At 52.5% G+C, this 57071-nt stretch carries 54 protein-coding genes and 1 pseudogene (2 of these 55 cut by a window edge); 31 read left to right on the top strand and 24 right to left on the bottom strand.

Annotated features, from left to right (window positions below; translation table 11 throughout):
* On the bottom strand, positions 1–99 hold the start of the coding sequence (locus tag AC3CB2_RS13475; RefSeq protein ID WP_352933262.1) for a hypothetical protein. 1296 nt of this gene lie to the left of the window's left edge; only the first 99 of its 1395 coding nucleotides appear in the window; the start codon lies at positions 97–99; its stop codon lies off the left edge, out of view.
* A 445-nt stretch (positions 100–544) separates the two neighbouring features.
* Here AC3CB2_RS13475 and flgB point away from each other — a divergent pair, with 445 nt between their 5' ends.
* The 7 genes from flgB to cckA all read left to right on the top strand — a co-directional run bounded on the left by flgB (position 545) and on the right by cckA (position 6645).
* Positions 545–949 (top strand): flagellar basal body rod protein FlgB, encoded by a 405-nt coding sequence (gene flgB / locus AC3CB2_RS13470; RefSeq protein WP_075701806.1) that lies wholly within the window; start codon positions 545–547, stop codon positions 947–949.
* Positions 950–991: 42 nt separating this feature from the next.
* Positions 992–1417 carry a flagellar basal body rod protein FlgC gene (flgC, locus tag AC3CB2_RS13465; protein WP_352933259.1) on the top strand — a complete coding sequence of 142 codons (426 nt, stop codon included), beginning with the start codon at positions 992–994 and terminating at the stop codon, positions 1415–1417.
* Between the two features lie 35 nt (positions 1418–1452).
* Complete coding sequence (fliE, locus tag AC3CB2_RS13460; RefSeq protein ID WP_041769109.1) at positions 1453–1761, top strand: flagellar hook-basal body complex protein FliE; 309 nt, start codon at positions 1453–1455, stop codon at positions 1759–1761.
* 56 nt (positions 1762–1817) lie between these two features.
* Positions 1818–2084, top strand: a complete 267-nt coding sequence (gene fliQ / locus AC3CB2_RS13455; RefSeq protein ID WP_008547725.1) for a flagellar biosynthesis protein FliQ — start codon at positions 1818–1820, stop codon at positions 2082–2084.
* Positions 2085–2127: 43 nt separating this feature from the next.
* Positions 2128–2901: a flagellar biosynthetic protein FliR gene (gene fliR / locus AC3CB2_RS13450; protein WP_008547388.1), complete on the top strand. Its 774-nt coding sequence runs from the start codon at positions 2128–2130 to the stop codon at positions 2899–2901.
* Positions 2902–2911: 10 nt separating this feature from the next.
* Entirely contained in the window at positions 2912–3988 is a 1077-nt protein-coding gene (gene flhB / locus AC3CB2_RS13445) for a flagellar biosynthesis protein FlhB (protein WP_352933255.1), read from the top strand.
* A 92-nt stretch (positions 3989–4080) separates the two neighbouring features.
* A complete protein-coding gene (gene cckA / locus AC3CB2_RS13440) occupies positions 4081–6645 on the top strand; it encodes a cell cycle histidine kinase CckA (RefSeq protein ID WP_008547951.1) in 2565 nt (854 codons plus the stop codon).
* A gap of 79 nt (positions 6646–6724) precedes the next feature.
* Here the strand turns inward: cckA and AC3CB2_RS13435 are convergent, their stop codons facing one another.
* From AC3CB2_RS13435 to AC3CB2_RS13425, 3 genes are all read right to left on the bottom strand, one after another.
* On the bottom strand, positions 6725–7195 hold the full coding sequence (locus tag AC3CB2_RS13435; RefSeq protein WP_041768701.1) for a hypothetical protein: 471 nt from the start codon (positions 7193–7195) through the stop codon (positions 6725–6727).
* 489 nt (positions 7196–7684) lie between these two features.
* Positions 7685–8599 carry a pseudouridine-5'-phosphate glycosidase gene (locus AC3CB2_RS13430; RefSeq protein WP_352933252.1) on the bottom strand — a complete coding sequence of 305 codons (915 nt, stop codon included), beginning with the start codon at positions 8597–8599 and terminating at the stop codon, positions 7685–7687.
* 32 nt (positions 8600–8631) lie between these two features.
* Positions 8632–9555, bottom strand: a complete 924-nt coding sequence (locus AC3CB2_RS13425; protein WP_352933250.1) for a carbohydrate kinase family protein — start codon at positions 9553–9555, stop codon at positions 8632–8634.
* Between the two features lie 303 nt (positions 9556–9858).
* On the opposite strand from AC3CB2_RS13425, the gene recA reads away from it, so the two are divergent.
* The 4 genes and pseudogenes from recA (at position 9859) to AC3CB2_RS13405 (ending at position 15082) form a co-directional block, all read left to right on the top strand.
* Positions 9859–10923: a recombinase RecA gene (gene recA / locus AC3CB2_RS13420; protein ID WP_014286449.1), complete on the top strand. Its 1065-nt coding sequence runs from the start codon at positions 9859–9861 to the stop codon at positions 10921–10923.
* 190 nt (positions 10924–11113) lie between these two features.
* Entirely contained in the window at positions 11114–13774 is a 2661-nt protein-coding gene (alaS, locus tag AC3CB2_RS13415; protein WP_352933247.1) for an alanine--tRNA ligase, read from the top strand.
* 132 nt (positions 13775–13906) lie between these two features.
* A pseudogene (locus AC3CB2_RS13410) lies at positions 13907–14587 on the top strand (ion transporter); the annotation flags it as partial.
* 93 nt (positions 14588–14680) lie between these two features.
* Entirely contained in the window at positions 14681–15082 is a 402-nt protein-coding gene (locus AC3CB2_RS13405; protein ID WP_425328952.1) for a cyclic nucleotide-binding domain-containing protein, read from the top strand.
* Here the strand turns inward: AC3CB2_RS13405 and AC3CB2_RS13400 are convergent.
* The 3 genes from AC3CB2_RS13400 to AC3CB2_RS13390 all read right to left on the bottom strand — a co-directional run bounded on the left by AC3CB2_RS13400 (position 15072) and on the right by AC3CB2_RS13390 (position 18709).
* Positions 15072–16064, bottom strand: a complete 993-nt coding sequence (locus tag AC3CB2_RS13400) for a glycerophosphodiester phosphodiesterase family protein (protein ID WP_352933242.1) — start codon at positions 16062–16064, stop codon at positions 15072–15074. The two genes, AC3CB2_RS13405 and AC3CB2_RS13400, sit on opposite strands and share 11 nt — an antisense overlap.
* A gap of 160 nt (positions 16065–16224) precedes the next feature.
* Positions 16225–17331: a hypothetical protein gene (locus tag AC3CB2_RS13395; RefSeq protein WP_352933240.1), complete on the bottom strand. Its 1107-nt coding sequence runs from the start codon at positions 17329–17331 to the stop codon at positions 16225–16227.
* Positions 17332–17491: 160 nt separating this feature from the next.
* Positions 17492–18709 carry an NADP-dependent isocitrate dehydrogenase gene (locus AC3CB2_RS13390; protein ID WP_008547468.1) on the bottom strand — a complete coding sequence of 406 codons (1218 nt, stop codon included), beginning with the start codon at positions 18707–18709 and terminating at the stop codon, positions 17492–17494.
* 461 nt (positions 18710–19170) lie between these two features.
* On the opposite strand from AC3CB2_RS13390, the gene fabF reads away from it, so the two are divergent.
* Both fabF and AC3CB2_RS13380 read left to right on the top strand, forming a co-directional pair.
* Positions 19171–20433: a beta-ketoacyl-ACP synthase II gene (gene fabF, locus AC3CB2_RS13385; protein WP_008547908.1), complete on the top strand. Its 1263-nt coding sequence runs from the start codon at positions 19171–19173 to the stop codon at positions 20431–20433.
* 329 nt (positions 20434–20762) lie between these two features.
* Positions 20763–21353, top strand: a complete 591-nt coding sequence (locus tag AC3CB2_RS13380) for a DUF2585 domain-containing protein (RefSeq protein WP_014286444.1) — start codon at positions 20763–20765, stop codon at positions 21351–21353.
* Between the two features lie 90 nt (positions 21354–21443).
* Here AC3CB2_RS13380 and AC3CB2_RS13375 read toward each other — a convergent pair whose 3' ends face one another.
* A complete protein-coding gene (locus tag AC3CB2_RS13375; RefSeq protein ID WP_008548078.1) occupies positions 21444–22028 on the bottom strand; it encodes an HdeD family acid-resistance protein in 585 nt (194 codons plus the stop codon).
* A 293-nt stretch (positions 22029–22321) separates the two neighbouring features.
* On the opposite strand from AC3CB2_RS13375, the gene AC3CB2_RS13370 reads away from it, so the two are divergent.
* The 7 genes from AC3CB2_RS13370 to AC3CB2_RS13340 all read left to right on the top strand — a co-directional run bounded on the left by AC3CB2_RS13370 (position 22322) and on the right by AC3CB2_RS13340 (position 28747).
* On the top strand, positions 22322–23092 hold the full coding sequence (locus AC3CB2_RS13370; RefSeq protein WP_352933236.1) for an RNA methyltransferase: 771 nt from the start codon (positions 22322–22324) through the stop codon (positions 23090–23092).
* The gene (murI, locus tag AC3CB2_RS13365; protein ID WP_352933234.1) at positions 23092–23865 is read left to right on the top strand and encodes a glutamate racemase; all 774 of its coding nucleotides are present in this window, start codon (positions 23092–23094) and stop codon (positions 23863–23865) included. Before AC3CB2_RS13370 ends, murI begins: the two co-directional genes overlap by 1 nt.
* A gap of 99 nt (positions 23866–23964) precedes the next feature.
* Positions 23965–24618 carry a hypothetical protein gene (locus AC3CB2_RS13360; RefSeq protein WP_352933232.1) on the top strand — a complete coding sequence of 218 codons (654 nt, stop codon included), beginning with the start codon at positions 23965–23967 and terminating at the stop codon, positions 24616–24618.
* Positions 24619–24747: 129 nt separating this feature from the next.
* Positions 24748–26193, top strand: a complete 1446-nt coding sequence (locus tag AC3CB2_RS13355; RefSeq protein WP_352934165.1) for an alanine/glycine:cation symporter family protein — start codon at positions 24748–24750, stop codon at positions 26191–26193.
* 239 nt (positions 26194–26432) lie between these two features.
* Positions 26433–27050 carry a 30S ribosomal protein S4 gene (gene rpsD / locus AC3CB2_RS13350; protein WP_008547786.1) on the top strand — a complete coding sequence of 206 codons (618 nt, stop codon included), beginning with the start codon at positions 26433–26435 and terminating at the stop codon, positions 27048–27050.
* A gap of 132 nt (positions 27051–27182) precedes the next feature.
* A complete protein-coding gene (gene ttcA / locus AC3CB2_RS13345) occupies positions 27183–28148 on the top strand; it encodes a tRNA 2-thiocytidine(32) synthetase TtcA (RefSeq protein ID WP_352933230.1) in 966 nt (321 codons plus the stop codon).
* Between the two features lie 101 nt (positions 28149–28249).
* Entirely contained in the window at positions 28250–28747 is a 498-nt protein-coding gene (locus tag AC3CB2_RS13340; RefSeq protein ID WP_352933228.1) for a hypothetical protein, read from the top strand.
* A 551-nt stretch (positions 28748–29298) separates the two neighbouring features.
* Here the strand turns inward: AC3CB2_RS13340 and AC3CB2_RS13335 are convergent.
* The 6 genes from AC3CB2_RS13335 to AC3CB2_RS13310 all read right to left on the bottom strand — a co-directional run bounded on the left by AC3CB2_RS13335 (position 29299) and on the right by AC3CB2_RS13310 (position 34119).
* Positions 29299–29439: a hypothetical protein gene (locus AC3CB2_RS13335; protein WP_352933226.1), complete on the bottom strand. Its 141-nt coding sequence runs from the start codon at positions 29437–29439 to the stop codon at positions 29299–29301.
* Between the two features lie 144 nt (positions 29440–29583).
* Positions 29584–30246, bottom strand: a complete 663-nt coding sequence (locus tag AC3CB2_RS13330; protein WP_352933224.1) for an HAD family hydrolase — start codon at positions 30244–30246, stop codon at positions 29584–29586.
* Positions 30247–30363: 117 nt separating this feature from the next.
* The gene (grxD, locus tag AC3CB2_RS13325; RefSeq protein WP_352933222.1) at positions 30364–30699 is read right to left on the bottom strand and encodes a Grx4 family monothiol glutaredoxin; all 336 of its coding nucleotides are present in this window, start codon (positions 30697–30699) and stop codon (positions 30364–30366) included.
* A gap of 130 nt (positions 30700–30829) precedes the next feature.
* A complete protein-coding gene (locus tag AC3CB2_RS13320) occupies positions 30830–31063 on the bottom strand; it encodes a BolA family protein (protein WP_008547869.1) in 234 nt (77 codons plus the stop codon).
* Between the two features lie 114 nt (positions 31064–31177).
* Positions 31178–33382, bottom strand: coding sequence for a phosphoribosylformylglycinamidine synthase subunit PurL (purL, locus tag AC3CB2_RS13315; protein WP_352934163.1), 2205 nt, complete (start codon positions 33380–33382; stop codon positions 31178–31180).
* A gap of 224 nt (positions 33383–33606) precedes the next feature.
* Positions 33607–34119, bottom strand: a complete 513-nt coding sequence (locus AC3CB2_RS13310) for a hypothetical protein (protein WP_352933220.1) — start codon at positions 34117–34119, stop codon at positions 33607–33609.
* Positions 34120–34478: 359 nt separating this feature from the next.
* Here AC3CB2_RS13310 and AC3CB2_RS13305 point away from each other — a divergent pair, with 359 nt between their 5' ends.
* Together AC3CB2_RS13305 and AC3CB2_RS13300 are read left to right on the top strand one after the other, a co-directional pair.
* Positions 34479–35462, top strand: a complete 984-nt coding sequence (locus tag AC3CB2_RS13305) for an HlyD family secretion protein (RefSeq protein ID WP_174519169.1) — start codon at positions 34479–34481, stop codon at positions 35460–35462.
* Positions 35463–35472: 10 nt separating this feature from the next.
* Positions 35473–36525 carry an FUSC family protein gene (locus AC3CB2_RS13300; RefSeq protein ID WP_083416692.1) on the top strand — a complete coding sequence of 351 codons (1053 nt, stop codon included), beginning with the start codon at positions 35473–35475 and terminating at the stop codon, positions 36523–36525.
* A gap of 63 nt (positions 36526–36588) precedes the next feature.
* On the opposite strand, the gene AC3CB2_RS13295 is transcribed toward AC3CB2_RS13300, so the two are convergent.
* Positions 36589–37125, bottom strand: a complete 537-nt coding sequence (locus AC3CB2_RS13295) for a peroxiredoxin-like family protein (protein ID WP_352933217.1) — start codon at positions 37123–37125, stop codon at positions 36589–36591.
* A 145-nt stretch (positions 37126–37270) separates the two neighbouring features.
* Here AC3CB2_RS13295 and AC3CB2_RS13290 point away from each other — a divergent pair, with 145 nt between their 5' ends.
* Together AC3CB2_RS13290 and chrA are read left to right on the top strand one after the other, a co-directional pair.
* Positions 37271–38083 carry an AraC family transcriptional regulator gene (locus AC3CB2_RS13290; protein WP_008547858.1) on the top strand — a complete coding sequence of 271 codons (813 nt, stop codon included), beginning with the start codon at positions 37271–37273 and terminating at the stop codon, positions 38081–38083.
* Between the two features lie 89 nt (positions 38084–38172).
* Positions 38173–39399 (top strand): chromate efflux transporter, encoded by a 1227-nt coding sequence (gene chrA, locus AC3CB2_RS13285; protein WP_352933215.1) that lies wholly within the window; start codon positions 38173–38175, stop codon positions 39397–39399.
* 61 nt (positions 39400–39460) lie between these two features.
* Here chrA and purQ read toward each other — a convergent pair whose 3' ends face one another.
* From purQ to purC, 4 genes are all read right to left on the bottom strand, one after another.
* Positions 39461–40132, bottom strand: a complete 672-nt coding sequence (gene purQ / locus AC3CB2_RS13280) for a phosphoribosylformylglycinamidine synthase subunit PurQ (protein ID WP_352933213.1) — start codon at positions 40130–40132, stop codon at positions 39461–39463.
* A gap of 45 nt (positions 40133–40177) precedes the next feature.
* Entirely contained in the window at positions 40178–40285 is a 108-nt protein-coding gene (locus AC3CB2_RS13275) for a phosphoribosylformylglycinamidine synthase-associated small membrane protein (protein WP_352933212.1), read from the bottom strand.
* A gap of 36 nt (positions 40286–40321) precedes the next feature.
* Positions 40322–40561: a phosphoribosylformylglycinamidine synthase subunit PurS gene (purS, locus tag AC3CB2_RS13270; RefSeq protein WP_008548081.1), complete on the bottom strand. Its 240-nt coding sequence runs from the start codon at positions 40559–40561 to the stop codon at positions 40322–40324.
* Positions 40562–40771: 210 nt separating this feature from the next.
* The gene (gene purC / locus AC3CB2_RS13265; RefSeq protein WP_008548091.1) at positions 40772–41536 is read right to left on the bottom strand and encodes a phosphoribosylaminoimidazolesuccinocarboxamide synthase; all 765 of its coding nucleotides are present in this window, start codon (positions 41534–41536) and stop codon (positions 40772–40774) included.
* Between the two features lie 356 nt (positions 41537–41892).
* On the opposite strand from purC, the gene AC3CB2_RS13260 reads away from it, so the two are divergent.
* Both AC3CB2_RS13260 and AC3CB2_RS13255 read left to right on the top strand, forming a co-directional pair.
* The gene (locus AC3CB2_RS13260) at positions 41893–42216 is read left to right on the top strand and encodes a DUF1476 domain-containing protein (RefSeq protein WP_008548073.1); all 324 of its coding nucleotides are present in this window, start codon (positions 41893–41895) and stop codon (positions 42214–42216) included.
* 165 nt (positions 42217–42381) lie between these two features.
* On the top strand, positions 42382–43149 hold the full coding sequence (locus AC3CB2_RS13255; RefSeq protein WP_352933209.1) for an HpcH/HpaI aldolase family protein: 768 nt from the start codon (positions 42382–42384) through the stop codon (positions 43147–43149).
* 62 nt (positions 43150–43211) lie between these two features.
* On the opposite strand, the gene rpe is transcribed toward AC3CB2_RS13255, so the two are convergent.
* From rpe to AC3CB2_RS13240, 3 genes are all read right to left on the bottom strand, one after another.
* Positions 43212–43880, bottom strand: a complete 669-nt coding sequence (rpe, locus tag AC3CB2_RS13250) for a ribulose-phosphate 3-epimerase (RefSeq protein WP_352933207.1) — start codon at positions 43878–43880, stop codon at positions 43212–43214.
* A 96-nt stretch (positions 43881–43976) separates the two neighbouring features.
* Positions 43977–44966: a symporter gene (locus tag AC3CB2_RS13245; protein ID WP_352933205.1), complete on the bottom strand. Its 990-nt coding sequence runs from the start codon at positions 44964–44966 to the stop codon at positions 43977–43979.
* Positions 44967–45097: 131 nt separating this feature from the next.
* The gene (locus AC3CB2_RS13240) at positions 45098–45583 is read right to left on the bottom strand and encodes an Lrp/AsnC family transcriptional regulator (RefSeq protein WP_008547660.1); all 486 of its coding nucleotides are present in this window, start codon (positions 45581–45583) and stop codon (positions 45098–45100) included.
* A 155-nt stretch (positions 45584–45738) separates the two neighbouring features.
* Between AC3CB2_RS13240 and AC3CB2_RS13235 the strand changes: the two genes are divergently transcribed.
* From AC3CB2_RS13235 to AC3CB2_RS13220, 4 genes are all read left to right on the top strand, one after another.
* Positions 45739–49224, top strand: coding sequence for an indolepyruvate ferredoxin oxidoreductase family protein (locus AC3CB2_RS13235; RefSeq protein ID WP_352933203.1), 3486 nt, complete (start codon positions 45739–45741; stop codon positions 49222–49224).
* A 253-nt stretch (positions 49225–49477) separates the two neighbouring features.
* A complete protein-coding gene (locus AC3CB2_RS13230) occupies positions 49478–50047 on the top strand; it encodes a TetR/AcrR family transcriptional regulator (RefSeq protein WP_008547377.1) in 570 nt (189 codons plus the stop codon).
* 6 nt (positions 50048–50053) lie between these two features.
* Positions 50054–51145 (top strand): efflux RND transporter periplasmic adaptor subunit, encoded by a 1092-nt coding sequence (locus AC3CB2_RS13225; RefSeq protein ID WP_054782776.1) that lies wholly within the window; start codon positions 50054–50056, stop codon positions 51143–51145.
* A 24-nt stretch (positions 51146–51169) separates the two neighbouring features.
* Complete coding sequence (locus AC3CB2_RS13220; protein WP_352933200.1) at positions 51170–54307, top strand: efflux RND transporter permease subunit; 3138 nt, start codon at positions 51170–51172, stop codon at positions 54305–54307.
* A gap of 340 nt (positions 54308–54647) precedes the next feature.
* On the opposite strand, the gene AC3CB2_RS13215 is transcribed toward AC3CB2_RS13220, so the two are convergent.
* A complete protein-coding gene (locus tag AC3CB2_RS13215) occupies positions 54648–55670 on the bottom strand; it encodes a P1 family peptidase (RefSeq protein WP_352933198.1) in 1023 nt (340 codons plus the stop codon).
* 124 nt (positions 55671–55794) lie between these two features.
* On the bottom strand, positions 55795–56244 hold the full coding sequence (locus AC3CB2_RS13210; protein WP_148266177.1) for a flavin reductase: 450 nt from the start codon (positions 56242–56244) through the stop codon (positions 55795–55797).
* 714 nt (positions 56245–56958) lie between these two features.
* Between AC3CB2_RS13210 and AC3CB2_RS13205 the strand changes: the two genes are divergently transcribed.
* Positions 56959–57071, top strand: the beginning of a protein-coding gene (locus tag AC3CB2_RS13205) for an ABC transporter permease subunit (RefSeq protein WP_352933196.1). 823 nt of this gene lie beyond the right edge of the window; the window shows 113 of its 936 coding nt (coding positions 1–113); its start codon is at positions 56959–56961; the stop codon falls past the right edge of the window.

Genomic DNA, 57071 nt, shown 5'->3' with positions numbered 1-57071 from the left:
CGCGATGAGAACCGCGATAATCAGCATGGCCAGTACGACAGCAAGAAGCTGCGCGCTTCCCTGAGACATACCGGTGGTTTGGGCCAGCCAGTCAGGCATGAATGTTCCTCAACTCGTATTCAACATTCAGCGGACCATCTGCATGAGCAAACAGCCCGGAACTGGGGTACGAATCCCCGCATTAACTCATGCGCGCATTTGTAACCTATAGTTTATGTAGAATGAACAGTTTAGAAGGGTGAAGTTTGTGGCGTTACCCGAGTTTTTGCGAGAAAATCGCGAAATGGGCCTCTTGGCTAGGTGAATTTTGCTAGCTGGGCAAAATTTTCCACTCCTGCTGCCGCAATTCTTAATAGGTTCTGAAGGTGTTGATTCTGTCCGGTGACTCGCCGGAGCGTGATTTTGGCTATTCCCCTGCTTTTTAAGGATTCTTCGGTGTGTAATTCTTAATGGAACCTTAATATTAACCTTTTGTTAACCATTGCCTAGGCACTTTCTTCCTAGTTTAATTTAACAAATCTGTTCTCATAGGTTGTGCTGTCAGATGGCCTTAACTGATCTCCCGATGTTTCAGGCGTTGCGCCAGAAAATGCAATGGCACCAACAACGTCAGGGTGTGCTTGCGGAAAACGTCGCAAATGCGGACACGCCGGGATACCGCAGTAAAGACCTTAAGGAACTGAGCTTCTCCGACATGGTGGATGCCGAGCAGGGAACCGGGGCGTTGCGCCCTGTGGTGACCAGTGCCGGGCATATTACCAGTGGGGGCATCAGCGCGGGCGTTGGGACGAAAGTTTCCAAAGCGTCCAGCTTTGAGAGAACACCGGATGGCAACAGCGTGGTTCTTGAAGAGCAGATGATGAAGATCGCTCAGAACCAGATCGACTACCAGACTGCGACGAGCCTTTATTCGCGCAGCCTTGGGATGTTGAAGAGCGCGCTGAAGTGATGATTGAGAGCAGTTGCTGTGGTGTGAGCGGCATCAAAGCAAATGTGGGAGGAGCCCATGGATTTTATTAAGTCGATGTTTATTGCGGCGTCCGGTCTGAAAGCTCAGACGGGCCGTATGCGTGTGATCGCAGAAAACATTGCGAACGCTGATTCCACTGGTCAGACACCGGGTGAGGATCCGTATCGCCGTAAGGTTCCTACATTTTCCAGCAGCTTTGACGCCAAGGTTGAGGCCGAGCTGGTGAAGCTTGGCCGGGTTCGTGAGGACAAGAGCGAGTTCAAGCTGCGTTATGAGCCAGACCATCCGGCAGCGAATGACAAAGGCTATGTGAAGATGCCGAATGTGAACACGCTGGTTGAGATGGCGGACATGCAGGAAGCCACGCGTTCTTATGAGGCAAACCTGAACGTGGTGAAGTCTTCCCGCTCCATGATGCAGAAAACACTCGACATTCTTAGAGGTTGATGACCGGTTGGCTGACACCGGAAGGAGATACAATCATGTCTAATGCTTCTATTGCTGCAAGTGCATATGCAAACACAGCAAAGCTGAGCAATCCGCTTGAAGCTGCCAGTGAGTCTGGTGATAAGAGCGGCGCCTTTGGCAATATGGTGCAGTCTGCGATCAGCGAGATCAATGAGAGTGGCCAGATTGCTGATGTGCAGTCTCTCGATTTGCTGCAGGGCAAGGCCAATGTGGTTGATGTTGTGACCGCTGTTGCAGAGACCGAGCTGGCTCTGGAAACCGTTGTTTCTGTTCGTGACCGCGTTATTTCTGCGTATGAAGAAATTATGCGGATGCCAATCTGATTGGTTCGCTTTATGTGAGGTGTCAGTGAACTAAGGTAAATGGTGGTTAGAACACAATGACCGGAGCAGAAGTGCTGGATATTGCCAGCGAAGGCATATGGACACTTATTCTGGTGTCGGCCCCCGTTATGCTTATCGGGCTTCTGGTTGGTGTGATTGTGGCGCTGTTTCAGGCACTGACACAAATTCAGGAACAGACGCTGGTGTTTGTTCCAAAGATCCTGAGCATCTTCATTGCGTTGCTTGTGACACTTCCCTTTATGGGGGAGTTGATGAATTCTTTTACAAACCGCATTGCCGGGTTGATTATCTCCGGATATTGAGCGAGATACAGCGCAAGGCGACGCGCATTCTGGGGGCAATTCTGTGACGATCAATCTGGATTTTTTACCGGTGATCGTCGTTAGCTTTCTGCTGATGTTTGCGCGTATTGGTACGATGATCATGCTCGTGCCAGCGTTTGGTGAAACCTTCATTCCCGTCCGCGTTCGTTTGACCATAGCTCTGCTGCTGACTTATGTGTTCCTGCCGATCAACTCCAATCTCTATCCTGATGATGTGATGAGCAGCCTGCCCAAACTTCTGGCGTTGCTGGGCGGTGAGCTAATGGTCGGGTTCTTCATTGGTTTGTCCATGAAGCTGATTTCCTACGCGCTCTCAGTGGCTGGTACGATCATGGCGAACCAGTCCGGCCTTGCGTTCGCGATGGGTGGGGATGCAACGAACTCGGGCCAGCAAGGGGCGTTGATGGGCAACTTCCTCAACGTGCTGGGCATTTGCATGGTGTTCGTGACGAATCTGCACTACGTGATGATTGCGGCCATGCAGGACAGTTTTGTGCTGTTTCCTCCCGGCAATCCGCTGCCGGTTGGTGATCTTTCCACGCTGGCGGTTGAGACGGTGACGCACATGTTCTCCGTGGCTGTGCGTCTGGGCGCGCCGTTTATTGTGGTCGGGATAGTGTTTTACTTCAGTCTGGGGCTGCTGAATAAGCTGATGCCTCAGATGCAGATCTTCTTCATCGCCATGCCGGTCAACATTATGATCGGTTTTGGCATCTTCCTGCTGCTGCTTTCCACTTTGATGGGCTACTATCTGTCAGAGTTCCGTGAAGCACTTCAGCCGTTCCTTTTGAATTAGTGAGGAGCTGATGGCTGAAGATACCGACGATTCGGAGAAAACCGAGGACCCCACGCAAAAGCGGCTCGATGATGCATTCGAGAAAGGGGACATACCAAAATCGCAGGAAGTGAGCTCGTGGTTCTCGTTGGTGGGGACCGCTTTGGTGATATCTTTCCTCGCGCCGACAATGGTTTCGAGTGTTTCAACGATTTTAAAGGGATTTTTTGCCCATGCGGACACAATTGCTGTTGATCCGGGTGCGCTTGTTTTCCTTTTAGAAATAACTGGGCCCGAAATACTTGGTGTGGTGGCACTGCCGTTGCTGACGCTCATGGCGCTCGCTGTGGTTGGAAACGTGGTTCAGCATAAACCGCTCTGGACTGCGGAGCGGTTGAAGCCGAAGCTGAACAAGATCTCGCCGCTTTCGGGGATGAAGAGACTGTTCTCCAAAGACAGCCTTGCCAACTTCCTGAAGGGGCTGGTGAAGATCATTGCGGTGGCGGCGGTGGTTTTTCTGGTGTTGTGGCCAGAAAGAGACCGGTTGGACACGGTGGTGTTCAGAGAAACGGGCCTTGTGCTGGAGGAGGTTCGTGAGCTCGCCATTATGGTAATTGGGGCAATTCTTGCGCTTATGACTGTTGTTGCCGGGGCCGATCTGGTCTGGCAGCGCAAAAAATGGTTCGAAAAGCAAAAGATGACCCAGCAGGAAGTGAAAGAGGAATACAAGCAATCTGAGGGTGATCCCAAGATTAAAGCCAAAATTCGAGAGTTGCGCCTTCAGCGTTCACGCAACAGAATGATGGCAAGTGTGCCGGATGCGACGGTTGTTATTACAAACCCGACCCACTACGCGGTTGCTCTAAGCTATGAAGAGGGCATGGGAGCGCCGCAGTGTGTTGCGCTTGGGGTGGATGACCTGGCGCTCCGCATTCGAGAGGTTGCGAAAGAATCTGATGTGCCGATCGTGGAGAACCCTCCACTGGCACGTGCGTTGTACGCATCGATTGAGTTGAACGATTATGTGCCTGAGGAGCACTACGCCGCGGTTGCGAAGGTGATTGGTTATGTCATGCAGCTGCGTAAAAAGAGGAGCTGGCGGTCTTAACAGCGCGGGAGTGCTGGAGTGTCGGCTTTTGAGCGGATTATTCTCATGGCGAAAAAGTCAAGGTGTCTGCGGGTGGCCGTAGAGAGGGTAAGATGACAAAGACCGAAGCGCGGCGACCTGAGCCGGTGATTGACAGGACAGACAAAGGGGGCAGCCTTGGGGCCTTGATGCTGCTTGCACTCGGCCTTGTCGCAGCAACAGCCGCTTTCGCGTTGATGCGCAAAGAACAGGCCGAGCCCTACATTTTGGGGCTGCTGGGTGTTCTGGCTGTTGTTGGGGTGTTCTCGCTCTTTGCCATGGCCATTGGCCTGTTACGGTTCATCTCTAAATCCCACCGCAATCCGCTGGCCGAATCCTTCATGAACTCGCTGGATGACGGTGTGTTGCTGGCGGATCATAACGGCCGCATCATCTACGCCAACCAGTCCTATGCTGAGCTGACTGGTGCGCGCGGGCCAGCTGATGTGCGCACGGTGGAGCGGGTGTTCTCTTCGGATCCGGACGCCGCAGATGCCATATTCCGGCTTTCGCAAGCCGTGCGAACCGGGCGATACGCGACAGAGGAAGTGCGCCTGCCGAATGCTGTTGGCGAGGTTGCCAGTGGTGCGCGCTGGTATCGCATTACCGTTCGCCCGCTGGAGCAGGATGCAGCTGTTGGCGTCGATAGCGGCATTACCATCTGGCAGGTTTCTGACATTACCCGTGATCGCACTGAGCAGGAGAACTCCTTCCAGGAGCTGCAACGTGTGATCAACTTCCTTGATCATGCGCCGTGCGGCTTCTTCTCGTCTGACAGCACTGGCAAGCTGGTTTATCTGAATGCGACCCTTGCAGACTGGCTTGGGTATGATCTGACCCAGTTCATTTCCGGCGAACTGTCTTTGAAAGACATCGTGCGCGGGGAGGGGGCGGCTCTGGTTGAAGCTCTGCAGGGTTCTGAGGGTGAGGTTAAAACCGAAAGCTTTGATATTGATCTGGTGACGCGCAGCGGCACTGGCCTGCCAGTTCGCCTTGTGCACCGTGTTCCGTTTGGGGCTGATGGCCTTGCTGGTGACAGCCGGACGCTGGTGATCAACCGTTCTGCTGGCAATGATGATGAGGAAGCGCTGCGTGCTGCTGAAGTGCGCTTCTCCCGTTTCTTCAACAACACACCGGTCGCGATTGCCTCTATCGACAAGAATGGCCGCGTTGAGCGCACCAACGGTCCGTTCATGCGCTTGTTTGAGCAGGGCGAGGGCCTTGGCAAAGACGTGAAGCTGACCGAGTTCGTGGCTGAGAATGATCGTGCTGCCTTGCAGGGCGCGCTGGAAGAAGCTGCGCTGGGCAAGAGTGAGATTGCTCCGCTGGATGTTTCGCTTGAGGGCAATGGTGACCCACGGTCCGCGACCTTCTACGTGTCTGCTGTTCAGGATGGGCAGGCCGGTGAAGATGCAGCGGTGATTTACGTTCTTGAGACCACTCAGCAGCGCGCGTTGGAAGCTCAGTTTGCGCAGAGCCAGAAGATGCAGGCGATTGGCCAGCTGGCTGGTGGTGTTGCGCATGACTTCAACAACGTTCTGACCGCGATTATTGGCTTCTCTGACTTGCTGCTGGCAAGCCACCGCCCGACGGATCCGGCCTTCCAGGACATTATGAACATCAAGCAGAATGCGAACAGAGCGGCGGGCCTTGTGCGCCAGTTGCTTGCGTTCTCCCGCCGTCAGACACTGCGCCCGCAGGAGCTGGCACTGGCGGATGTGCTGGCAGATGTTTCCATCCTGCTGGACCGCTTGCTGGGCGAAAAGATTGAGCTGAAGCTGGTCCATGGCCGCGAGCTGTGGCCAGTGATGGCTGACGTGAACCAGCTGGAACAGGTGATCGTGAACCTTGCGGTGAACGCCCGTGATGCGATGGAAGGAGGCGGTGAAGTTTCCATCCGGACGCTGAACGTGGATGAGGACGCGTCCAAGACCTACGAGAATACACGCGGTATGCCTCCGGGCGAGTACGTGCTGATTGAAGTGGCTGATAACGGTCACGGCATGTCTCAGGATGTGATGGACAAGATCTTCGAGCCGTTCTTCTCGACAAAGGATGTCGGCAAAGGAACAGGCCTTGGGCTCTCCACTGTTTATGGCATTGTGAAGCAGACCGGCGGTTATGTGTTCTGTACCAGTGAGGTTGGTGTGGGCACCACGTTCCGCATCTTCTTCCCGCGCCATATCACCACCGAGAAGGAAGAGGTGGTTGAGGTTAAACCTGAGCAGGAAGCAACCGAAGCGGACCTGACAGGTTCTGCAACTATTCTTCTTGTTGAAGATGAAGAGGCTGTGCGGGCCTTTGCGGCACGTGCTCTGAGCGGTCGTGGCTATGAGGTGTTTGAGGCTGGTTCTGGCACTGAGGCACTGGAAGTGATGGAAGAGACCGGCGGGGCGGTTGACCTTGTGGTTTCTGATGTTGTGATGCCGGAGATGGATGGACCGAGCCTGCTGATTGAGCTGCGCAAGACACGTCCTGATCTGAAGATTATCTTTGTTTCCGGTTATGCCGAGGATGCATTTGAGAAGAACCTGCCAGCGGAGGAGAGCTTTACCTTCCTGCCGAAGCCATTCACGCTGAAACAGCTGGCGACCACGGTGAAAGAAACGCTGGAAGCCAAGACGCAAGAACGGGCGTAGTCTTTTCTGACTTTGAAACAAAAAAGCCGGAGAGCATGTTTTGCTCTCCGGCTTTTTTGATATCTAAATGCGCTGCTTATCAGACGCAGCCGGAAGAGTTTTCCGCGTTGGACTTCAAGCGTTGCAGGCTCTGCATGGAGCCTGGGTTGCCTGGCAGTTGGAAAGACTGTTCCTGCGAGGTGTAGATGTTGTTGACCAGCGCAAGATCCTGCACAACGTTGGTGCTGCACTGTGTGCCGGAGAAGCGAACGCGGATGCGGTAGGCGCGCTCACCAGAATCTGACGGGCCAAACTCATTGTCGAGTACAGCGTTGTCACCGCGCACATAGCTTTCCATCACCACCATGTTTGGCTCGTTTTGCTGAACGATGGTGCCTTTGGCGCTTGCGCTGTTGACCAGAGTGGTGCGCACAACTTCAGGCGAAGCTTTGATCTGAATGGTTTGAGAATCGGCATCCGCGCGGATGGATGGTTGCCCGCTGCGAGTGGATGGGCCGCTTTGGCAAGCTGCGAGAGCTGCCGTTAATCCGATAAAAATAAGTTTCTTCATAGCGTAAATCCTGCGGGTGACAAAAGCCGATGCAACTGCCGCCAACCGCGAAACTCTGTTGGGCGTGATTTCAATGGAACCACCCAATAAATTGGATTGGCCTCTTTCACATATGCGCGCCAGATGGCGTTTTGATGAGTACTATATGACCACAAGATGCAGATGCGCCAATAAAAACACAGCGATGTAAAGTTCTATAGCTTTAGAACACCTAAAATAATCGGGGCGGAAAAACAACGGAATCTTTCGATCAAAGAGACGTGAAAACCTCTGCATGTATTGAGTTGATTGGAAGCGTGGGGAAAGCTCTGCACAAGTGGCTAAAGCAGTTCGCTTTTTAGTTGAGGCAAATGAACTGCTTCAGCCTTTGATCTTGCGTATCTTCATCTGAAAACCGGTGCTCACTTTTCAGCGATACGCTTTAGACCACAAAAAATCCGGGCTGGAGGCTCCAACCCGGATTCTTATGAGGCAGATGCCTGCAAAAACTTAATCAGTCAGACCGCACGCGATCTTTGTTGCCAGCTTTGCGTTGTTCTTAACCAGCGCAATGTTGGTTGCCAGACTGCGGCCTGCTGTGCGCTCGAAGATATCCTGCAGAACGAATGGTGTTACGTCCTTGCCAGTAATGTTCTGTTCTTCTGCTGCGTTGATAGACGCATCGATGAACACCTGCATTTCGTCAGATGGGATTTCATCTTCAGCTGGAACAGGGTTGGTTACGAGCATGCCGCCGTGATCGCCAAACGTTTCGCGGAATTTGATCAGTTTGGAGATGTCGTTTGCATCATCCAGGCGGTAAGGCGCTTTGATCTTGGAATCGCGGGACCAGAATGCTGGTACGTTTTCACAGCCAAAGCCGATGACTGGCACACCGCGGGTTTCCAGAACTTCCAGAGTTTTTGGGATGTCGAGCAGCGCTTTTGCGCCAGCGGAGACAACACAAACAGCGGTGCGGGACAGTTCGTCCAGATCTGCGGAGATGTCGAAGGTGGTTTCAGCACCTTTGTGTACGCCGCCGATGCCGCCAGTTGCGAAAACACGGATGCCAGCAGCGTGTGCTGCCATCATGGTAGCTGCTACTGTGGTGGAGCCGTTCTTGCCCAGAGCCATTGCGAAGGACAGGTCCGCGCGGGAGCATTTCATCACGTCTTTGGCGTTAGCCAGCTCGTCCAGAGTTTCGTCTTCCAGGCCGACGTGGAGTTCACCGTTGAGCACTGCGATGGTTGCAGGAACTGCACCGCCGTCGCGGATGATCTGCTCAACTTCGCGTGCTGTTTCAACGTTTTGTGGGTACGGCATGCCATGGGTAATGATTGTGGACTCCAGCGCAACGATTGGAGCGCCGCTGCTGAGAGCTTCTGCAACTTCTTTTGAATGATGGATTTTAATTGAACTTCCCATGGTTTTCCCAGTCTTTCGTATGTTGTTGGTGCTTAGGCATGTTCTAATAAACGAGCTTTAAGCGATTGGGGTGAAAGCGTTTCCGGCGCGGCGCCGGTCGCTTCCACTGTAATGGATGCAGAAGCAAGCCCGCTCTTTACTGCTGAAAATGGGTCTTCATTGAGGCAGCTTGCATAAAGAAAGCCAGCAATGAAGGCATCACCGGCGCCGGTGACATCCACGGGAACAACAGAAAATGGAGTGTGCGAACTTGTGCCGCCTGCACAGTGAAGAGCCAGTGGCTTGTTGGCGTTGCTGACCAGAACGGTGGGAATACCTTTTTCAGCCAGCTGTTGCGCCAGCTCTTCTGCGGAAAATTCCCCCGGCTCGCAATCCAGCAGGGCCGTGGCTTCATCTGTGTTGGTGAAAAGAATGTCAATTTGGGAGAGAAGGGGACGAAGTTTAGGTGCCTTAGCTATTGAGACCGTATCAGCGGCCAGAAGGCGATCCCCTTTGGAATTGGCGAGCGTGAGAAGCGTTTCTTCTTCCAGATTGGTTTCACAGAGCCATATATCGCAGTTCAGCAGTGCTTGCGGAATTGGATTTGCTTCTGAAAAACTCACTCTGGAGGTAATCTCGCTGTCCGAAATGGCTGAGAACAGTGTGCCATCCGGGTTGTGAAGAGCCAGATATGATCCGGTTCTTCCGTCAGCTACTGTCTTGATGCTGGATGTATTAATTCCACATTCTGACAGGCTTTTTGCGAGGAACGCTCCGTCGGCGTCGTCACCCAGACATCCATGCATTGTCGGCTGCATGCCCAACCGCGCCATGGCGCGTGCAATGTTGGCTCCAACACCTCCTGCGCGGGACATAATTTTCCCTGGTGTTGAGGTGTCCGGTTTGAACGGTCGATCTGCATGGGCAATCCTGTCCAGATGGATTGCTCCGATTACTCCGACCTGTTTAGACGACATAACCAATTCTTCCTCCCGACATCGAAAGACCGTTGATATGCAAGTTGGTTGGCCAAAGCAAGCTACGAGCAAATACAGACTGTGGGTGATGTATCAAAAGTGCATTTTTGAGGTTTGATTCCAGATGCGTGCCTCCAAACAGGTGTCAGGAAAAGTTATCTACATGTTGAACAATAGGAGAACGTATTGAAATTAATCCATTTTTATTAGTTAGTTATCAGGTATTGCGAAGTTGGAACAAAGTGAGTACAAATAACTGACTTTGAAACTGCACGTCCATCGTGAAATAAGGGATGAGAACGTATGGCACAAACTTCACTTCGCCTTGTTGAGGGCAATCAGATGGACAAAAATAAAGCACTGGATGCAGCGCTTTCCCAAATTGAACGAGCCTTTGGTAAAGGCTCCATTATGCGCATGGGCCAGGGACAGGCCGTAGAAATCCAGAGCGTTTCGACTGGTTCTCTCAGTCTGGATATCGCGCTGGGCATCGGCGGTTTGCCTAAGGGACGTATCATTGAGGTCTACGGACCTGAAAGTTCCGGTAAGACCACGCTGGCGCTTCACACTGTGGCGTCTGCGCAGCGCGACGGCGGCATCTGCGCATTTGTTGACGCTGAGCACGCACTGGACCCGGTGTATGCACGCAAGCTTGGTGTGAACATTGATGACCTGCTTATTTCTCAGCCGGACGCTGGTGAGCAGGCGCTTGAGATCGCAGACACTCTGGTTCGTTCCGGCGCGATTGACGTGCTGGTGATCGACTCCGTTGCAGCTCTGACACCAAAAGCTGAACTTGAAGGCGAAATGGGCGATTCGCTTCCGGGCCTGCAGGCTCGTTTGATGAGCCAGGCACTGCGCAAACTGACCGCATCCATTTCCAAATCCAACACCATGGTGATCTTCATCAACCAGATCCGTATGAAGATCGGTGTGATGTTCGGTTCTCCTGAGACGACAACCGGTGGTAACGCGCTGAAGTTCTACGCTTCTGTACGTCTGGACATCCGTCGTATCGGTGCGATCAAGGATCGTGACGAAATCGTTGGTAACCAGACCCGCGTGAAGGTGGTGAAGAACAAGCTGGCGCCTCCATTCAAGCAGGTTGAGTTTGACATCATCTATGGTGAAGGCATCTCCAAGATGGGTGAATTGCTGGATCTCGGTGTGAAAGGCGGGATTGTTGAGAAGTCCGGCGCCTGGTTCTCCTACAACAGTCAGAGGCTGGGGCAGGGGCGTGAGAACTCGAAAACCTTCCTGCGAGAGAATCCTGAACTGGCGGAAGAGATCGAACTTGCGATCCGGCAGAATGCGGGTTTGATTGCTGAAGCGATTGATGATCCGGAAAAAACTGCGGAAAACCAATAGAGTTTAGAGGGGCTGGATTTATCCAGCCTCTTTTTTTGTAGGGTTTTATGGACAGATTTGCCGCAGATGGCTAAAACGCGGCAGATACTAATTTTTTGTTGCATCTTTCCGGATGCGCATACCCTGCAATTTGGCGGCTGTGATTGTTGAAGTAGCTGCCCACTAGAAAACGAGACGGACATCAAGACCTATGAGTGGCGTCAACGAAATTCGGTCGGCTTTTCTCGACTACTTTGCAAAAAACGGACACGAGGTTGTTCCTTCCAGTCCATTGGTGCCACGCAATGATCCGACATTGATGTTTACAAATGCGGGTATGGTGCCATTCAAAAACGTATTCACCGGCTTGGAAAAGCGGGATTACGTGCGTGCAACATCTTCGCAAAAATGTGTTCGTGCGGGCGGCAAGCACAACGATCTGGACAACGTTGGCTACACTGCGCGTCACCACACGTTCTTTGAAATGCTCGGCAACTTTTCCTTTGGTGACTACTTTAAGGAAAACGCGATTGAGCTGGCCTGGAACCTGATCACCAAAGAATACGGCCTGCCTGCTGATAAGCTGCTTGTGACTGTTTATTCCGAGGATGATGAAGCCTTCAATATCTGGAAGAAGCTGACTGGCTTTGCTGATGAGAAGATCATCCGCATTCCGACCTCAGACAACTTCTGGGCGATGGGTGATACTGGTCCTTGTGGTCCTTGCTCTGAGATTTTCTACGATCACGGCGAGCAGATCTGGGGTGGCCCTCCTGGTTCTCCTGAGGAAGATGGTGATCGCTTCATCGAGATCTGGAACCTGGTGTTCATGCAGTATGAGCAGCTGGCTGATAAACGCATCGACCTGCCGCGTCCGTCCATCGACACCGGCATGGGTCTTGAGCGTTTTGCAGCGATCATGCAGGGCGTGCACAACAACTACGAGATCGACCTGTTCAAGGCTCTGATCGCGAGTTCTGAGCACCTCACCGGTGTTGAAGCTGCTGGCAAAGCACAGGCAAGCCACCGCGTGATTGCTGACCACCTGCGTTCCATGGCGTTCCTGATTGCTGATGGTGTTCTGCCATCCAATGAAGGCCGTGGTTATGTTCTGCGCCGCATCATGCGCCGCGCGATGCGTCACGCGAACCTGCTTGGTGCAAAAGAGCCGGTCATCTTCAAGATGCTTCCAACTCTGGTTCGTGAAATGGGCCAGGCCTTCCCTGAGCTGCCACGTGCGGAAAAGCTCATTGAAGAAACCATTCAGCTGGAAGAAAAGCGCTTCATCAAAACGCTTGAGCGTGGCCTTGGTCTTCTGGAAGACGCGACCAGTTCTCTGGGTTCCGGCGATCAGCTGGACGGTGAGACTGCTTTCAAGCTTTATGACACCTACGGTTTCCCGCTTGATCTGACACAGGATGCGCTGCGCAACCGTGAGATCGCGGTTGATACCGATGGCTTTAACACCGCGATGGAACGTCAGCGTGCTGAGGCGCGTGCTGCCTGGGCTGGGTCCGGTGATGCTGCGACGGATGCGATCTGGTTCTCTATCAAAGAGCAGGCAGGTGCCACCGAGTTCCTCGGTTATGAAACCGAGAAGGCTGAAGGTGTTGTGCTGAGCCTTGTGAAGGACGGTGAAGAAGTCAAAGTTCTGAAGCAGGGTGAAGAGGGTTCTCTGATCCTCAACCAGACCCCGTTCTATGGTGAATCCGGTGGTCAGGTTGGCGATTGTGGTACCATGGTTGCTGACGGTGTTTCCATCTCTGTGACCAACACGCAGAAAAAAGCTGACGGCCTGTTTGTGCATTCTGTTCGCGTTGAAAGCGGTGACGTGAATGTGGACGATGCGCTTGAGTTGATCGTGGATCATGCACGTCGCAGTGCAATTCGCTCCAACCACTCTGCAACTCACCTTGTGCATGAAGCGCTTCGCGAAGTACTTGGTACGCACGTGGCTCAGAAGGGATCTTTGGTGACACCTGAGCGTCTGCGATTCGACTTCTCACATCCAAAGCCTGTGAGTGCGGAGGAGACCACCAAGGTTGAAGCTCTGGCAAACGAGATCGTGCTGCAGAATGGTGCAGTTGAGACTTCTCTGATGGAAGTTGATGAAGCGATTGAAGCTGGCGCGATGGCTTTGTTCGGCGAGAAATACGGCGATGAAGTTCGCGTGGTTTCCATGGGAACAGCGACAACCGGCGAGAAGGCTGGCAAGTCTTACTCTGTTGAACTTTGTGGTGGTACACACGTTAAGCGCACTGGTGACATCGGCCTTGTGACTGTTGTTTCCGAAGGTGCGGTAGCTGCTGGTGTGCGCCGTATTGAAGCGCTGACCGGTGATGAAGCCCGTAAGTATCTGGCTGAGCAGGATGCGCTGATGCGCGAAACTGCTGGCCTGCTGAAGGTTTCTGCTGCTGATGTTCCTACGCGTATTGCAGGCCTTCTGGACGAGCGCAAGAAGCTAGAGCGTGAACTGGCTGAAGCGAAGAAGAAACTTGCCATGGGCGGCGGTGGCTCCGGCGGAGATGCCGGTGTGACTGAGGCTGGCAAATTCAAGCTGATGGCGCGTGTGCTTGAGGGCATCAACCCGAAGGATCTGAAGTCTGTTGCTGATGAAGGCAAGACTGCAATCGGTTCTGGTGTTGTTGTGCTGATCAGCAAGGCTGAAGACGGTAAGGCTGCGATCGTTGTTGGTTCAACCAAGGACGTGAGTGAAACTGCAAGCGCGGTTGATCTGGTGCGCATCGGTTCTGCGGCTCTTGGTGGTCGCGGTGGCGGAGGACGCCCTGACATGGCGCAGGCAGGTGGCCCTGATGCAGGCAAAGCAGAAGAAGCGATTGCGGCCATCAAGGCGCATCTTGAAACGCTTTAAAGCTGACCTGATAATCTGAGTTTCATGAAGGGGGGATTTAATCTCCCCTTTATTTTTTGCTAGTTACTTTTGAAGTTATTCGATTTCTGCGTTTCTTTTTTGTTTTGATGCTCGGGCATTTGTGGGGCTTTGGTGGCTAACTCGATCAAGTTGAAAGTGTACAACCTGCTGGAGCGCAGCAGTGCGGGCAATCGCCTGGCTCAGCAGATAGATGCCATTTTGATCGTCTTCATCGTTGTGAATGTGGGCCTTGCGGTTCTTGAGACAGAGCCGAGCATTGGTGGGGTGTATGTCTGGGAGATTTTTCTCCTCGATTTCATCGCCGGATCTATTTTCGCGATCGAGTATCTGCTGCGCCTTTGGGTGTCTGATCTGCATCCGCCTCTGAAGAAGTATGGGCCTTTGAAAGCACGGGTGGTTTATGCCTTGCAGCCGCTCTCCGTGGTCGATTTTGTTGCGGTGGTGCCGTTCTGGCTTTCTCTGTTTTTTGCAAGTATCAGCTGGAAATCGCTGGTCATCTTGCGCTTGTTCCGTTTTTTGAAAATTGCGCGTTACTCCCCGGCTGTTCGCTCGCTTGTGTCGGCGGTGGTTGCGGAGCAGCGGGCGATTGTTGGCAGTCTTGTGCTGATTTTGGGTGTGGCACTGGTGGCTGCAACGCTGCTTTACAGTGTGGAGCATGCCGCTCAGCCAGAGCATTTTGGCACGATACCGGCCGCGCTGTGGTGGGCGTTCTCAACCCTGACAACAGTTGGATACGGTGATGTGGTTCCGGTGACAGCTGCTGGCAAGATGATCGCGAGCGTTGTGATGTTGATGGGCTACTGCTTGTTTGCGTTGCCGGTGGGCATTGTGGGCACCGCTTTTGCCCGCGAAATCCATAGCCGTGATTTCGTTGTAACCTGGGGCATGGTGGCTACCATTCCGCTGTTTGAGCGGCTTTCTGCCATAGAAATCGCGGCCGTGACCGAGCTTCTGCATTCCCACAGTGTGCCTGCCGGACAGTCCATTTGTGAGAAGGGAGAGGATGGGAACAGTCTTTTCCTGATCGCTTCGGGTGAGGTGGAAGAAGTTTTTGACGATCACCGGGTGCTTCATGGTGAAGGGGAGCACTTTGGGGAGGCGTCTTTGTTTGGCCATCACAAACGACGTGCGCGTGCTGTTGCCAAAACGTCGGTGCAGCTGATGGTGCTTAAGATGGATGATCTGCGCCGCTTCATGGATCGCAAGCCTGCAGTGGCGAAGAAGATCATTGATGAAGCGATTGATGAGCGTAAAGCGCACCACGTGGATGTGGAGTTTACGTCCTAGGTTCGATTGGGCTCTCCTTTCTGATGTAAGGGGCCAGTGCTTCTATCTTGTCTGTCCAGATGTAACCATCGAAGTTGGCTGGGATTTCCAGCAGTTGCTCTGGCGTGTCTATCCCGGCGCCTGCGCCCTGTGACTTGTAAGGCCCGGATAGAATGACCTCGCTTCCATGTGCTTGCAGTCTGCTTTGAAACTTGTTTGGCCAGCCCCAGACGGCCCATGCGTAGTTTGAAGGCACCGTGATCATCGTGTTTCTGCATGTTTGTGGGACGTAACCGCTCCATCCCAGTGCGATGTATTCCTTCAGGCAGGTTTTGGTTCTTGCCTTGTCGAACCCCTTGGTGTTTGCGGTGGATTCAGCCATGAACCGGGTTGGGTTTTGTGCGCCATAGACGGCCCAGACCTGCTGTTTCCATTGAGGGTGTTCCTCCAGTTTTGCCTGTAGCAGCTTTGCGGAGCGGAGTTCTTTTTCCTTGAAGTTGATCAGGAACTTCTTGTCTGGAAACGCCAGAAACACCTCATCCAGCTCGGGCATTGCGCCAATGCCAGTGCCTCTGAGAGGGTAGGACTTGCCGCCATCAGCGGTGTATCCAAAGGCGATGTCCAGGGCTTTGAGCTCAGCGAGGGAGTGATTTCGGGTGATGCCTGAGCTGTTTGTTCTGCAATCGACTGTCCAGTCGTGGAACACGGCCAGCTTGTTGTCGGTGGTTGGGTGAATGTCCAGTTCGACGATGTCTGCCCCGGCCTCAAACGCGGCCTGCATGGAGGCGATGGTATTTTCCAGATAGGGGTGGGAAGGCGTGTCGATGCGCTCTGCCGTGCAGGTTTTGTTGGTCAGGTTCTCGCGGTGATAGGTCTGGTGCACGCCGCGATGAGCGATGAACCTCGGCTTTCCTGAAGTGGAGTCGAACGTCAACCATGACGCGTTGAAGAGGTAGATGCCTGCGGCAGCGAGCAGGAGGAAGAGCGCAATCTTTTTAAACATGAGAAGAACACCGGTTTGAAATGAACACCGTGCCTTCAGGTTGAATTTGGATTGTGTTCGCACTTAGGCGTTGTTTGGGCGCACTCAAGGCTTTGTCGATTATCCTCTCCAAAACTGCGGGTTGTTTGGAGGCTCGAAACAGCCCGCAGCGCTTGTTGATTTATTGATCTGTTGTGTGGCAGCTGAATGTGATTTCAGTGCGGGCAAGATTGTAGAAGTAGTTGCAGTTCTGGAAGAAGAGCTGGCCGCTGTTGAAGAACAGTGTACTGCCTACAGGGTGGTTTAGAGACCATCTGGCGGATTGGCCGAGTGGCTGGTCTGTTCCGTAGGAGAGATTGGTGAGGGGTGTTTTGCTCTCTGGGTTGGCGAAGAGCTGAAAGTCGTAAGTTGATGTATCGATCTCTGACTTTGAGGTGCCCTTTGTACAGCATGGGGCTGAGCTGCTTGCAACTGAGAGGATGCCGTAGCTGATGCCTGTGTCTGGCAAGAAGCGGACTGGTTGTGGGGCGTCTGTTGGGAAGACCGGTTTGCCGGTGGCTTTGTCACGTAATGCAAACGCTAGCTGTGGGGTTATGAGCGTTTCTGTGCCGTCTGCTGGTTTTGTGAGTGGCACGGTGATGGCTTGTCCGAGGTTGGGCAGCGGGTTTTTGGGGGAGGCGAGATAGACATCTAGGGCAGGGCTGCCTGATGTGATGCTGCTCAGCGCATAGTTCTGCTGTGGGAGCGGTTTGCCGTCGGTGTCGACAAGGTTCAGGAAGGGGTTGTTGGAGGCGTTGCTGTCGTCGTCTTTCTGAGGGAAGCTGCTGGCCTGATCAAAGCCGACACCCATCATGTAGACTTGCGGGTTGAGGGTGCAGCCTTCGGGCGGTGTGCTGGAGCAGTTGGGTGTTTTACCTGCCGAACACCGCTGCACGGCGGCGTATACCGGGAAGTCTTTCAGGTGTTTTGTTGGCTGCTCACCGATGGTGCCGAAGGAAAGATCTCTTTTGACGATGTAACCGGCGTAGCTGTTGCCTGAGCTGGAGTATCCAAAGGGGACGCATGTGCCTCCGGATCTTTCCTCCTTTGTAGGCGTGAAGAACTTCGCTGAGCCGACGATGCCGGTGGAGCCAGTGTCCATGACAAAGTAGGAGTGCTTGCCATCCGGGCGGTGCAGTTCCAGTTGGAAGTAGGCGCCAACTTTCTTGGCGGTGATGGACTTCTCCTGCGCGTAGGCAGCTGAGCATAAGAGGACGCTTGCGACCAGTAGTGAGAGTGCATTCTGCATGACTATCTCCTTTTCAGTGAGGGTAAGCTGGGAAAGGAGAATGTTGTCTTGCGACGGGGCCTCTCAGATTTGACGGGATGTTCTGCGCATTTTGAAGGGGCGTTAAACGCAAAAAGGGTGCCCGGAGGCACCCTTTTCGGAAATCCAGCAGAGGCTGAGCTTATGCAGCTGCCATTGCTTTCTGAAGGTTTTCGTCGACTTTGTCGAGGAAGCCAGTTGTGGTGAGCCACTTCTGGTCTGGACCTACGAGCAGGGCCAGATCTTTGGTCATGTGACCGCTTTCAACTGTGTCGATACATACCTGCTCAAGAGTTTCAGCAAACTTCTTCAGCTCAGCGTTGTCGTCGAGTTTCGCGCGGTGAGCCAGACCACGGGTCCATGCAAAGATAGATGCGATGGAGTTTGTGGAGGTCTCTTCACCCTTCTGGTGCTGACGGTAGTGACGGGTCACGGTGCCGTGTGCAGCTTCAGCTTCAACAGTGCGTCCGTCTGGTGACATCAGAACGGAAGTCATCAGGCCGAGGGAACCGAAGCCCTGTGCAACGGTGTCGGACTGAACGTCGCCGTCGTAGTTCTTACAAGCCCAAACGTAACCACCGGACCACTTCATTGCAGCTGCAACCATGTCGTCGATGAGGCGGTGCTCGTACCAGATTTTTTCTGCTTCGAACTTCTCTTTGAACTCAGCTTCGTAGACTTCCTGGAAGATGTCTTTGAAGCGACCATCGTATGCTTTCATGATGGTGTTCTTGGTGGAGAGGTAGCAAGGAACTTTACGGCCCAGAGCGTAGTTCATGGATGCACGAGCAAAGTCACGGATGGAATCATCCAGGTTGTACATTGCCATTGCAACGCCGGAGGATGGTGCGTCAAACACTTCGTGTTCGATCTCGGTGCCATCTTCGCCAACGAACTTAACAGTCAGCTTGCCTTTGCCTGGGAATTTGAAGTCAGTCGCGCGGTACTGGTCACCAAATGCGTGACGGCCAACGATGATTGGCTGAGTCCAACCTGGAACCAGACGTGGAACGTTGGACATGATGATTGGCTCGCGGAAGATAACGCCGCCCAGGATGTTGCGGATGGTGCCGTTTGGAGAGCGGTACATGCGCTTCAGGTCGAATTCTTCAACGCGTGCTTCATCCGGAGTGATGGTCGCACACTTAACGCCAACGCCGTATTTCTTGATCGCTTCAGCAGCGTCAACGGTGATCTGGTCATCAGTTGCATCACGAGACTCGATACCGAGGTCGTAGTACTTCAGGTCGATGTCCAGATAAGGATGGATCAGCTTGTCCTTGATGAACTGCCAAATGATGCGGGTCATCTCATCGCCGTCGAGCTCGACGACTGGATTTTCTACCTTGATCTTCGCCATATTAGTAGACCTCGTGTTTATTAGGTACGTGACAATGGAGCCGGTTAAGGCTCAAGTTGCCATGTGTATACACATGTGCGCAATTTAATGCCAGTGGAAATCTGCGGTTGGAGTGCCAGTAATACCAAATTCGTATGCCGCACTGAAGTGGTTGCCGCTAACAATTTGCTATTTCAACTGTATTTGCGCTCAACGATGGTTTGAATTGCTGTCTATAATTCCGCAGTCCCTCTTTCTTTTCGGGGAGTGATTGTCGGTCATTCTCGTGACAGGCTGGGAACTGATTGTTCCGATATCCCAAGATGTTATCCACTAAGAGTTGTGTTTGCGTAGTTTGCTCTTAACTCTCAAAACATATCCAATTACTCTGACCATTAGATGGCGCCATAATTGGGACGCGAGCATTTTGTAGAGCGCGCAGGAGTCGGTTGCTGCGTTCTTTAGCTTAGGAGTTAGGGAAGATGCGGATTGTTGTAACCGGTATGGGGGTGGTTTCACCCTTGGGTGTTGGGATCAACCCGTTTTGGGAGCGTCTGGTAGCTTCCAGAAGCGGTATTCGCGCTCTTACCAGATTTGATGGAAGTGAGCAGGCTTGCCAGGTGGCAGGGCAGGTTCCCTCCATTGATGAAGATGAATTTGGCTTCGATGCCAGTGTGGCCATTCCTTTTAAAGACCAGAAGAAGATGGACCTGTTTATCCATTATGCTCTGGTTGCAGCCAAGGAAGCCGTTGACCAGGCTGGCTGGTATCCGGAAACGGATGAAGACAAGGAGGCTACAGCCACTATTATTGCCTCTGGTGTTGGCGGGTTCCCTGCCATGACCGGGGCCACGCGCACCGTGGAGACCAAAGGCCCGCGGCGGCTCTCTCCGTTTATTGTGCCAAGCTTTCTGGCAAACCTTGCAGCTGGGCAGGTTTCGATTGCCAACGGGTTTAAAGGCCCGCTGGGAACACCTGTAACGGCATGCGCTGCCAGTGTGCAGGCGATTGGTGATGCGGTTCGCATGATCAAGAGCGGTGAAGCGGATGTGGCACTTGCTGGTGGAGCTGAGGCTTGCATTGATGCTGTGTCGTTTGCTGGCTTTTCTGCCGCGCGTGCACTTTCCAGTGGCTTTAATGAAGAACCGCACAAGGCCTCTCGCCCATTTGACAGGAACCGCGATGGGTTCGTGATGGGTGAAGGGGCTGCGATGCTGGTGATTGAGCGGCTGGACCATGCGCTTGAGCGTGGAGCTACGCCGCTTGCTGAAATCCTTGGATATGGCACCTCAGCCGATGCACACCATGTGACGGCTTCCCCGCCAGATGGAGCGGGTGGTCAGGCTGCCATGCGTAAGGCGCTGAAGCAGGCCGGGATCAATCCCGATGACATTGACTACATCAATGCGCACAGCACTTCGACCCCAGTTGGTGATGCGGCAGAGATTGCTGGTATTCAGGCTGTGTTTGGAGATCGCGGAAAAGATCTGGCTATTTCTTCTACCAAGTCTGCAACAGGTCACCTTTTGGGTGCTGCTGGTGCGATTGAGGCGATTGCCTCTATCATGGCTTTGAGGGAAGGGGTGCTTCCGCCAACACTGAACCTGGAAGAGCCGGATGAGGCGGCTTCTCAGTTTGAGTTGGTGGCCAATGAATCCAAGGAAAAGGACCTCAAATACGTTATGTCCAATGGCTTTGGATTTGGAGGCGTGAATGCCTCTGTCATTTTTGGAAAGCCAGGCTGAGGATTAAAGCAGGTTGCCATTCTGCGGAAACTACGAGTTGCTTTAATCCCCTGTTCCAGCACTGCCTTATTGGCTCAATAGCCATTTGATTTGGGTGGTGCGATTTGGAGAGGGTAGAAGTTTTGGGAAAGGCTCAGAGATCTTCTGAGCCTTTTTCTTTTTGCCACATTGGTCGATTAAGCGCGCTTTATCAGCTTAAAACGGCTCATGGTTCTTGCTGTTTTACCAAGCTGGTTTAGGTATTACTTATATACGCATTCTGTTTTGAAGGTCCTGTTCATCCTTCACAGCTATGCTCATCGTTTACATAGATATTGAAAGTCTGATTGATGCTCAGTCGATTGAATAACAAGCATTATGCTTTGATCACCGTTCTCCTGCTTGTCCTGACAGCCGTCATTTTGCTTGCCATGGGGCGAGAGCCAATCTGTAAGTGTGGGGAGATCAAGCTTTGGACGTGGGACGTCAACAGTTCGGACAACAGCCAGCATATTGCTGATTGGTACACGCCTTCGCACATCATCCACGGCATGCTGTTTTATGCGCTGTTCTGGTGGATGGGGCGTTTGTTTACGGGTGGTGCCGGTTGGCCGATGGGTTTCCGTCTGGTGCTGTCTGTTATTGTGGAAGCGGCCTGGGAGATCGTCGAGAACTCCAGCTTCATCATCAATCGCTACCGGGAAGCGACGATCGCGCTGGATTACTTCGGTGACAGCGTTCTCAACTCCGTCTTCGATATTATCTGGATGATCTTCGGTTTCTGGCTCGCGGCCCGTTTGCCGGTATGGCTGACAGTTGTGTTGATCCTTGCGATGGAGCTGATTGTTGGCTCGATTATTCGGGATAACCTGACCCTCAATGTGATTATGCTGGTCTATCCGTTGGATGCTATCCGCGAATGGCAGATGCAAGCCTACTGATCTACATACAAAAGTGCCGCGCTCATTGCTGATTGCGCGGCACTTTTGTTTTTGAACTTAAGCTGTCGATGATCGCCTGAAGTGTTCGCCCTACTGCTTTTTGTGAGCTGCAAGAGCGATGGCAACATAACTCCAGCCGTTGAACATGATCGAGATGCCGGCCACGAGGCCGAGTGCCCATGCTGTTGAGCCGGGGAAGTCGAGCAGGATCATCAGGCCTGCGCCAATTGCTATGATACCGGACGCGAGTATCCAGCCCCAGCTGCTGTGGGGGCGCAGGCGGAAGGAAAACATGGCTTGTGCGATGCCCTGTGCGATGAAGACAACTGAGAGCACCAGTGTGAGTGCTTCTGTTCCCGCAACAGGGTTGTAGTAGATCGCGATACCGCCAACCAAGGCGATGATGCCGATGAGGGATTGCCAGAGGAAGCCTCCCCATTCTTTCACCTGCATGGCATGCCAGAGTTGAAGAACCCCGACGACGATTAAAACTAGTCCGATAACCAGTGCTACTGCGATGGAGGACGCGTATGGTATGACCAACACAATCGTACCACCAATCACCATCAATACTCCGAGCACCAGGAATTTCCACCAGTTGTCACGCACTAACTGCGTGAGATCCGGGACATTTGGAGGCGGGGTGCCACCTGTGTTGGGTTCTTGTCCAGGCATAGTCGTCGGGGTCTCCTTCGTAGAGGGTCGGGCCATTCAGAGGCTGCATTGAAACGGCTAACTCTCTAGGTAACAGCAAAACACAGCTTTACTCTTGATTGAATTCGCCGAATTTTACCCTCTTTAGGTGACTAGTCAGAGCTCTCACACGATTTCGCAGGACTGAGGTGCCGGTGGTGAGTTATCGCCGCTGGAAAACAGCAGGCTAATCCCGATGGGATTTTGTTTTTCTTCGGGCTATTCTGGCCAAAACTGCTCTGGTAATTTTCAGCCTGATCGGCTAGAGGATCGGCATGTCTGAAAGCACTCCTGAAACAAACACCGCCATTCCTCCTGTTGTGGTTCTTTGTGAGCCTCAACTTGGCGAAAACATCGGCATGGTTGCCCGTGCGATGGCCAACTTTGGCCTGCACGATCTGCGCCTGATCAACCCGCGTGATGGTTGGCCGAGTGAAAAAGCGCGCTCTGCTTCTAGCCGGGCTCATCATGTGATTGATGCTGCTCGGGTTTTTGACAGTGTGGAAGAAGCTGTTGCTGATCTGAAGCTGGTTTTTGCGACGACGGCTCGCAGCCGCGATATTCCGAAGCCGGTTGTTGGACCTGATGAAGCTGCCAACGAGAGTGTGGCTCAGGGCCTGCGTGGCATTCCATCTGGTTACATGTTTGGCCGTGAACGCTGGGGCCTGAACAATGACGAAGTGGCGCTTGCGAACAAGATCGTGACGCTGCCGGTTGATCCGACCTATGCTTCCCTGAATATTGCTCAGGCTGTTTTGGTATGTGCCTATGAATGGCGCCGTGTGGCGACAGCGGGTGCATTGCCTTTCTCATTGGATGATTATGAGGGAGAGCCTGCAACTCAAGAATCCATTCAGCGGATGTTTGATCATCTGGAGTCAGGCCTGGACGCGCGTGGTTTCTTCCGTCCTGTCGAGAAAAAGCCAGTCACAATTCGTAGGTTGCGCAACATCTTTCAGAAAGCAGATCTCACCGATAATGAAGTGCGCATTCTGCGTGGCGTGATTTCTTGCTTCGAAAAGTATGGTGTGAAGGATCAAGACTGATGTTGAACGGCTCTCCGGTTGTTCCGTTCCAGCCCCTGCATATGAAGCCAGATGTGTCTGGCCGTGTGCTGGTGCTGGATAGTGGTGTCGGAGGGCTTTCTGTTCAACGTGAGATCAAGCGGGCGTTGCCTGATGCGGGGCTGCTTTATCTAGCGGACCGGGCGGCATTCCCCTATGGAGACTGGGAGGCGGATGCTCTTCGGGATCATATTGCTTCTCTGGTGAACTCTGTGAGCGATGCATGGCAGCCGAGTGCGGTTGTGGTGGCGTGCAACACGGCTTCCACACTGGTGCTCCAGCGTTTGCGGGAGTTCCTTGATGTGCCTGTAGTAGGCACGGTGCCTGCGATTAAACCAGCTGCGCAGAAGACGAAATCCGGTGTGTTTGCGGTGTTGGCGACGCCGGGAACTGTGAAGCGCGATTACACGCAGGATCTCATCATTGACTTTGCCCCGGAGCACCATATCGCTCTGGTTGGTGCCACTGGCCTTGCTGCGCTGGCAGAAGATAAGCTGGCTGGTCGCGCGGTTGATCTTGATCGTCTCCGCCGTGAAATTTCGCCATGCTTTGTCGAGAAAAGCGGAGAGCGTACGGACTGCGTTGTGCTTGGCTGCACGCATTATCCGTTTCTGCAGGAAGAGATGGAACAGGTGGCTCCATGGCCTGTGACCTGGATCGACCCAGCCCCTGCCATTGCCCGTCGCCTGACGGATGTGCTCAAACGCGATGGCGTTGCAGTGGGGTGTGAAGACCTGTTCTTTGTGACCGGTTAAGCCCGCATTAATCACGTGTGAGAGTTGCCTTTCTCATCTGTTGGACGAGGTGCGGTGCCGACTTATGCTGATGGCATTTCTATTATTAAGTGATTTGCCATGTTGAATTCTCTCATTCGCTCTTACAAAGGGCAGAAGTACTTTCTCCTTGATCCGTATATTGCACAGCATAACCTCATGCAGCTCCGGGTGTTCGAGGTTCTTACCGGTCTTCTGATCGTATCCAACTGTTACCTAGCTTATTCAGGAGCTTACGCGAACGGCACGTTTTTACCCCCGCAGGCTGTTACTGAGCTAATGCAGTGGGTCCTTCCGTTCCTTGGGGATTTGGCTGCCCAAGCTCAAACACCTGAGCAGCAGGCGCTTGCTGTTGGACAAACGACATTTCTTGGTTTCAGTTTCCTGATTGTGCTTGTCACACCGGTGCTCGGCGGGCTGGTGATGGATGTTGAGCGCAAGACGCGACTGGCTGTCCCAAAGGTGATGGCGTTCGTCGGGTCCATGGGATACGCCATGTACAAAATTCTCAATGCGAGTGAAGTTGTTCTCTTCTCAGAAGGCGGTCAGATCCGGACGCTTGATCTTTCTGCGGCACAGCCTGTTGAACTCGGCAATCGAGGAACATTGCTTCAGCCAGACATTATCACTGATGTCATGACGGCTGACTGGTTTCCCTATGTGGTTCTGGGATTGCTTATCCATGGTTTGGCGTGGATTGCCCATAGAGCTTTCATTGCTCTGAGGCTTTTATAGGTTGCTGGATTGTTGCGGGGCTTGGCGCAAATCCTTTCTTATTTAAGTGGTTGTTCTAGGCGGATCTTGAATTTGTTTTGATATGCAGTCGACACCTGCGGATTTGCTGGAGTCGAAGCCTTGGATATCATCAACATTGTCGTCGATTACACCAACGCCATCCTCTGGAACTATGTTCTGCTTTATGGATTGCTTGCGGTTGGTGTGTTTTTCACCATTCGGCTGGGGTTCATCCAGTTTCGATATTTCGGACAATGTTTCAGTGTTCTTCTCAAGTCCCGTCATGAAGACCGGAACGGGATCAGTCCTTTTCAGGCATTGTGTACCAGTCTGGCTTCGCGCGTTGGTACAGGCAACATCGCAGGGGTTGCTGTTGCGCTGACGCTGGGCGGGCCGGGCGCTATTTTCTGGATGTGGATGGTTGCGCTGGTTGGCATGGCGACGGCTTATGCTGAGAGTGCGTTGGCTCAGCTTTATAAGGTTGAGGATGATGAAGGGCAGTTTCGCGGCGGTCCAGCTTTCTACATGGCGGCAGGGCTGAAGAGCCCGCTCCTTGGCCATATCTTTGCGATTGCTTTGATTTTTGCGTTTGGTGTTGTGTTCTCTGCCGTGCAGTCCAACTCCATCGCAGATGCCATGTACAGTGCCTTTGATATGCCGGAGATCGTGACTGGCGCAGTACTTGTGGTAGCCGCTGGGCTCGTCATCTTTGGTGGTCTGCGTAAGATCGCGCACTTTGCCGAGATCGTGGTTCCGTTCATGGCGATTGCGTATGTGGTGATCGCGTTTGGTATTCTGGCGGTCAACTTTGAGCAGGTTCCGGGTGTTCTGTGGAGTATCGTGGCGCATGCGTTTGGGTTGGAAGAGGCTGTTGGTGGTGTGACCGGCGGTGTGATGGCAGCTCTGCTCAATGGTGTGCGCCGCGGGCTTTACTCCAACGAAGCGGGCATGGGTTCTGCGCCGAACGTTGCTGCCTCTGCTGTTCCTGACCCGCATCATCCGGCTTCTCAGGGCTTTGTGCAGGCACTGGGTGTGTTCATTGATACGATCGTGATCTGCACGGCGACTGCGCTGATTATCCTGCTCTCCGGCATTTATGATCCTACGACCGGTGTGACTGGCATTTCACTTACTCAATCAGCCGCTGAAGCGCATGTGGGTGATTTTGGTGTCTACTTTATCGCGGTGGCGATTCTGTTCTTCACGTTCACGTCTATCGTTGCAAACTACTCCTACGCGGAGAACGCCATGATCTATCTGGAACATGGCTGGAAAGGCGGCCTGACAGTGCTGCGTATTCTGTCGCTGGCCATGGTGTTCTGGGGATCTCTGCAGACCGTTGATACGGTGTTCAATGCTGCAGATGCAGCCATGGCGGTGATGGCGACGATCAACTTGATCGCAATTGTGCTTTTGGCGCCTAAAGTCTCTTTGATCACAAAGGATTACATCAAGCAGCTGAAGGAAGGGAAGGAGCCTTTGTTTGATGTTGCTGAACATCCAGAGCTGTCCGAGGGTGTGGATGCCACGATCTGGAGCAAGGAGCGTGGTGAGGAAGCACAGAAGCGGTACTGATCAGGTCTGTGTTTCTAGGCGATTTGCTGTCATATTTCGTTGACTCTTGGGCGCATTTTCAATAGGAATGCGCTGTTCAGAGCGGTTCCCTTGGAGCCGCTTTGATTTTACGCACCCGTGTGGTTCGGCATGCGCTATTTGCCGTAACTGCTGTCAGTCGCTTGTAAGCTTTTGTGTTTGCAGCGAAAAAGGAGGGCGCGTTTCCTTTAAAATTATAGATCAACGCAAAGGAAACTGCGATGTCTAAGCGCCAGAGCGCCAAGTATAAAATTGACCGTCGTATGGGTGAGAACATTTGGGGTCGCCCAAAGTCTCCAGCTAACCGCCGTGAATACGGTCCTGGTCAGCACGGTCAGCGCCGCAAAGGCAAGCTTTCTGACTTCGGCGTGCAGCTGCGCGCAAAGCAGAAGCTGAAAGGTTACTACGGCAACATCTCCGAGAAACAGTTCCGCAAAGTTTATGATGAAGCTTCCCGTCAGCGCGGCGATACTTCTGAAAACCTGATCGGTCTGCTCGAGTGCCGTCTTGACGCTATTGTTTACCGCGCAAAGTTTGTTCCAACTGTGTTTGCTGCTCGTCAGTTCATCAACCACGGTCACGTGAACGTAAACGGTCGTCGTGTAAACATCGGTTCTTACATGTGTAAGCCTGGCGACGTTATCGAAGTTCGTGAGAAGTCCAAGCAGCTGGCAATCGTACTGGAAGCAGTACAGTCCGCTGAGCGTGACACTCCTGACTACATTGACGTTGACACCAACAAGCTGGTTGCAACTTACTCCCGCATCCCAGCATTTGGTGACGTGCCTTACCCAGTTCAGATGGAACCAAACCTGGTTGTGGAATTCTATTCCCGCTAATAGGTTTGATCCTGAACGATTTGATTTGGGCTGCCCTTTGGGTGGCCCTTTTCATTTTGCGGTGCTATTCCTGCCGCAACGAATTGCATTCATCATCGCCGGATGAATAACGAGTAAAGATAAGATAAAGCCATGAGTCAGTTAAGCGCAGAACACGCAACCGATACAGCTGCTGAAAGCAAAGTTTTCGATCCGGATTGCCATCCGCTGTTCCGTGAGGTGCCAAGTTCGGTTGAGTTTAAAAAGCTGCGTAAGCGCTTGCTGCGTGAGACCCGTCAGGCGATCTCTGATTACAAAATGGTGCCGGATGGTGCCAGTCCGGAAAAGACCAAGTGGCTCATCTGCCTGTCTGGCGGTAAAGACAGTTATACTCTGCTTGCGGTTCTGATGGATCTGAAGTGGCGCGGTCTTCTTCCTGTTGACCTGATCGCCTGCAATCTGGATCAGTCCCAGCCGGGCTTCCCTCAGCACATTTTGCCTGAGTTCTTTGAGCGCTATGAGATCCCGAGTAAAATCGTGCGCGAGAACACCTATGGCATCGTCACCGACAAGCTGCCTGAGACCTCCACCTATTGCTCTTTGTGCTCCCGCTTGCGCCGCGGCATTCTTTATCGCACTGCGCGTGAGCTAGGCTGTGAAGCGATTGTGCTGGGTCATCACCGCGATGATGCGCTGGAAACCTTCATGATGAACATGTTCCATGGTGGCCGCATGGCATCCATGCCGCCGAAGCTGGTGAACGATGAGGGCGATCTGATGGTTCTGCGCCCGCTGATGAACTCTTCTGAAGCAGACATCGAGAAGTTCTCTAGGGCCATGGAGTTCCCGATCATTCCGTGTAACCTGTGTGGTTCTCAGGATGGCCTGCAGCGCGTTCAGGTGAAGAACATGCTGCAACAGTGGGAGAAGGAAACTCCGGGTCGTCTGGGTATCATGGCGCGTGCGCTGGCACATGTGCGTCCATCTCACCTGCACGATGCGAAAGCGTTTGATTTTGTTGGCCTGCGTCCGAACTCTGGTGAAAAGGGTGAGGGCGATGAAGAGCCTTGTGCAGCAGCAGAAGCGATGACTGAAAAGCTATTTGGCAATGAGTTTTAGCTGCTTGGGCGACCTCTAAACACTTCAGGCCGCTGTATCATTTGATGCAGCGGCTTTTTTGTTCTTAGCGCATAGATTGAAGAGCTGCACAGGATTGAAAGATGGCACCACTTCGTTTTCGGGCTCGTAATACAGCCTTGGTTCTGCAAAACCTGTTTGTTGCTGTGATGTTTGTTGTGTTCTCACAGCTGCACGGGTTTGCTGCGCTTTCTCCGCTGTTGGAGGAAGTGTTTGGTATTGGGGTTGGCACATTCTTTACGCTCGGTATCACCGTCGCATTCGGCACTGCCTGTATGTTCTATCTGCCTTCCCTGAACTACGTTGAGATCAACCGCGACGGGATCGTGTATCACCGGGCGCTGGTTAAGCGCCGACTGGCCTGGGAAGAGGTGGAAGCGGTTGGTGTGAAACCGTTGACCTTCATGGGTGTCAAACTGGGCAAGCGCGTGGTGCTGGATCTGAAAGGCAAACGCAAGTTCCCTTATGCGCAGGCCGTTCGCGGTCTGAGCATTGATGGCATTCTTCCAGGTTCTTACAGAGAAACACCTGAAGAGATGGCACAGCAGATCGAGCAGTTTCGTGGTGTTGCCGGGTTTTGACTGGACTGGTTGCCAGAGAATCCAGACAGAATTTTAAATTCTTGTTAGGTAATAAAAGTTCATAAATAGCATGAAATAATTGCAAAAGATACGCGATTTTACCTATTCGATAAAGAATGTATCCAGAATCTGTAACTAAAGTCGAATAAGGACATACATTTCAGCGGTCAGGTCCCGGTTTGAGGGGCGATATTTTTTAGTTTCTCGATGTGATTTTTCACCAAAGGCATTGGAGGCAACTATGAATATGGTGATTGAAGGCCTGAATGGCATTGGATGGCGAAAGCGGAGAAATCCTGCTTCTGAATCCTGTCAGTGCGGTTCCTGGAAACTGCATTGGATCAAACACTCCAAGCGTGACTGGCCGTCAAAATGCAGTAATGCTGATTGCCATAAGAAACCCACCCTAGGCGCAGATGTCAGATGGCTTAGCGGCAGCCGTCCTCAAATTATCCCCCTGTGCGATAGTTGTAGCAAGCAAACTGATCGTTTCAATCTCAGAGAGGGTACGGTCACCGTACTGACGCATCAGTATGAGTGCAGCTGAGCTCTCACTTCATTCCACCATAGTACTTACAGGCGTCAGGGCCGTTCAGTAAGGACGGCTTCTGGAATACTGTCATGTGGTTGCATTCGTAGCGAGCCAGACCTTCCTTTGTGGTTGGCGTGATACTCGCCGCGACGGCTCCCATCGTGGTTCCTGTGATTAAGCCAAGGAGCAAAACTCTCAGATAAACTTGCATCTCTCATCCCCCGATGAACTGTTGATGAGACGCTTTTAGCAAGGGGAATGTGAGAGAGCTCTGAGAGCAATGTTCATTTGGCGTTCAGGATGGTTAAGCCGTCAGGCTGCTCCAGTTAACTTTTAAAAGACTGTCTTGATTTGCTGCCTCAATGAAGTCGGAGAGAGGCATAGGCTCTGCCTTGTTGTCATGCGGGGCGACGTGCAATGCATTCCATCCAGCTTCCCGCGCGGGCTTGATGTCTTTTTCCAGATTATCTCCGATGAAGAGTGCAGTATCGGCTTCAAAGTTGTGCTGGGATTGGAGCTTACGGAGGAGGGGAATGCTTGGCTTGCACTCTGCGGGGAAGGGATCTCCACTGGCATAGGCAAAGTCTACGTGCTCTGAGATGCCCAGCTTGTTCATGACGGCCCATTGAAACTGAGAGGGGCCATTTGTCATCACGCCGATCTGACAGCCAAAGTTGGCTTTGAAGAGCGCCATTGCTTCGAAGATGCCTGCGAATGGTACCTGAGCTTCTGACCAACGCTGTGTGAACGTATCTAACGCGTTCTTTTGTTCTTCAGGTGATAGTTCCGGAAAGCAGGATTGAACAGCTTCAAGGCCGGTATGCTCCCCATTGTGCAGCATATGGCGGAGCCAGGTGTCACTGTGCTTGTTGAACTGCTCGCCAAAGATCTCAAAGAACATCTTGGGATAGGAGGCTTTGTGATGGCAAATGGTGCCATCCAGATCGAAAACAATGGTCTTGAACATGTACTGTCTGCTTATTGAAAAAACTATGGTTCAAACTATTCGGTTCTGACAGCTTGGCAACAAAAAACGGGCCTTCACACGAAGGCCCGTTTTGGAAAATGTCTTTTCAGCAGAGACTTATGCAGCTGGTGCGATCTCGATGTCTTTTTCTGCAAACAGAGCCTGCAGTTCCTGAGACTGGAACATCTCACGGATAATATCACAGCCACCGATGAACTCACCTTTGACGTAGAGCTGTGGGATTGTTGGCCACTGGCTGTAGTCTTTGATGCCCTGACGGAGGTTATCGTCTTCAAGAACGTTATGACCGATGTACTTCACACCAATGTAGTCCAAAATCTGCACTGACTGGCCGGAGAAGCCACACTGTGGGAAGTTTGGGGTGCCTTTCATGAAGAGCACAACATCGTTGTTTTCTACTTCGTGCTTGATCCAGTTTTGGATATCGCTCATTTCGCCGAGTTCCTTTCGCTCGACCGGGGTCAAAGCCCGGTGACCGTGATTGTATTTTGTTCGTGGTGCGGCCACTCATATGGGAACTTGCATGGGTAATGCAAGAAAAAGGTCGCACCTTCGTGTTCTGTTATTCCGGAGCTGAGGTCTGCAGCGCCAAAGCGTGCAAATCGTCGCCCATTTTACCCTTAAGAGCCTGATACACCATCTGGTGCTGCTGTACGCGGGATTTACCGCGGAAACTTTCTGAGATGACGACAGCTGCGTAGTGATCACCATCACCTGCCAGATCTCTGATTTCCACGTGTGCGTCCGGCAAAGCCTCTTTAATAAGGGTCTGTAGTTCGCCTGCGTCCATGGCCATGAGTGTGCCTCCTTGCCCGACTGGGTTGCTTCTGTTTGGCTGCTTCTCTCACCACGAATGAAGAGAGAAGCGAATCTTATTTAGAACTCAGTTTAGCAGTTCGGTGGACGAGTATCAGCTCGCCTGCATAAAATGCGGGAACCATCCCTCGAAAGCATTATTCAGCTCTTCAACTGACACACTGATTTTATCGCCAAGAACCAGAGTATCACCACCAGTCTTACCGATTTCTTCTGTGCTGATACCAGCGTCGATCGCATCTTCCAAGAAGGCAGCGAGTTTTTCCTCTGCCACAGTCACAACATAGCGACTTTGATCTTCACCAAACAGAATGGCATGAGGATGGTCACCGTTCACTTTTGCAGTTGCGCCGAGCTTGCCTTTAATCGCCATTTCAGCCAGAGCAACAGCCAGACCACCTGAAGAGATGTCGTGTGCAGCTGTGATACGGCCTTCGGTGATTGCTTCACGAACGAAGGTGCCGGTGAGCTTTTCAACTTCCAGATCAACTGGAGGAGGAGCGCCTTCTTCGCGGCCCAGAACTTCTTGCAGGTACTGAGAAGAGCCGAGGTGTTTGCCCTTACCGCCCAGAACGACGATGGTTTCGCCAGTGCTAACAAATGCACTGCCGACGCGTTTGGTCACATCTTTCAGCAGACCAACGCCGCCGATGGCTGGTGTTGGCAGAATGCCTTCGCCGTAGGTTTCGTTGTAAAGGGAAACGTTACCGGAAACGATTGGGGTTTCCAGCACTTCACAGGCTTCGCCGATACCCTTCAGACAGCCAACGAACTGACCCATGATCTCTGGCTTTTCAGGATTGCCGAAGTTCAGGTTGTCGGTGATTGCCAGTGGCAGGGAGCCAACTGCAGACAGGTTACGATAGGTTTCTGCAACGGCCTGCTTGCCACCCTCATAAGGGTTTGCGTAGCAGTAGCGTGGGTTCACGTCGACGGAGAAGGCCAGACCCTTGTCTGTGCCGTCCACGCGAATGACGCCTGCATCACCGCCCGGAGTTGCGGCAGAGTTGCCCTGAATGAGGGTGTCGTACTGCTCGTAAACCCAGCGACGGGAAGAGCCGTTTGCGCCACCGAGTAGCTTCAGCAAAGCTTCTTTGTAGTCTGCTGGTTCTTCAACGTTGGCTGCAGCGATTTCTTCTGGCTCAGGCCACTGTGTCCATGGACGGTCATACTCAGGAGCTTCGTCGCCGAGTTCCTTGATTGGCAGGTTCGCCATTACTTCGCCGTGCTGCTTCACAACGAAGCGCAGGGTATCCGTGGTGATGCCGCAGATTGCGAAGTCCAGACCCCACTTGGTGAAGATGGCTTCCGCTTCTTTTTCCTTGGATGGCTCCAGCACCATGAGCATACGCTCCTGGCTTTCTGAGAGCATCATCTCGTAGGCGGTCATGTTTTCTTCGCGGGCAGGAACCTTGTCGAGGTCGAGCTCGATGCCGAGGTTGCCTTTTGCGCCCATCTCAACAGCAGAACAGGTAAGGCCAGCTGCGCCCATATCCTGAATAGCGATAACCGCACCGGTCTTCATCAGCTCAAGGCAGGCTTCCATCAGGCATTTTTCGGTGAACGGGTCACCAACCTGAACGGTAGGCCGCTTTTCGTCGATGGAATCATCGAACTCAGCGGAGGCCATTGTTGCGCCGCCAACGCCGTCGCGGCCTGTTTTAGCGCCGAGGTATACGACTGGAAGACCGACACCTTTTGCTTCGGACAGGAAGATCTTGTCTGCATCAGCAAGACCAGCTGCGAAGGCGTTTACAAGGCAGTTGCCGTTGTAGGATTTGTGGAACTCAACTTCACCGCCCACTGTTGGGACGCCGAAGGAGTTGCCGTAGCCACCAACGCCGGAAACAACACCGGAAACGAGGTGGCGTGTGCGTGGATGATCCGGTTCTCCGAAGCGCAGAGCATTCATGGCTGCGACAGGGCGTGCGCCCATGGTAAACACGTCGCGCAGGATGCCGCCAACGCCGGTTGCCGCGCCCTGATAAGGCTCGATGTAAGATGGGTGGTTGTGACTTTCCATCTTGAAGACAACAGCCTGGCCATCATCAATATCGACAACGCCTGCATTTTCGCCTGGTCCCTGAATGACGCGAGGGCCAGTGGTCGGGAGTGTCTTCAACCATTTCTTGGAGGATTTGTAGGAGCAATGCTCGTTCCACATTGCGGAGAAAATTCCAAGCTCGGTGAAGGTTGGCTCTCGGCCAATCAGCTCCAGGATGCGAGCATATTCATCTTCCTTAAGACCGTGGGCCTCAATGAGTTCGGGGGTGATCTTAACGCTATTTTGGATCATCACACTCAGAAAATTTGGGCGCTGTGCGCCGGGGCCAAATGTCACGGGCTGCTTAACAGGATTCATAGAAAAATGGAAACTGTAGAGGCCGCTTTTTTGGATTTTTTGCTGCCAAGGCATGGTTTTTTGCAGCTTGACGACAAGTCACTCTGTTTAAATCATATGGAGCTGTGATCTTTTGAATTGGCTGAAAAATTTTTCAGACTAAAATGCGCAGTTTACGGTGGTCAGAAGGTGACTTCGCCCTGCAGAGTTGTCACGGACATGGACATGTTCGGCAGCTTGGTGCGGCTCCAAGTTCCACTGCCTTTGGCGTTTGCCCATTTTTCATCGCCACCCAGAATGGCCCAATTGCCAGAGTACCGTCCATCTTTGATGCCCGTGATCTCATAGCTGATGGCGAATGGTGCGCCGTTCTTGTCCTTCAGGCTACAAACACCGCCGCCCTGTACCTGCATGTTCTTAACGACCGCACCACCGAAGCAGCTGCCGGATACGAAGTCGAATGGATCTTCCGGGTTGTCGCTGAGGAATACGTAGTCTGCGTTGATGCGCTTGAGGTTGAGCTGGTCGGTAATGATGGCGTTGTTGTAGAGACCGAAAGTTGCTAGCTGACCGGTGTGAGAGAACCCTGCTGCTCTGGCGTTGACCTGTGCTGCATTGGCAGAAAGAGCGGTGGCTCCAATTGCTGTGGCGAAAACGGTTCCGAGGACGGCAAGTCTTTTCGCAAGGGGTGGCATCACAGATAGTCCTTTGCAGGTTTGCCCGGCGATTTAGCAAGGCGCATGTGTTTTCGCGATGCAACCACAACCTGAGAGGCTGTTTCAATCATGTCCTTTTGAACTGGTTAGGGTTTTGTTTCGCGTTATGCAATGAGCGGACGCTAAAATTTTACGCTTCGGAAATCTTCGTTAACCTACTGTATTTACTAGCTACTTAGAATTTGGAGGGATCATTTTCACGATTTCAAAACCCTCATTTGCGATGCTTTCACGTGCCTCCAAATGGGCGCCTTTTGCTGGTGCTAATAACCGGCTTGTCTAACAAGAATTCGCCGATGCTTATGTTTTGCGTAGCGTCAGGTGAGCGGAGATAAAGGGTGCCTGGAGGCATTTTTCACATAAGTGGTCCGATCAAGGTGATCTTAGGCGCATGCGCCTTGATCGGCGCTTATGTTGTTATTGATTACTTCTTCACCTACACCGCAGATGCCTATGTCTCCGCAGATGTGGTGCGTGTCTCTCCTGAAATTTCCGGATTTGTTACCGAGGTTCCTGTTGACCGAAACAAGGCCGTAAAGGCTGGCGAGCTGCTGATGCAGATTGATCCTGAACCTTTTGCTTTGGCGGTTCAGGAAGCGCGGGCGCAGGAAGCCATGTCTCTGGCAAACCTGCGCAGGTCTGAGGCAGAGGTGCAGGTTGCCGAGGCTGCGGTGACTGCTGCCGTTGCTAAGGTTGCTAATCTCTCAGCTCAACAGCAGCGCTTTGAGGAGTTGACGGACAATGGTTTCGTAACCCAACAGCGTCTCGACAACATCACACTCTCGCTGGAAGAAGCGAATGCGGAAACGGATTCGGCGAGAGATACATTGCGGGCCGCGGCGCATCAGGTGGAAGTGCAACGCTCGACTTATGAGGCTTCTCAGGCGGCAACAGCTCTAGCGCAGTACAACCTAAGAAAGTCCTCCTTGCTGTCGCCGGTGGATGGTGTGGTCAGTGAGTACACGGTTAACCCGGGGAACTATGTGCTTCAGGGCATTCCGCAGATGGCGCTTATCACGAATACCAACTGGCGGATCATTGCGAATCTGATTGAGAGGCATGCGGCCCGATTGAAACCGGGGCAAACGGTATACTTTCAGGTCTCCAGTGATCCATACCGGGTTCACAAGGGGACGGTCCGGTCCATTGGGCGAGGTATTTCCCGCATGGATCAGGACCCAAGGGTTCTACCTTACATACCATTGACGACCGACTGGATCCGGCTTTCGCAGCGGTTTCCGGTCGAAATTGATATGGGGGAGTTTTTGGAGGACCACGTTCCAATGCATGGGGGAGATGCTCGCATCTTCCTTGTGCATTAGGGGAGGCGCCATGTTCTTCAACTACGCTATCGGTCTCCGCACCAGCCTGATGGTCACACTCGCCTCTGTCATTGCGCTGATTGTTGATGCGGATGATCCTTGGTGGGCGGCCATGTCTGCCATGACGGTGGCCAATGCGGACTGGACCAACGTTTGGCGCAAAGGCATTCAACGTGTGATCGGCACCATTGCCGGTGGGTTTTCCGGGTACTGGATCGCGGTTGCAGTTAAGAACTATGAAGTCTTCCAGATGATTGCGGTAGGGTGCCTTGCAGCCCTTGCGATCTATAAGCGAATGGCGAGCCCAAACTATGCCTATGCCTGGTTGATGGGGATCGTGACTGCGATGTTGGCCATTTATATTTCTCTGCTGGAAATCGATCTGTTGTTCTACCTGATGGTTGACCGAACAATTACGGTTGCAATCGGGGTGATGACGGCTGCTGTTGTCTCCTATTACTTCCTCGAGGAAACGTCTTTAGGCGTTGGAGTTGGGCCCTATTTGACGCCCAACATCGACACCATGGATAAGAGCTGGGTGATTGCGCTGTGTTTGAGCGGAGCTGCTGTCGCGATGCTGGCACCGATCATCTACGTGGGCCATGAACTCGCGGCGATGGTGCAGATCATTATTACCTCGCTTGTGGTGCTCTATGGGCCGGTTGTGTCCGTGAAGAAGTTTGCTTTGAACCGAAGTCTGGGCTGTCTCATCGGTGGGTTGATGGGGTTCGGTCTGATCGGGCTCGGGTTACAGTCGTTTTTCTGGTGGGCGCTGCTGCTTGCAATCGGGTTGTTCTTCCTAGCCTCGGTGCACCACGGCAAGAGTTACTGGGCTTATGCAGGAACGCAGGGTGGGTATGCGTTTGTGATTGCGGCGCTGGCGTCTGCAGGTCCGGTCGACAACTTCAATCAGGTTATTGACCGATTAGTGGGTGTTGTTTTGGGGGCTGTGATTGCGATCTGTGTCTTGATTGTTGTCCGCATTTGGCAGGGGGCAGACTTTCCAGATATTGAGCACATCAATCAGAAGAAGGCACGAAAGCCTCGTGTCAAAAAGACATAAAAAAGAGAGGCTGCGAAAACACAGCCTCTCTGAGCACCAAGAAAGTGTTTGTGGTAAAATTGATTATAGAGCTCCGGTGTATTCACCGCGGGCGGGATAATCGTTCTTGATGCAAAAGTCGAGAGCACCGAGCATTGGTTTAAAGTCAGGACGTGCAAATGGCATAGTCTGCACATTCCCGAAGTAAAGTGTGCCGTCAGGCTTTACGAAGAACAGTCCTGGTTCTGCGAACAGATCTGGTTCTTCAATACCGATAGACGTTTTTCCGCGGCCTGCTGAAATGAACAGACCCCATTCACGCGCCTTGGTCAGAGTAACGCCATACCCAACGCGCAGTTTGTCTGCTTTGATTGCGTTGGAGAATGTTTGGGCACGGTCCTCTGTATCGGTGGAGAGAGCAATGGTTTTCACACCGCGTTCTTCGAACTCCGGTGTCAGACGTTCCAGTTCTTTCAGGTAGGTTGCACAGATGGGGCAGTGCAGACCACGGTAAAAGACAACCAGAGTGGCAAAGTCAGAAGCTTCGGCTGACAGATCGAATGTACCACCACCAACGAGGTTCGCAGATAAGCTTGGGACTGGCTTGCGAGGGATCAGCATATTATTCTCCTGAGCTAAGTATTCTTCTTGTAGCTTTGCTTATTTCGTTTTTTGAAAAGGCAATTAGCGGTGGTCGATTTGTAGCTATTATGTTATTGAACGTTTAATTGCCTTTTGTTCGAAAAAACTGATCGAGAGTTCGGATATGGCCACTGAGCTAGCTGAAGTGAAACCACGAGAGCTGCGATACGACCGTCTGTCTTCGCTTATTGAGCGCTTTAAGGTGGAGGCGCATATCCTTCACAACACAGAGGATGAGGTGCTTCAGGGCAACTTTTTTATCCTTCGTTGCATGCATGGATTCCGGAAGCTCGTGTTCCTTCCTTCCAGTCCCAACAACCCGACTGAGATCAAGCGTATTTGCGATGATACCATTGTGCTCGCAGGTGCTCGGGTGGAGTTTGGTGGGCCGGGATCTCAGCTGAGTACGGCGCTGCCGGACTATGTCGAGATCTATCTGCAGGATGCGCCTGAGCTCGAAAGCCTTGCTGACCTGATGGTGGAAGAAGTGCTGTCTCCGCGCTGTGGTGGAGCGGCGGTGATCAACCGGCTTTGCGAAGTGGTGGTGATCCGGTTGCTGCGGCATGCGGTTCGTTCTGGTGCGGCGTGTAGTGGGTTGATCGCCGGACTTGCGCACCCAAATCTAGCGCAAGCACTTGTGGCTATTCATGAGGAACCGGCAAAGCAATGGCGGTTGGAGACCCTCGCTGAAGTTGCGGGCATGTCGCGCACTCAGTTTGCCGTTCACTTCAAGGATGTGATGGGTGAAACGCCGGGCTCTTACTTAAGCAACTGGCGTCTGGCTTTGGCGAAGCTGGATCTGGAGGCTGGGCGTCCATTGAAAAGTGTAGCGGCACGTGTTGGTTTTGCGTCGCCGACGGCATTGTCGCGCGCCTACCAACGGCGTTACAATGAGTTGCCTCGCAATGTTGCATTGAAAACAGTTGTGGCTGCTTAATACTGGGGCGCGTTGTGTATTTGTCCTAATGTCACAACTCTGCTTTATATGCTGCTCCGCTTTCTATTCAGAATACGATTGAGCCATCCATGAGTTTTGCAGAACGTCCGACAAATCTTCCTGAGGAACATGTTCAGGGTCATGCGTTAGAGGTCTTTGTTGCTTTCCTGAAGTTGGGCCTGACATCCTTCGGCGGGCCGATTGCGCATCTTGGGTATTTCCGAGAGGAGCTGGTTAAGCGACGGAAGTGGCTTTCAGAAGAAGCTTATGGAGATCTGGTTGCGCTCTGTCAGTTTCTGCCGGGGCCTGCGAGTAGTCAGGTTGGGTTTGGACTTGGCTTGATGCGGGCAGGACCGCTTGGTGCGCTCGCAGCGTTCTTTGCGTTTACCGCACCTTCTGCTTTGCTGCTCTTTGGTTTTGCATATTGGGCCAGCGCTTTTGAGGGGCCTGTCGGAATGGGCCTGATCCATGGCCTCAAGCTGGTTGCTGTTGCTGTGGTGGCGCAGGCGGTTTGGGGGATGGCACGTAACTTCTGTGCAGATCAGTTGCGGGCTGGGCTAGCGGTTCTTGCAGTGGTTCTGGTTGTTGCGCTGGGCGGTGCTGGCGGGCAGATTGCTGCGATCGTTGCTGGTGGCTTAGGTGGTTTCCTGTTTTGTCGCTCTGAGCCCAAAGCCGACGTTCATGAGGTGCTGTTTGCTCCGAGACGGCGGTTTGGTCTTTTAGCCGTTGCGCTGTTTGCTGTTCTATTGTTCGGCCTGCCTGTTTTGAGTGAGTGGATTGTTGATCCGCTGCTCGGTGTGTTTGCCAGCTTCTATCACTCCGGTTCGCTCGTGTTTGGTGGTGGCCATGTGGTGCTGCCGCTTCTGGAGGCGGAAGTGGTTGGAACAGGGCAGGTCAGTGAGAGTTCGTTTCTTGCTGGATATGGTGCTACGCAGGCGGTTCCCGGACCACTCTTTACGTTTGCCGGTTATCTGGGGGCTGAGATGCCAACTGGATATGCACCGTGGATTGGCGCGTGCGTTGCTTTGATCGGCATCTTCTTGCCGGGAGCTTTGCTTTTGATTGCAGGTCTGCCTTATTGGGCTGTGCTACGGCAGACGCCTTCAGCGCGTGGGATCATGGCAGGCGCAAATGCAGCCGTGGTTGGCGTGCTCGGTGCGGCGCTTTACTCACCTGTGTGGACCAGTGCAATCTTGGAGGCGAAGGATTTTGCAGCGGCGCTTTGTGGCTTTGTGCTGCTGGTTTCTTTCAAAGCACCGCCCTGGGTTGTTGTGGTGCTGCTGGGCCTGACCGGGATTGGTTTTGCATTCATCTGAGGCATGAAAAAACCCGGAGTGCTGAGCATCCGGGTTTTAAAAAAGTTATTCTGTTCGCAGTTTAAGCTGCAAGGCTCTGCATGACGCTTTCGAACAGCGCGCGGCCTTCAACACCACCGTGAAGATCTTCAATGAGATTTTCTGGGTGAGGCATCATGCCGAGGACGTTGCCTTTTGCGCTGGTGATGCCAGCGATGTCGTTGATGGAACCGTTCGGGTTGGTGCCGTCAGCATAGCGGAATGCTACGCGGCCTTCGCCTTCCAGTTCTTTCAGCGTTTCTGCATCAGCAAAGTAGTTGCCGTCATGGTGAGCCACCGGACAGCGCCAGACCTTGCCTTTTTCCATGTGGGATGTGAAGGCGCTGTTGGTGCTGGTGGTTTCCAGCATGACTTCCTTACAGACGAAGTGCAGGGATGCATTGCGCATCAGAGCGCCCGGCAGAAGGCCTGCTTCGGTCAGCATCTGGAAGCCGTTGCAAACGCCCAGAACGTGACGTCCCTGATCAGCTGCTGTTTTCAGAGCTGGCATGATGTGGGAACGAGCTGCAATCGCACCTGAACGCAGATAATCACCGTAGGAGAAACCGCCCGGAAGGACGTAAAGATCTGCTTCCGGCAGTTCTGTTTCGGTGTGCCATACTGTGGCAACAGGCAGGCCGGAGATTTGCTCCAGCGCTTTGATCATATCGCGGTCACGGTTGGAGCCGGGGAATAGGATCACTGCGGATTTCATGAATGTTTCCTCTTGGATGGAGGGCGGCTTGTCACAGACGAGGTTTTACAGGAGTAAAAACACCGCAAGAACAGAGAGGGCAGCTGGCAAGCCAATAAAGATGATCGCCTTGATGATCATGAAACGGATGATCCGGCTGGTATCGTCTTGCACGTTTTTGCCCTCGCAGGTTCGTCTATCAGTTACAGCTTAGAGCAGCTCGATAGAGTAATTTTCGATGACGGTGTTTGCCAGTAGCTGTTCGCACATGGCTTCAATGTCAGCTTTGGCCTGAGCTTCGCTGCGGTCAGCCAGCTCCAGATCAAACACTTTACCCTGGCGAATGCCTTCAACGCCTTCAAAACCAAGAGAACCAAGGGAGCCTTCGATTGCTTTGCCCTGGGGATCGAGAACACCGTTCTTAAGAGTGACGGTCACACGTGCCTTCATGGTTCTAACTGGTCCTTCCTTACCAAAATGGGAGATTTAAGCGGACTGCATTGCGCCTGTCGCCCAAATCCATTCTTTGCGCGCGTTCATAACGCGGGAATCTATGCTGGGGAAGCAAAAACGAGCCAAGGTAGTGAGATAGTTCAATACCCGTGCGGTAGATTGCTTGCCCCAAAAATGCAAAACGGGCCTCACGGGCCCGTTCATTGATTACTTGACTAGCACTGGTCCAGAGTGTCCCGGACGGTCGTTGTCGATCAGGATGCCGAGCCTGCGGGCTACTTCCTGATAGGCTTCAACCATTCCACCCATGTTCTGACGGAAGCGGTCCTTGTCCATCTTGTCGTTTGTGGAAGTGTCCCACAGGCGACAGCTGTCTGGAGAAATCTCGTCCGCAAGAACAATGCGCATCATGTCGCCTTCGATCTGACGTCCAAGTTCGATCTTGAAGTCAACGAGGCGGATGCCAACGCTCATGAACAAACCGGACAGGAAGTCATTGATGCGGATGGCGAGTGCCATGATGTCATCAAGCTCCTGAGGAGCGGCCCAACCAAAAGCGGTGATGTGTTCTTCAGAAACCAGCGGATCTCCAAGTTCGTCGTTCTTGTAATAGAACTCGATAATGGAGCGTGGAAGCTGAGTGCCTTCTTCCAATCCCAGGCGTTTGCACAGAGAACCTGCAGCAACGTTGCGGATAACGACCTCGATCGGGATGATTTCCACCTGACGGATCAGTTGTTCGCGCATGTTCAACCGACGAATAAAATGGGTTGGAATACCCATGTTATTCAGATTGTTGAAAATGTACTCAGAAATCCGGTTGTTCAGGACACCTTTTCCATCAACGACTTCATGCTTTTCGTTGTTGAAGGCTGTTGCATCATCTTTGAAGTGCTGAATCAGCGTTCCCGGCTCAGGACCCTCATAGAGAATCTTGGCCTTGCCTTCGTAAATTCGCCGACGGCGGTTCATAGGCATGTACCATTGCGTTTGTAGAACAAGTCGTACGGGTGACGTCGGGGCGTAAACCAGATGTCTTTCAAAGCACTCGAGCCTAAAGACTGCAAATGTTCCTCCAGCATTGGTTTTCGCATCTTTCGTCATTGCGAAAATCGCGATCCCGCTATGCGGCGCGGAACTTAACCGACTTTTTGATAAAGCACAAATGGGTAATTCGAATGGCGTTACCACCATTTGATATACCACTGACTACAACTAATGGCTTTTGACCTGCAAATAGAAGTTGCGTACAATGATTCACGTAAGTTATAGCGTGACTTGTAAGAGGGGAGGGACCTTTTTACATTGTCTGAGCTAGGAGGGAATAGATGACCACGTTCGACAAACGAGCTGATGCGTTTGAAGGCGGTTTCGCAATGGGTTCTGAGCTTGCTTTCAAAGCGACTGCGCGGCGCGACAAGCTGCTGGGGCAGTGGGCTGCTGAGAAGCTTGGTTTGGCCGGGGACATTGCAGAAGAGTACGCCAACAAGATCGTACAAACTGATCTTAAAGAGCCAGGCGACGAAGACATTTTTGCTCGTATTTCCAAGGATTTTGCTGATGCAGGTGTTGAGCAGTCTGAACACCAGATTCGCCGCACCATGGAAGAGCTGATGGCTGTTGCGAAGAAGGAAGTTGCTGAGGAAGCGTAAGCTGATCCTCTCAAGCTGGCCCATCTGATGGGCGCTTCACAAAAGAATTTGCCGTCTTCCCTTGATATTGTGAGGGAGACGGCTTTTTTGTTTGAATGACAATTGCGTTTAAGAGCTGGTGCTGCGTGGTTGATGGTGCCTGTGCTCGATCAGATGAGGCATTGCATGACTGATAAAATGTGTCTGGCAGAAAAACTGCGTGCAGGGCAAACCGTTGTGAGCGCGTGGGCAAGCCTGCCATCTCCAATCTTTTCGAATCTGTTTCTGAAAAGTGGCTACGAGGCAATCACTCTGGATTTGCAGCATGGATTGCTGACGACAGCTGATGCTCGTGATTCTATTCGGGAGATCATCATTGGCGGTGGTCATGCTGTGGCACGAACCTGCGTTGATGATTTCAAGAATGCCAGCTGGCTGCTTGATATGGGCGCGGAGGTGATTATCGCGCCGATGATCAACTCAGTGGCAGACGCGAAGAAGCTCGTTGAGTTCTGCAAATACCCACCGCTTGGTTCGCGCAGTTATGGTGCTGTGGGTGCGACGATGGCCTCTGGTACCACCATGGATGCATATTTCACCACTGCTGATAAGAAGACACTTGCCATTGCAATGATTGAGACACCGGAAGCCTATGAGGCTCTGGAGGATATTCTTGCTGTTGATGGATTGGATGGTGTTTTTGTTGGGCCAGCAGATCTGTCCCTGACTGTTTCTGGTGGGCTGCGCGTCGAGCCAGTGGCAGATGCATCTTTGGCGATGCAGAAGGATATTGCCGAGAAGACACGCGCTGCTGGAAAGATTGCAGGGATCTACTGTGTTTCTAAAGGCCATTTGCAGCACTCGAAGGCCGCTGGTTATCAGTTCATGACGTTTGGAACAGATTCGACTTTGTTTATGAGTGCAGCATCAGAGGCTGCTAAAGCTCTCGATTAAGATTGCATTGCATACAAAAAAGGCCGCCTCTCAGGCGGCCTTTTGCGTTTATGGATCAGAACTTAAACCTGAGCAGCTGTGCGAATTGCTGTGATGTTTTCGCGGTAGCTTTCTACGGTGCCACCTTTGAACACGGCTGAGCCAGCTACCAGTGTGTCTGCGCCAGCTTTGGTGACTAGTGGTGCAGTTTCCGGAGTGATGCCGCCGTCGATCTGAATACGGATTGGACGATCACCGATCATGCTTTTGATGCGGGCAACTTTCTCAATCTGAGAGTGAATGAACTTCTGTCCGCCGAAGCCCGGATTGACGGTCATGACGAGGATCAGGTCTACGCTGTCCAGAACGTACTCCAGGCAGCTTTCATGTGTGCCTGGGTTCAGAGAGACACCAGCTTTCTTGCCAAGGCCACGGATTGCCTGCAGAGAACGATGCAGGTGGGTGGTCGCTTCAGCGTGGACGGTGATATAGTCCGAGCCAGCCTTTGCAAAGGCTTCAAGGTATGGGTCACACGGCTCGATCATGAGGTGGGTGTCGAACACCTTGTCGGAGTGTGGGCGGAGCTTTGCGATGACATCTGGGCCAAAGGTGATGTTTGGAACGAAGTGACCGTCCATAACATCCAGATGGATCCAGTCGGCTCCAGCTTCTACAACATCACGAACTTCTTGCCCCAGCTTGGAAAAGTCTGATGCAAGTACGGAAGGTGCGATAACGAGCGGCTGTGCCATGGCAGGGATTCTCCTTGATGTGCCCATTTGCTGTGCGGCTAACATGGACACAAGAGAGAAGCAAGTGGTGCGAACAGCGCAACTGCTGCTCGCTCTTTAAGGGGCAGCTGTTTCAGTCTTACCGATATGCATGGCAACGGGCCTTAGGATCCACGGCAACAGGTAGATCGGGAACTGAGCAAAGGCGAAGAAGAGCCACGCAAGCTCAGGGATTGTGCCGCCTAATGCAGCAACCATCAGACCCAGATTTCGGCTTCCTGTACCATAGGCGGCTATGAAGGCGGTTTGCTTGCCTGCCGGGTAGAAGATCAGGAATGTGATGAGCAGCTGAATACCTGCGATGGCAAAGACACCGATGAACAGCGCGGTCGCCTTGAATGGGGCGGTTAGCGCAAAGTCGGTCACGCCATCCATAGCCGCGATGGCGAAGATGAACAGAACAACGCAGTTGATGCCGTTGATGTGGTCTGTGGCCTGATTGATACGCTCAGCACCAAGCACGTAATAGAGCAGGCGACCTAAGCCCGCTGAGCCGATCAGGAACATTGCCAGATTGGTGGCTAGTGAGAGTGGGGCAACCTGCAAGGAGTCTGGCAGTAACAGATACGCAAACAGGGCCGTACTGAACGGGGCGATAATCAGTGCGAGTGTTGAGATGGTGAGTGCGAGCGCTCCGTTGAGGCCAAACATCCAGATGAAAATTGGCGTGGACATGACAGGTGGTGCCGCTGAGACCATGAACAGTGCAGTGAGAACGCCGAGATCTATCTGATCCAATCCGATTGTCAGGCATATCAAAGTCGCAAGCAGGGGCAGGATCAGCATCTGCCAGAGAACTGCTGCGATTGCTGGGAGAGGATGGGTGAGCTGCTGTGCGATGGCAGCGTTGTCGACGCGGATAAAACTCAGTGTCAGCAGAATAAAGATGGCAGGTGTTAAAAGAATGCGCAGGGCTTCTGCAATGCCGGGCAGAAAGAGGCCGAGAAAGATTGAGATCGCTACGGCATTGGTGCCGTTTCGTCCCAGAAAACGCAGGAGCGCGTTGATCAGCTTGAGGCCGCTTATAACGAATGTGGGGGAGGGCAATGTTTAGTCCACGCGAAATCTATAAGTGCAAGAGATCGCGCGACTAAACCATATCAGTCGAGTTTGAGCAAACATTTCGGAGTTTCGGCGACCGTGCGTAAACTAACTCCGATTAGGCTGTGTCAGAAACTTTAACTGACAAACTCTTTAAGCGGTAACGCAACTGTTTCCTTAATTGTCGAAACTACAATGCGGGACTGAACATCTGAGACCAGAGCGTTGTCCAGAAGTTTCAAGCGAAGGAAATCGTCATAGGACTTTATATCTGTGGCGACTACTTTGATGAGATAGTCCACTGCGCCGGTGATGCGTTCGCATGTAACAACTTCGGGCCATACCCCAATAAGCCTGTCGAATGTTTCCATGTTCTCGCGGCTGGGCACAGTGAGCTTAACAAAGGCATATGCGAGAAAGCCAAGACCGACTGCTTCGCGATCAACCAGAGCTGCTGTCTGTTTGATCACTCCAGTCTCCTTGAGTTTCTTAATTCGCCTCCAGCAAGGAGTTTGGCTCATACCGGCTTCTTTGGCGATATCTGCGATGGATTGGGATGCATCTTTTTGCAGAATGCGCAGAACTCGGATGTCGGATGGGTCCAATAAGGAATTTTCGCTCATATGCCCTCTTAGGAATAATTTTTCGACTGAGTACGTATTTGTCGGTAGGATAGCACAGAAAGCACGCAAAAAAAGGATCACTATGGGCTAGGACGAAAGAATTGGTTTTGGCGGGGGGGACCGTCCACAGCCATGATGGGAGAGGAGCTCATTGAATGAATGTAAGTGTGCCACCGATCAGCTTACATGATAAATACACAGCTGAAACAGGCAATGTTTACCTGACCGGTATTCAGGCACTGGTACGACTGGCGTTGGACCGCGGTCGTTTGGATCGAGCTAACGGATTGAAAACAGGCGGTTTTATCTCAGGATACCGCGGTTCTCCAATCGCTGGCTACGACACGGAGCTTCAAAGATCACGTCAATATCTTGATCCGCTGGATATTCAGTTTCAACCGGGAGTGAATGAGGAACTGGGTGCAACAGCGGTTTGGGGATCGCAAAAAGTTCGGCAGCACGGAAAAGGTTCTGCCTATGATGGTGTCTATGGCATCTGGTACGGGAAGGCGCCAGGCGTTGATAGAGCCGGAGATGTGCTGCATCAGGCAAGTGCTTCTGGAACCGACCCTAATGGCGGTGTTGTGGCGCTTGCTGGCGATGACCATCTGGCAAAATCTTCCATTTTGCCGGCGCAAAGCGAGTTTTTCTTTCAACACGCAGAAATCCCTGTTCTCAACCCGGCTGATATTCAGGAAGTGCTGGATTTTGGTCTGCACGGGTTTGAGATGTCGCGTTACACCGGTCTGTGGAGTGCATTGATTTGCCTTGCGGATACGATGGATGCATCTGGTGTTGTTTCTGTTGACCCTCAGCGTTTGTCATTCTCACGCCCAGCTGCGTTTGATCCGCGCAAGAATGCGGAGTTGAACCGGGTTCTTCTGCTCGGCAACCGTCTGGAAACGGAGCGCTTGCTGCGAGATATCCGGATGCCGGCTGTTCTGGCCTATGCTAAGGCGAATCGTCTGGATCATGTGGCCTATGGCGCGCAGAAGCCTCGAATCGGTATGGTTGCCACGGGTAAAGCGTTCCGTGATCTGTGTCAGGCATTGCGTCTGATGGGTATTACGGATCGGCGTGCCAAGGAGATCGGGCTTGCGGTTTATAAGGTGGGCATGCCTTATCCGCTGGAGCCAACTGCATTTTCCAGCTTTGCGCGCGGTGTTGAGAAGATTCTGGTTGTTGAACACAAGCGTGCGTTCATCGAACCACAGATCAAAGAGATCGCTTACAACTGGCCGAGTGATCAGCAGCCGCAGATTCTTGGAAAGAAAGATGCGCAGGGTGAGCCATTGCTCTCTGATGTGCTGGAGCTTTCCATTGATGAGATGATCCGCGTGATCATGAACTTCCTACCTCGGGAGTACATCAATGACGAGATGCGGTCTGTTGCTGATTCCATGATGCGTCAGCAGATGTGGGCGCAGGGACATGGTGAGCTTGCTGCTCGTTCTCCGTTCTTCTGTTCTGGCTGTCCGCACAACACGTCTACCGTGGTGCCTGAAGGGTCTCGCTCCATGCCGGGGATTGGCTGTCATGCCATGACCGAGATTAATGGCCGGACGACTGATGGTCAGATTGCTATGGGTGGAGAGGGGTCGCTGTGGGTTGGACAGGCGCACTTTGCCCGTGATGAGCATGTGTTTGCGAATATGGGTGACGGCACCTACTTCCACTCCGGTATTCTATCGATCCGACAGGCTGTGGCGGCGCGTGTGCCGATAACCTTCAAGATCCTGTACAATGATGCTGTTGCGATGACAGGTGGTCAGGAGATTGATGGATCGCTGACTGTGCCTCAACTTCTCAATCAGCTTCATGCCGAAGGTGTTGAGAGGGTGGTCCTGCTTTCCGAGCATCCCGATGATTATCAGGGGCGTCAGGATCTGGCGCTGACCGAGCCAGTGCATCACCGTGATGATCTGATGAAGGTGCAGAACGAACTTAAGGAGTTCAAAGGCGTTTCGGCGATTGTGTTTGATCAGACCTGTGCGGCTGAGAAGCGTCGTCGGCGTAAGAGAGGATTGTATCCCGATCCGGATCTTCGTTTGTTCATCAATGATCGTGTGTGTGAGGGCTGTGGTGACTGTTCTGTACAGTCCAACTGTCTCTCTGTTGAGCCTGTTGAGACGGTGTTTGGCGAAAAGCGCCGCATCAATCAGTCTTCCTGTAACAAAGACTTCTCCTGTGTGAAGGGCTTCTGCCCATCTTTTGTTTATGTGAAGGGCTCCAAGCTGCGTCAGGCCAAGCCAGCGGACTTTGCGCTGGATGAGTACGTGAAGCAGCTGCCTGAAGTTCAGCTTCCATCGCTTGAGAATACCCGCAACCTGCTGGTGGCTGGTATTGGCGGCATGGGTGTGACGACTATTTCTGCCATCATTGCGATGGCGGCGCATATTGACGGCATCAAAGCGTCTACGCTGGATATGACAGGTCTTGCGCAGAAGGGTGGTCCTGTAACCTCGCACGTGCGTTTTGCAGCAGCAAGTGACACGATTGAAGGGCCTCGTGTTCCGCCTGCACAGTTGGATGTGCTGATTGCGAGTGACATGCTGGTTGCAAGTAAGGCTGAACAGCTGTCGCTTTATCACAAGAGCAGAACGCATGGTTTTGTGAACACGAACGTCACGCCGACTTCAGAATTCGTTATGAAGCAGCAGCTGTCGTTTGATGAGCACAAGATGAAGCGGACGCTTGAGCAGGGTACACTTGATCTGAGAGCACACGATCTGGCGAATATTGCTGAGAAGCTGCTTGGTGATGCGATTTACACCAATATGATGCTGATCGGTCTGGCCTATCAGGCTGGCACACTGCCAATCTCAGCACAGTCGATTGAAAATGCCATCTCATTGAATGGTGCAGCGGTTGAGAAGAACATCAATGCCTTCCATGCAGGTCGTGTTCTTTACTCCAACCCTGATGCGATCTTCGCAGCGCTTCCACGTCAGGAAGCCGTTACGGTGATGACGCTGGATGAGAAGATTGCGTTCTTTGCCAAGGAGTTGACGGCATACCAGAACAAGTCTTACGCCAATAAGTATCTCGATAAGATCACCGAGATCCGTGCAAAGGATGAGGAGTTTAGCCCGGGATCTCTTGAGATCACCCACACTGCCGCTGAGATGCTTTACAAGGTGATGGCTTATAAAGATGAGTACGAAGTTGCGCGTCTTTATAGTGAGCCTGAGTTCCGCAAGAACCTGGAAGCACAGTTTGCTGATCCGGGTGAGTTGCAGCTGATGCTGGCGCCACCATTCTTGCCTAGTAAGCCTGATCCAAAGACTGGACGTCCGCAAAAGCGGGCCTTTGGTCCGTGGATTTTCAAGGCATTTGAGATGCTTGTCTCACTCCGTGGTTTGCGTGGAACAGCACTTGACCCGTTTGGGTATGCACGTGAACGGAAGGAAGAGCGTGCGTTGATCAAACAGTACCGTGATGACCTAAGTCTTGCCTGCGGAAAGCTGGGAACAGCAAATTACGGTCTCCTACGTGAGTTCCTCAATTTGCCTGATTCTATTCGTGGCTATGGTCCGATCAAAGACGAGAACATGCGGCTTGCGCAACTTCGGCGCGAGGAGTTGCTTGGTCGACTCGAGGAAGATCCAACCACGGTGACCTTCAAAGAAGCGGCCGAATAACATCCAGTTATTGGCGGAAAATCAACAAATGCCGATCCCTATGGGGTCGGCATTTTGTGTTTCAAGTCACAGTTACGTGACCTTTTTCTTGCTATGCGGTTTCTTACGGGCAGCTATCTCGATTTTCTCAAAATTCGAACTTGTCTTTTTTTTGGTCTTCCTCTAAAACCGACTGGACGGTACAAAAACCGACTGGACGGTACAAAAACCGACCAGACGGTACAAGGCTCCGAGAGTGGAGAGGGATACCAACGTGGAAACAACAGCGGAACATATTCTGGATGCGGTCGAGCGTCTGGTTTGCATTGAAGGGACGCGCAAGCTGACCATTGATGCCGTGGCGGCTGAGGCCGGCATGTCCAAAGGCGGAGTGCTTTATAATTTCCGGAGCAAGCAAGAGCTTTTGCTTGGGGTGATCCGCCGGGTTGTGACCGAAGTTCGGGAACGGACTTACGCGTTGAGTGACAAGCTGACAGAGCAGGGGGTGGCCTGCCCAATTTTGAGGGCAAGCTTTCAGATCTATAAGGAATATAGAGAGAAGACCGCACCTAAAGCACTGTTTGCTCTTGCTGCCCAAGAGCCTGAATTGGTTGCTGAATTTCAGGATATGAGCACTGAGTTCGGTCGAGCAATCAGCAGTGAGATTAGTGACCCGGTGTTGGGGCACATGTGTTTGCTCATTATTGACGGACTTTACTATCGCCAGGCTCTGGACATTGAACACTGCAGTGCTGGTGAAATCGATGAACTTATTGATCGCGTGTTGGAAATTTCCTCCCAGAACTCCCGACACGCCGTATTGAACGCTGAAGCTGGAAACTAAGGTAAAATGCAGAAAATAAGCGGAAAAAGTAGAATAGGACGCCTGGGCGCGCCTATTTTTGTTGGGGCACTTGCTCTGCTGCTTGCAAGCTGTCAGGAGCAGGAAATTGCGGAAGCACCTAAAACGGTAGCGCCGCGCCCAGCTCGTGTCATGGTCGTTTCTGAGGTTGATGATCTCTTCACACGTAACTTCACTGGACGTGTTGATGCGGTTCAGACCGTTGATCTGGCATTCCGGGTCTCCGGCCAGCTTGTCGAACTGCCAATCGTTGAAGGACAGCGCATTGCAAAGGGCGATTTGATTGCTGCGCTTGACCCAACCGATTACGAGAACGCTCTTCGGGAAGCTCAGGTCAACTACGAGCAAAAGAAGAAAGACCTGCAGCGCTTTGAAACGTTGAAAGACAAACAGGTTATTTCTGAAGGTCAGTACGATAACGCAAAAACTGCATTTGACCTTGCTGAAGTGACCCTTGATCGTGCCAAGCAAAACCTTGGTTACACAAAGATTGTGGCCCCATACGACGCAATTGTTACTTCCCGTACGCTCGACAACTACGCGATCATCAATGCTGGTACCAGCATCGCACGCGTACAGGACGTGAGTGAAGTTCGCATCGACATCAACGTACCAGAAACACTGTTTGCTCAGGCAACAGAGTCTTCCGTGCTGAAAATGACCGCTGAGTTCCCATCTCATCCGGGCAAAGTGTTTCCGCTGGAATACCGCGAGCACAGCACTGAAGCTGACATGGTTGCACAGACTTACCGCGTGACTTTGGCGATGGACAATGATGCTGGCTTCAACATCATCCCTGGCATGACTGCGAGCGTGAAAGTGAAGCTCAACAGTCTTGATGCAGCAGGTGCTACTGCGTTCTTCGTCCCAACTTCTGCTATCGGTTCTGCGCCAGACAAGAGCTCTTACGTTTGGGTTGTTGATGAGAGTGAAAAGCGCGTTGGTCGCCGTAAGGTTCTGCTCGGTACCGTACTGGGTGGTTTCATTCCGATCCTCTCCGGCCTGAAGGACGGCGAAATGATCGTGACAGCAGGTGTGAGCCATCTGAGTGAAAACCAGCAGATCGTGCCAAAGCTGTAAGAGTAGCGTCTAGGAGTTTTTGAAATGGATATTGCACGCTACTCAATTGAGAAGCCGGTCAATGTCTGGATGGTTGTCCTGATTGCTCTTCTTGGTGGCATTTGGGCTCTAGGCGGCATTGGACGACTGGAAGATCCGGCATTTACAATTAAAGAAGCGCAGGTGATCACCTCCTATCCGGGTGCGAGCGCTGCGGAAGTAGAAGAAGAAGTTACTGAACGGCTCGAAAGTGCCATTCAGCAGATGCCTCAGCTGAAGGAAGTTCGTAGTACCTCTGAACCGGGTCTCTCACGTATTCAGGTAGAGATGAAAGACATCTATGACGGTACTGAGCTGCCACAGGTGTGGGATGAGCTGCGTCGCAAAGTGAACGACGAGATGCCGAACCTGCCAAGCGGTGTTCGCACTCCGATTGTTTACGACAGCTTCGGTGATGTGTTCGGCATGTACTATGCCTTGACAGCTGATGGATACTCCAACCGGGATATCCGTAAGACCGTCAAGGAACTGCGCCGTGAACTGCTGACTGTCGACAATGTTGCGAAGGTTTCCATCCTTGGTGCGCCTGAAGATGAGATCGTCATTGCGATGGATCAGGACCGTCTGGCACAGCTGGGTATCACTATTGCTGACGTGCAGAACGTGCTGAATGCAGAGAATGCTATTCAGGCGAACGGTACCACGGTTTCCGGTGATCTGCGCATCCGCATCTCGACTGTTTCCGCCTTTGACAGCTACCGCAGTATTCAGGATCTGGTGATTGGTAATCCGGGTTCAACTGCGATGGTGCGCCTGTCAGATGTGGCGACGCTTTCCGTTGAAGAGCCTGAGAACCCAAGTGTTCTGGTTCGTCATAACGGACAGCGCGCTGTTACTCTTGGTGTAGCTGCTGTTGAAGACACAAACATTGTGGCTGTTGGTCAGGGCGTTGAAGCGCATCTGAATGAGCTGCGTGCGAACTTGCCAGTTGGCATGGAAATCATCCCGATCTACGAACAGCACCGTGTGGTTGATCAGGCTGTTGGTTCCTTCGTGTGGAACCTTGTGATGTCTGTTTCCATTGTGATTGTAGTGCTCGGCATCTTCATGGGCTGGCGTGCTGCTGTTGTGGTGGGTTCTGTTCTGCTGCTGACCGTGCTTTCAACTATCCTGCTGATGAAACTTGGTGGTATTGAGCTTGAGCGTATTTCGCTTGGTGCTCTCGTGATCGCCATGGGTATGTTGGTGGACAACGCGATCGTTGTTGCTGAAGGTATGATGATCAACATGCAGCGTGGTATGCGGCCTATCAAAGCTGCGTCGACCGTTGTTGAGCAGACCAAGTGGCCATTGCTGGGTGCAACTGTTATCGGCATCATGGCGTTCTCAGGTATCGGCCTTTCCAGCGACAGTACGGGTGAGTTCATGTTCTCCCTGTTCGCGGTTGTTGGCATCTCCCTGCTGATGTCCTGGTTGTTCGCGATCCTCGTTACACCGCTGTTTGGTAAGTACTTCTTCAAGATGGCGACCATCTCTGGTGACGAGCATGATCCGTACCGTGGTGTTCTTTACACCCTGTTCCGTAAGATCCTGGTTCTGACCCTGAAACTGCGCTGGTTGTCTCTGGCAGCACTGATCGGTGTGACTGTAGTTTGCTTCTGGTCTTTCCAGTTTGTTGGAAACTCCTTCTTCCCGAACTCTGCAACGCCGCTGTTCTACGTGAACTACTGGCTGCCGCATGGGACCGACATTCATGCGACTGCGCGTGATATGGAGAAGCTGGAGAACGAGATTCTGTCTCTGCCGGGTGTTGTTTCTACCAATACCTTCATTGGTCAGGGTGCGACCCGCTTCATGCTGACATACTCTGCTCAGGATGGAAGTTCCAACTATGGTCAGGTGATCGTACGCACTGAGGATACTGATACCATTGATGATTTGGCTCTGAAGATCCGCGAGTTCGGTGTTCAGGAACTGCCTCAGGGACAGGTTTATACCGAACGTCTGGTGTTTGGCCCTCCGTCCGGTGCTGATGTTCAGGCGCGTATTACAGGTCCGGATGCGGATGTTCTGCGGGCGATCTCTGAAGAGATGATGGCGATCTTTAAGGATCCTCAGTATCGCTTGAGTGATGTGCGTACTGACTGGCGTGAGCGTGAGTTGGTGATGCAGCCGAAGTTCGACGAACAGCGTGCGCGTATTGCTGGTATCACTCGTCAGGATCTGTCTACTGCAATCCAGTTTACCTCTGACGGTATCCGTGCCGGTAGCTATCGTGATCTGGATGAAGATATTCCGATCATCGTGAAGCGTCAGCGTGGTGAAGGTGAGACTGCCTCTGAAGCTCTTGTAAACACTCTGGTTTGGAGTTCTCAGCAGCGCAAGTACGTTCCGATCGATCAGGTCACCTCTGGTATTTCTACCGTGGCTGAAGATACTCTGATCCGTCGCCGGGACCGTGTGAAGACGCTGAGTGTGCTTGGAGCGAGTGCGCCGGATGAGTTGGCGTCGGTTGCTCATGCCCGAATTCGGGGTGCGATTGAGGCTGTTCCGCTGCCGGATGGGTATTCCATGGAGTGGGGTGGTGAGTACGAAAACTCTCAGGATGCGAATGAATCGCTGGGGAGTAAGGTACCAGTCACCTTCCTTGTGATGATTGTTATCTCCATCCTGCTGTTCTCTAAGGTTCGGGAACCACTCATCATCTGGCTGATCGTACCGATGTCTGTCAACGGTGTTGTGATTGGTCTGCTGGGCACAGGTTTGCCGCTGGACTTCATGGCGATCCTTGGTGTGCTGTCACTGTCAGGTATGTTGATCAAGAACGCGATCGTTCTGCTGGAAGAGATCGACCTTCAGCTTGAAGAAGGTGGAGACCGGTTTGACGCTGTGGTTCGTGCGAGTGTGTCTCGTCTGCGTCCGGTGTCTATGGCGGCGATCACGACGATCCTTGGTATGGCTCCGCTGATTGTTGATCCGATGTTCGCGAGTATGTCTGTGACCATCATGGGTGGTCTGGCGTTCGCGACGGTGTTGACACTGATTGCTGTTCCGCTGCTGTTCATCATCTTCTACCGCATTCATCCAACGAAGGGTGCAGGTAAAGGTGAAGCAGACAAGCCTCTGAAAAAGCTGAAAGAAAAAGTTTCTGACGATCAGAAGGCTGAGCCAGAACCGGCATAAGAAAAAGGTCTTCCCGGTTACCTAAAACCGGGAAGACCTCCGAGATACGCAAAGGGCGGCGTATATTTACCGCAACACTCCGTCCTTTGCTCCCCCGCGTCGCCTCTGCCCCCAACACCAGAGGCGGCGCATCTTTTTTGCCTTTCGGCACTTATTCAAGAGAGCAAATCTGCCTTGAATACCGGCTCCCATCCCTGGTGAGCTCGATCCAAAACTCCAGCACATTATACCGGTTTGCGTCGATTTGCGTTGTTTTGCGCAAACTTGCGTTTTTATGGGTTTGCTTGCGCTGCTATGTGAGCTTTACCTTAACGGAAATATCAGGATACGGAATTCAAATCTACCGTGATCCGTGTTGGCTCTTCCATGTTGGTACTGTGTCACCAGGGTACTCCGTCGCATTGTAGACGCCGCGAGCGATGGCTCGGGAGACGGTCTGAGCGGCGTAGGCGCCGAGCTCGAGCAGTTCGACCATCGGGTCCTGCATCTTGCGTTTGCCGGTTGAGATCACGAAGAGCAGGTCACCATCCATGGGGGTGTGCGCTGGCCAGAGGGCGCGGGCATAACCGTCGTGGGCGGCGGTGGCGATGCGTTTGGCCTCAGATTTGGTGAGGATCAGATCAGTGGCAACGATGCCGATGGTGGTGTTGGTGTTTGGGGACAGATCGATTGTGCCCAGAGTGAACTTGGTTTGCACGGTGCGATCCATGCCTGGCATTTCTGTTGGCCAGCCGAGACCACCGAATTCCCCGTTTTGCTCGCTTGGAGCGGCCCAGAAGTATGGCGTGTCGCCGATGGTGGGGCGGCCGAGTGCGTTTACCGCGATGAGGGCGCCAACTGTGCCGCCGCGGGGCAGGGAGAGGGAGGCGGAGCCGAGGCCGCCTTTGAGGTCTGCGGTGGTGGCGCCAAAGCCTGCGCCTGCTGAGCCGAGCTCAAAATCTTCACCAGCGTTGTCGACCGCTTCGATGCCCATTTCGCGATAGACTGGTTTTCTACCCCAGGATTTATCCCCCCCGTTGAGGAGATCGAATAGAATAGCTGTGGGGGTAATCGGAATGACTGCACTGCCAACTTTGAAACCTTTGCCGAGTTCTGCCAGTCGCACCTGTGCGCCGCTGCCTGCATCCAGCCCGAATGCGGAGCCGCCGGACAGCACGAGGGCGTCGATGGCATTGACGGTTTGCTCTGGTTCCAGAAGAGCGATATCGCGCGTGCCTGGTGCGCCGCCTAAAATGGCGACGGACGCGACGGCTTGTTCGTCTGGTATGAGAACCGTGACACCGGACTTGGTCTTTTCGCAATGGGCATTGCCGACCTTCAATCCCGGAACGTCGGTTATCAGATTGCGCGGTGCTGGTGTCATCGTTTTTCCCTAAATCAATGTCGAAATATGCAGATGCACAACCGCGACAGGTCCATCGCGATTGGTGCAGAAAATTCTTTTATTGCTGTAGGCCTGGTTCCGAAATGGGAACTTAGGACCAAATTCAGACGGAATGATAGTTCCGATCAAGGTAGATCAGAGCAGGTGCAAATTCACCCAGACGTGCTGCGACCACCTCGCCGAATATAACAGAGTGCGTGCCAACTTCAGTCACTTCTTTAATGTGGCAATCAAAGCTGACGCGTGCGCTCTCCAAAATCGGGCTTCCTGTTGCCAGAGTGCCCCAGCTTCCTTTTGCGAAGCGTTCTTCCATTGAGAGGTCGCCCTGACCTGCGAAGACATTGGAAAGATCGGTGTGGTCATGAATAAGTGTGTTGATGGAAAAAACGCCGTTGTCTTTGACGATCTGATTCACCTTTGCGCTGCGGTTGAGGCAGACGAGCAGGGTGGCCGGATCATCTGACACAGAGCAGACAGATGAAACTGTTGCGCCAACGCGACCGGCAGTACCGGCACTGGCAAGCAAGTGAACTGAAGCGCCTAAACGACTCATTGCCTCTCTAAATTCATGAGAGGCCAGACTTTTGCTCGTATTATCAGCGGGCGCCATTGTTAAAGCTGTCGTCATCCAGTTCGTTCCAAGATATTCCCACAGATATGATCTGTGTTTCACACTGTACAATATTCATTAGTACTTTTCAGTCGCCCAAAAACGACAGGTATTTCAATTAGAGTAGTTATAGCCATTTGCTGAGAAAAGCTAGTTCTACTGCTAAAAACTGATTAATATACCGAGGGCTTCCCTCTCGTTTTGGAGCCGTGATTTGCTGATACGGAATTTTCGTAGAAATTAGAAGGCTCAATCGCGCCTTCGCAAGCCGGCAGATTGGAAATCTTCAAAAAATCCCGGGTACCATCTTGCAGTTTTTGTCTGGATATGGTCAGTATACATCAGCTGTGATATATTACAGAATAGGGAAGAGGCATTCTACGGATGAGAAATATTCACGCGTTGGTTGTGGTGCTCTGATCTCAGAGCCTGTCCTAGCGGATTGTCGGGAGTAGGAATAAGTCCAGATTTTGGGTTCTATGAAATAAAAATGCGTTTGCGGCGCATAAAGAATAGGAAAATTCCAAAATACGGACTTATAAGTATGGGTAATATACTTACAGGTCGGCTTACCATAAAATATTGGGGTCTGAATTCGGAGGCATTCAGACTGGACAGCAACTAAAAGCTGATCTCATGCGGGGAACAAAATAAAACATGGATTACTTTCTCCAACAACTTATCAATGGTGTGACGCTTGGGTCCATTTATGGGCTCATCGCCATTGGCTATACAATGGTCTATGGCATTATCGGCATGATTAACTTCGC

The sequence above is a fragment of the Pseudovibrio sp. SCP20 genome (genome assembly GCF_057774105.1).
This window is presented reverse-complemented; position numbering and strand designations above follow the sequence as displayed.

Excerpts from the sequence above, each read along its gene's own strand:
- AC3CB2_RS13210 (WP_148266177.1), bottom strand. The coding sequence starts at position 56,244 with ATGAGTCGTTTAGGCGCTTCAGTTCACTTGCTTGCCAGTGCCGGTACT.
- AC3CB2_RS13260 (WP_008548073.1), top strand. The coding sequence starts at position 41,893 with ATGACCACGTTCGACAAACGAGCTGATGCGTTTGAAGGCGGTTTCGCA.
- AC3CB2_RS13375 (WP_008548078.1), bottom strand. The coding sequence starts at position 22,028 with ATGCCTGGACAAGAACCCAACACAGGTGGCACCCCGCCTCCAAATGTC.
- flgB (WP_075701806.1), top strand. The coding sequence starts at position 545 with ATGGCCTTAACTGATCTCCCGATGTTTCAGGCGTTGCGCCAGAAAATG.
- ttcA (WP_352933230.1), top strand. The coding sequence starts at position 27,183 with ATGAGTCAGTTAAGCGCAGAACACGCAACCGATACAGCTGCTGAAAGC.
- cckA (WP_008547951.1), top strand. The coding sequence starts at position 4,081 with ATGACAAAGACCGAAGCGCGGCGACCTGAGCCGGTGATTGACAGGACA.
- AC3CB2_RS13405 (WP_425328952.1), top strand. The coding sequence starts at position 14,681 with ATGGTGGCTACCATTCCGCTGTTTGAGCGGCTTTCTGCCATAGAAATC.
- AC3CB2_RS13320 (WP_008547869.1), bottom strand. The coding sequence starts at position 31,063 with ATGGCCATGGACGCAGGCGAACTACAGACCCTTATTAAAGAGGCTTTG.
- AC3CB2_RS13395 (WP_352933240.1), bottom strand. The coding sequence starts at position 17,331 with ATGCAGAATGCACTCTCACTACTGGTCGCAAGCGTCCTCTTATGCTCA.
- flhB (WP_352933255.1), top strand. The coding sequence starts at position 2,912 with ATGGCTGAAGATACCGACGATTCGGAGAAAACCGAGGACCCCACGCAA.
- fliQ (WP_008547725.1), top strand. The coding sequence starts at position 1,818 with ATGACCGGAGCAGAAGTGCTGGATATTGCCAGCGAAGGCATATGGACA.
- AC3CB2_RS13425 (WP_352933250.1), bottom strand. The coding sequence starts at position 9,555 with ATGTCGTCTAAACAGGTCGGAGTAATCGGAGCAATCCATCTGGACAGG.
- alaS (WP_352933247.1), top strand. The coding sequence starts at position 11,114 with ATGAGTGGCGTCAACGAAATTCGGTCGGCTTTTCTCGACTACTTTGCA.
- AC3CB2_RS13215 (WP_352933198.1), bottom strand. The coding sequence starts at position 55,670 with ATGACACCAGCACCGCGCAATCTGATAACCGACGTTCCGGGATTGAAG.
- AC3CB2_RS13390 (WP_008547468.1), bottom strand. The coding sequence starts at position 18,709 with ATGGCGAAGATCAAGGTAGAAAATCCAGTCGTCGAGCTCGACGGCGAT.
- purC (WP_008548091.1), bottom strand. The coding sequence starts at position 41,536 with ATGAACCGCCGTCGGCGAATTTACGAAGGCAAGGCCAAGATTCTCTAT.
- AC3CB2_RS13360 (WP_352933232.1), top strand. The coding sequence starts at position 23,965 with ATGTTGAATTCTCTCATTCGCTCTTACAAAGGGCAGAAGTACTTTCTC.
- AC3CB2_RS13310 (WP_352933220.1), bottom strand. The coding sequence starts at position 34,119 with ATGCCACCCCTTGCGAAAAGACTTGCCGTCCTCGGAACCGTTTTCGCC.
- AC3CB2_RS13235 (WP_352933203.1), top strand. The coding sequence starts at position 45,739 with ATGAATGTAAGTGTGCCACCGATCAGCTTACATGATAAATACACAGCT.
- purS (WP_008548081.1), bottom strand. The coding sequence starts at position 40,561 with ATGAAGGCACGTGTGACCGTCACTCTTAAGAACGGTGTTCTCGATCCC.
- AC3CB2_RS13240 (WP_008547660.1), bottom strand. The coding sequence starts at position 45,583 with ATGAGCGAAAATTCCTTATTGGACCCATCCGACATCCGAGTTCTGCGC.
- AC3CB2_RS13435 (WP_041768701.1), bottom strand. The coding sequence starts at position 7,195 with ATGAAGAAACTTATTTTTATCGGATTAACGGCAGCTCTCGCAGCTTGC.
- AC3CB2_RS13225 (WP_054782776.1), top strand. The coding sequence starts at position 50,054 with ATGCAGAAAATAAGCGGAAAAAGTAGAATAGGACGCCTGGGCGCGCCT.
- chrA (WP_352933215.1), top strand. The coding sequence starts at position 38,173 with ATGAGTTTTGCAGAACGTCCGACAAATCTTCCTGAGGAACATGTTCAG.
- fliE (WP_041769109.1), top strand. The coding sequence starts at position 1,453 with ATGTCTAATGCTTCTATTGCTGCAAGTGCATATGCAAACACAGCAAAG.
- AC3CB2_RS13340 (WP_352933228.1), top strand. The coding sequence starts at position 28,250 with ATGGCACCACTTCGTTTTCGGGCTCGTAATACAGCCTTGGTTCTGCAA.
- murI (WP_352933234.1), top strand. The coding sequence starts at position 23,092 with ATGTTGAACGGCTCTCCGGTTGTTCCGTTCCAGCCCCTGCATATGAAG.
- purQ (WP_352933213.1), bottom strand. The coding sequence starts at position 40,132 with ATGAAATCCGCAGTGATCCTATTCCCCGGCTCCAACCGTGACCGCGAT.
- AC3CB2_RS13300 (WP_083416692.1), top strand. The coding sequence starts at position 35,473 with ATGTTCTTCAACTACGCTATCGGTCTCCGCACCAGCCTGATGGTCACA.
- AC3CB2_RS13430 (WP_352933252.1), bottom strand. The coding sequence starts at position 8,599 with ATGGGAAGTTCAATTAAAATCCATCATTCAAAAGAAGTTGCAGAAGCT.
- AC3CB2_RS13220 (WP_352933200.1), top strand. The coding sequence starts at position 51,170 with ATGGATATTGCACGCTACTCAATTGAGAAGCCGGTCAATGTCTGGATG.
- AC3CB2_RS13295 (WP_352933217.1), bottom strand. The coding sequence starts at position 37,125 with ATGCTGATCCCTCGCAAGCCAGTCCCAAGCTTATCTGCGAACCTCGTT.
- rpsD (WP_008547786.1), top strand. The coding sequence starts at position 26,433 with ATGTCTAAGCGCCAGAGCGCCAAGTATAAAATTGACCGTCGTATGGGT.
- AC3CB2_RS13255 (WP_352933209.1), top strand. The coding sequence starts at position 42,382 with ATGACTGATAAAATGTGTCTGGCAGAAAAACTGCGTGCAGGGCAAACC.
- AC3CB2_RS13335 (WP_352933226.1), bottom strand. The coding sequence starts at position 29,439 with ATGGGAGCCGTCGCGGCGAGTATCACGCCAACCACAAAGGAAGGTCTG.
- AC3CB2_RS13380 (WP_014286444.1), top strand. The coding sequence starts at position 20,763 with ATGCTCAGTCGATTGAATAACAAGCATTATGCTTTGATCACCGTTCTC.
- AC3CB2_RS13400 (WP_352933242.1), bottom strand. The coding sequence starts at position 16,064 with ATGTTTAAAAAGATTGCGCTCTTCCTCCTGCTCGCTGCCGCAGGCATC.
- AC3CB2_RS13370 (WP_352933236.1), top strand. The coding sequence starts at position 22,322 with ATGTCTGAAAGCACTCCTGAAACAAACACCGCCATTCCTCCTGTTGTG.
- grxD (WP_352933222.1), bottom strand. The coding sequence starts at position 30,699 with ATGAGCGATATCCAAAACTGGATCAAGCACGAAGTAGAAAACAACGAT.
- recA (WP_014286449.1), top strand. The coding sequence starts at position 9,859 with ATGGCACAAACTTCACTTCGCCTTGTTGAGGGCAATCAGATGGACAAA.
- rpe (WP_352933207.1), bottom strand. The coding sequence starts at position 43,880 with ATGGCACAGCCGCTCGTTATCGCACCTTCCGTACTTGCATCAGACTTT.
- AC3CB2_RS13330 (WP_352933224.1), bottom strand. The coding sequence starts at position 30,246 with ATGTTCAAGACCATTGTTTTCGATCTGGATGGCACCATTTGCCATCAC.
- fabF (WP_008547908.1), top strand. The coding sequence starts at position 19,171 with ATGCGGATTGTTGTAACCGGTATGGGGGTGGTTTCACCCTTGGGTGTT.
- AC3CB2_RS13290 (WP_008547858.1), top strand. The coding sequence starts at position 37,271 with ATGGCCACTGAGCTAGCTGAAGTGAAACCACGAGAGCTGCGATACGAC.
- flgC (WP_352933259.1), top strand. The coding sequence starts at position 992 with ATGTGGGAGGAGCCCATGGATTTTATTAAGTCGATGTTTATTGCGGCG.